This is a genomic window from Mycobacterium arosiense ATCC BAA-1401 = DSM 45069, assembly GCF_002086125.1.
GTDB classification, from domain to species: Bacteria; Actinomycetota; Actinomycetes; order Mycobacteriales; family Mycobacteriaceae; genus Mycobacterium; species Mycobacterium arosiense.
In genome coordinates this window covers 1-57,066 of sequence record NZ_MVHG01000021.1, presented here as the reverse complement: position 1 = coordinate 57,066, position 57,066 = coordinate 1, and the positions used below count along the sequence as shown (strand labels likewise).

Below are 57,066 nucleotides of genomic sequence, written 5' to 3'. Positions count from 1 at the left end.
ATTCGATGTGGCAGGCCAACTCCCGGCTCGCTGCCCGAAGGTTGAGCACTGGCTCATCATCGGTATGACGGCGCCACCGCAGCCGTTCGAGAACTTCGCCGCGGTCATAGAACGGTATCCGTCGACCCCTGGTGACGACGAACGGCTCGGCACGCCGATGTTCTACTCCTCGGGCACCACCGGGAAACCTAAGGCGGTCAAGCGTCAGCTGCCCGATGTGCCCCCAGAGGAGCAGCTCGGCATCGAGGAGATGGGCAAGCGCCTGTTCCGCATGCGCGAGGGAATGACGTTCCTGTCCACTGCGCCGCTGTATCACTCGGGGCCACAGTCCAGCGTCTCTATCGGTCTGCGGCTGGGCGCCACTCACATCGTGATGGAGCGTTTCGACACCGAGGGATTCCTGGCTCTGATCGAGGAGTTCGGAGTCACCCATACCATGGTGGTGCCGACTATGTTCTCCCGAATTCTCAAGCTGCCGAAAGAGATTCGCGATAAGTACGACTATTCCTCACTCGAGGCCGTGGTCCACGGCGCCGCACCGTGCCCGCAGCAGGTCAAGCAGGACATGCTGGACTGGTGGGGCCCGGTGATCTACGAGTACTACGGCGGGACGGAGGCCAACGGCACCTGTGGATGCAGCCCCGAGGATTGGCTTGCCAACCCGGGCACGGTCGGCAAGGCGTTCTTCGGTGAGATCGTGATCCGCGACGACTACGGGAACGAGCTGCCGCCCGGGGTTCCGGGAACGATCTGGTTCCGCGGCGGCAACAGCTCGTTTGAGTACCTCAATGACCCGGAAAAGACTGCCGAAGCCCAGGATTCAACCGGCACTATGTCGAGAATCGGCGATATCGGATACCTCAACGAGGAAGGGTATCTGTTCCTCACCGACCGGCAGGCCTTCGTCATTATCTCCGGCGGGGTGAACATCTACCCACAGGAGATCGAGAACCTGCTGATCACCCACCCCGACGTGATGGATGCGGCGGTCTTCGGGGTTCCCGACGAGGATTTCGGCGAGGCGGTCAAGGCCGTCATCCAGCCGGCCGATTCCAACGGCGGCAACTCCGAACTCGCGCAACGGCTACGCGAGTTCTGCCTGGAGAACCTGGCCAGGTTTAAGTGCCCCAAGTCGTTTGACTTCATCGACGAGATGCCCCGGCTGCCGACCGGCAAGCTGTCCAAGCGCCAGCTGCGAGACCGGTATTGGAAGGACGAAGCGCGTGCGTAGAACGCTCTACACCGAGGAGCATCAGGCATTTCGGAAGGCGTTCCGCGCGTTCATCGATCATGCGGCCGTGCCGCATGTCGACGCCTGGGAGGAGGCCGGGACCGTCGACCGTGACTTCATCCGCGCAGCCGGTGAAAAAGGGTTTCTGGGCTTTGAATTCGGCTCCGAATACGGTGGCCTGGGCATCGAGGACTTCCGCTACAACGCGACGATGTCCGAGGAGATCGTCGCGTCCGGGATGGCGGGTGACCTGTTTTCGATGCAGAACGACATCATCGTGCCGTACCTGCGCGATCTGACCACCGCCGAACAGCAGCAGCGATGGCTGCCGGCCTTCACCCGCGGCGAGTGTGTGACGGCGCTCGGCATGACCGAGCCCGGCGCCGGCTCCGACCTGGCGGCCATCAAGACCAGCGCCCGCCGTGATGGTGACCAGGTGGTGCTCAACGGACAGAAGACGTTCATCACCAGCGGCGCCACGTGTGATCTGGCGATCGTGCTGGTGCGCACCGGTGAACGTGACGGCCGCGGAACCACTCTCGTCGCCGTCGAGAAAGGAACTCCCGGGTTCGAGCGGGGCCAGCCTATGCACAAGATCGGCCGCAAGGCGCAGGACACCGCGGAACTGTTCTTCGACGACTGCGGGGTGCCGGTGTCGAATATCATCGGCGAGCCCGGACGCGGATTCGGTTCGGCAATCGCGAACCTGCCGCGGGAGCGGCTCTCGATCGCGGTGACCGCAATGGCCTCGGCCCGGCACGCGTTGGACTTGGGTCTTGGTCACACCCGCCAGCGCCATGCGTTCGGCGCACCGCTGGCCCAGCTACAGTCGGTACGGATGCAGCTCGCGGAGATGCATACCGACATTGCGGTCCTTCAGGAGTACGTCGACCGTTGTGTGCTCGCGCTTAACGACGGGGAGCTGACCGCGGCCGAGGCGGCCGGCGCGAAGTACAAGGCGACCGAGCTGCAGTGGGAGGTTTTGGACCGCGTGCTGCAGCTATTCGGCGGTTACGGCTATATGGAGGAATATCCGATCGCCCGGATGTGGCGCGATGCGCGCATCCAGCGGATCTATGGCGGCGCGAACGAGGTCATGAAGGACCTCATCGGACGGGCGGTCGTGGGTTGATGTCCGGGGTGTACACGCGGGTGGCATTGGTGACCGGCAGTTCCCGCGGCGTGGGGCGCGGTATCGCGCTGCGACTGGCCGCCGACGGCGCCGCCGTAGCGGTCAACTACCGCCGCGACGCCGACGCCGCCGCCGAGGTGGTCTCCCAGATCGTCGCCGCCGGAGGCAAGGCCAAGGCTTATGCCGCGGCGATCGACGACCACGATGCCGTCGACGCGATGGTGGACGCCGTCCAGGCCGACCTCGGCCCGGTTGACCTGCTGATCAGCAATGCCGGCACCGCGAGCAAGGGACAGACCGTCGCCGACACACCCGGCGGCGACTTCCTGTCGTTGTTGCAGGTGCACGCCCTCGGACCAATCCACCTGATTCAGCGAGTGCTACCCGGTATGCGCGCGGCCGGCCGCGGCGACGTGGTGATGATCTCCAGCAGCACCGTGACCGACGCGCCCGAGAATTCCGCCCCGTACACGATGGCCAAAGCCGCGATGGAGATGTGCGTACGTACCCTGGCGCGAGAGGAACGTGTACACGGCATCCGGGCCAACATCGTGGCACCCGGCCTGGTCGAGACCGATATGGGTCGGCGTCTTGTGCGGGCCGCCACCGGCGGCGGCGCGATCGAGGACATTGCGAGCTCGTATCCGTTCGGCCGGGTCTGCACACCCCCCGATATCGGCGGAGCGGTGGCCTTCCTGGTGTCCGCCGACGCCGAATACGTGACCGGCCAAAGAGTCACGGTGGACGGCGGCGGCCGCTCGATCACCGTGGTCTGACCCCGGTGGAGAGGGAACAAACAGGATGAGCGAGACCACAGACTTCCTCGCCGAACTCGCGAGTGTGCTCAGCGCCGAGGTCGCCGGGGGCAGCCCCGTGACACTGGTCGATGTCGACACGCGCAGCGAGGGCCATTCCTGGGAGACCTATCTGATCACCGCGTCCTGGGACGGCGGTGACAGGACGGCCTCCTTCGCCGTCAAGCGGGAACCGGTGAGTGGGATCGTCGGCAGCTACGACGTAGCGCGCGAGGTCGCCCTGCTGCGCGCCACCGCAGGTCTGGGGCTGCCGGTGCCCGGCGTCACCGCCTACCGCACCGGGCAGCCGGGCAACCGTGGATTCTTCGTCATGGAGCGGCTCGCCGGTGTTGTCCCGATGCCGCACAACGTGACTCGAATGATCGCGAATGCCGACGACCGGTCCGCATTAGGGCGCCGGCTGGCCAGGGAGATGGCCACCCTGCACGCGGCCGCGCCGGCGTCGTTAAACCTTTCCGAGCTGGGTCCGGCACCCGAGCCCGGCGACACTGGCCGCGTCGAGAACGATAAGTGGCGCAAGACCTACGATGACGTAGCCAGCATCCGCATCCCGATCCTCGATCTGGCCCTGGCCTGGCTGGATCATCGAGCCGACCAGGTCTCCGGCCGGGTCTCTTTGGTGCACAACGACTTTCGGGTCGGTAACCTGGTAGTGAATCCGGATGACGGTAGCCTCATTGGTGTGCTCGACTGGGAAACGGCACACTTCAGCGATCCAGTGGCCGACCTGGCCTGGTTCTTCCAGCGCACCTCGCGGGGCCGCTCGCCGCTGGCCTGCAAACTCCTGTCTGTTGCCGACTTCCTAGACGAGTACGCCCTCGCTGCCGGTTGGCGACCGAGCCAGGAGAGCCTGACCTGGTGGGCGGTGCAGTCCCTGACCAAGACCGCTATTGGTTGTCTGCAGGCCGTCGCCATCTTCGAGCGCGGGGATCGGCACGAACTTCGTTATGCGAACATGGCGCACAGCGTCTACTACAGCCTCGGCTGGCTCAATCAGATGCTTCGTGATGGGGAATGGGGACTCTGAGATGACGGTTTACGCACTCGATCTGGGCAAGGTGCACGACGCCATCCGCGAGACCTTGGTGGAGCGGGTACTTCCGGCAGTCGAATCTCAAAGCGCCCGAGGAGAATTGCTCGCCGCAGTGGAGATGCTGGATAGCCTGCAAGCGCGGACGGCCTGGGATCGGGCTCCGCTGGGAGCCGCCGCGGCGCGGACCGAGTCGTTGGCTGCGGCACTCGGTCAGACGTCGGAATTTTCCGAACGTGCGCCACAGGACGGCGACCTCGTCGCACTGCGGGCGCTACGCGCGGCGATCGGCCAGAAGCTGGCCATGGCATACGCCGACGGAATCGACCCGAGCATTGCCGCCGCGGTGGCCGAATTCAGTACCGCTGATATCCAGGCCGAGATTTCCCCCGGACTGCGCTTGGGCCTGCCCGGCTAGTTCGTCATCGGTGGCGATAATGGTTCAAATGGGGCGTACCACCACCATTCGCGCGTTCATCGAGGGGCTTCAGGACACGGCGGCACATCGAGTGGGGTTGTGTGTTGTTGGGCAGGCCAGCGATCGTCCGTGTAGTGGTTGCCTGCACTGCCGGTGACTGTGTGCCGTTGGGACTACGACAAGTTTGGGCGTTTATACGCAACGCGGACTGGTCAGCCCGGAACCAAACCGGGCGGCAGCACCATCGACCGGACCAACGCGTTGAGTTCCTCGGCGAGCATCGGTCGCTGCCGAAGACGGGGATTCTGCATCACATCGGTGACCACTCCGATGGCGGCCTGGGCCAGTGCGCGGGCATCAGCGGTGGACAATTCATCGGAAAGTGATTCGATCGCCTCGACCCACTCGGCCACATATTCGCGTTGCGCGTTGCGCAACGATTGTTGTTCGGCCTCAGGCAGATACAACAGATCGGCGGCGAGGATGTGCATGATCCGGCCGTTTGGCCCCAGTGCCTGACGGATGTAGGTCTCGATGAGCGCGTCCAGTGTCTGTTCGGGAGTGGATGCGTAGGCGAGTGCATCGTCGGTCACATAGAGCAGGCCTTCGACGCCGCGTATCAGGACTGCCCGCAGCACCTCGGTCTTGCTGGCCATATGCTGATACAAAGTGGCTGTCGACATTTCCGAGGCCTTGGCGATGTCGTCGATGTGGACGTTGTAGAAGCCACGTTCGTTGAACAACCTTGCGGCAGCGTCGATGACCCGTTCCCGGCGCCCGGCCGGCTGACGGTAGGCAGAGGCCGATTCCGGTTTCGGCTGGGGTTCGCCGTGGGGTAGGGGGCATTGAATGACAGCCCAGGCCACCGCCGTCTGGATCTCTTGTAGCCGGTCGGCGGACAATGTTCCGCGGATGTCGGGAGTGTTGGAAAACATTGCCAGCACGACGGTCCCGAGAAGCTCTGCGTCGTACTCGCCGATCTCAGGTTTCATCGCGATGATCTGGGCAGCGATCCGGTCCTCGTTCTCGGTGAAGTAGCGGCGAAATACCTCGCGCTCGGCGGGTTCCAGGTGACGTTGTTCGCGCCGCCACAGGGTGGCCTCGTTGCCGATGGCAGTGAGATCCCCGAAGCCGGCGAGCAACAGCTGTAGCCTCTCCGCGGCGGTGGTGCCCTGGTCGTTTGCGACGCTGTGCAATCGCTCGGCCAGCCGAACCTGGGTCATCAGCGCGTGCACCAGGATCTCATGCTTGCCCTTGAAATGCCGATAAACGGCGGGCCCGGTCAACCCGACGGCCGCTCCGATCCGGTCGATGCTGACGTTCTGGTAGCCGAATTCCTGAAAGAGACCGGCGGCGGCACGGGCGACCTGCTCCGTGCGGTGACTACCCTGCGCGGATGAGTGCAGAGTCGCCTTGACGGTCTCCGCACGAGCCGCCGTCGCTCTTGGCATCTCATTCTTTCCCATCGGCCGGGCCATATGCCCAGTTTTGCATTCATGCTGCGAACGGGTGGCCCGCGCCGTTGCCGTAACGATCCGACTGGAAACCCAAGTCAACCAGACCAATCATATTGCGCATTAACTATAGTCTAGATTAACGCTGTATATAACATTATTGATCTTTCTACTCCCCGTATTTAGTATTCACTCATTCGTTCGTCGGGGTGTGCTGACGTTCAGCGATTCGTTTCCGGCCGCCAGGTAGATCGACACAAGGTGAGAGGCAGCGTCATGGGCCATTACAAGAGCAATCTGCGCGACATCGAGTTCAACCTCTTTGAACTGCTCGAACGCGACAAGATCTTCGGGCTCGAGCCGTATCCGGACGTCGACCTCGGCACGGCGAAGTTCATCCTGCGCGAGGTGGACCGGCTGGCGCGTGAAGACCTGGCCGAGTCGTTCGAGGAAGGGGACCGCAACCCGCCGCTCTATGACGCGGCGACGAAGTCTGTGACGGTGACACCCGCCTTCGCGGCCACCTACAAGACCTGGATGGACGCCGAATGGTGGCGGCTGCGCGTGCCGCCCGAGCTCGGGGGCACCAACGCGCCCAGTTCGCTCAATTGGGCGCTGGCGGAGTTCGTTCAGGGAGCCAACCCTGCGCTGTGGACCTACGTCGGCGTACCGACGGCGGCGCGCGTGGTGTGGAAGCACGGCACCGAACGGGACCGCAAGATCGCCCAGTTCGCCATCGACAATCGTTGGGGCGCAACGATGGTGTTGACCGAGCCCGACGCCGGTTCGGACGTGGGTGCCGGACGCACCCGCGCCGTCCCCAATGACGACGGCACCTGGAACATCCACGGGGTCAAGCGGTTCATCACGGCGGGCGAACACGATCTGGCAGACAACATCCTGCACATGGTGCTGGCGCGGCCGGTCGGCGTCGAAGGTGTCGGCGGGCCCGGCACCAAGGGACTGAGCCTGTTCCTGGTGCCGAAGTACCACTTCGATCCGGAGACCGGCGAGCTCACCGGTGAGCGCAACGGAGCCTACGCGACCAACGTCGAGAAGAAGATGGGCTTGAACGTGTCCACCACCTGCGAGCTGACGCTCGGTGAGGACGCACCGGCCAGGGGTTGGCTGCTCGGTGAGGTGCACGACGGCATCACGCAGATGTTCGACGTGATCGAGGATGCCCGGATGATGGTCGGCAGCAAGGCCATCGCCACCCTGTCGAGTGGTTATCTCAATGCCCTGGACTACGCGAAACAGCGGGTCCAGGGCGCCGACCTCGCGCAGAGCTCGGACAAGGCAGGGCCGCGCGTGACGATCACCCACCACCCGGACGTGCGGCGGTCACTGCTCACCCAGAAGGCGTTCGCCGAGGGGCTGCGCTCGCTGATCCTGTACACCGCGTCCTGGCAGGACGAGATCGCGATCAAGGCCGCCGCCGGGGAGGACACCGCGCTCGCCGAGGCCGTCAACGATCTGCTGCTCCCGATCGTCAAGGGCTACGGTTCCGAACGGTCCTGGGTGGTGCTGGGAACCGAGTCGTTGCAGACCTACGGTGGTTCGGGTTACCTGCGCGAATACCCGATCGAACAGTATGTCCGGGATGCCAAGATCGACACGGTGTATGAAGGCACCACCGCGATCCAGGCTCAAGATCTGTTCTTCCGCAAGGTCATTCGCGACCGGGGCCGAGCGCTGACGCATGTGCTGGGTGAGATCAAGATGATGGCGGCGGCAGCGGACGGACCGGCCGAGCTAGCGGTCGAACGGGAATTGCTTGGCAACGCGGTGGCCGATGTGCAGGCGATCGTCGAGAAGATGACGAGCGACCTCGCCGCATCCAAGGACAGTGCCGAGCAGATCTACCGGGTCGGACTCAATGCGACTCGGTTGCTCTACACGCTGGGCGATGTGGTGGTCGCCTGGCTGCTGCTGCGCAGCGCCCAGATTGCCTTGCGTGCACTAGATTCCGATCCTGGTTTGCCCGATGGCCCCTTCTATCAGGGCAAGGTGGGCGCGGCGCGGTTCTTCGTCCGTGAGGTGCTGCCCACCGTCGCGGCTCAGCGCGAGGCGGCCCTGCGGGTGGACAATTTCGTCATGGAGCTCGACGAAGCGGCGTTCTGAACACCGCAGCGCCAACGACAAGGACGCCACGGCCCGGTTCGCACCGGCCGTGGCGTTGTGTGTGGGTGCGCTCAGGCGCCCTCGCGCGCGATGCACAACGCATCCACGGCCACGAGTCCCTCGTCGGTCACCAGAAGCGGGTTGACGTCCAGTGATTCGATCCAGTCGTGGCCCGCGGCGGCGAGATTTCCCAGCCCCACCAGGGTGTCGGCGAGTTGATCGAGATGCCACGGTGCAGCCCCGCGGAAACCGTGCAGCAGGCGCAGGTCCCGGAACTCCTCGATGAGCGATTCGGCGTCGGCCTTGGACAGTGGCGCCGGGCGGCCGCCGACGCGCTTCAGCACCTCGACGAACACGCCACCCAGACCCAGCATCACCATCGGCCCCAGCTCACTGCGCCCGTCGATCCCGATCAACAACTCACCGCGGGATGCGGTCATCGGCTGCACGGCCACCGCAGGAGCCACACCGTGCCGCGCGGCGACATCGCGCATCCGAGCCACCGCATCGGCCAGGCTGTCGGACGAGACATTCAGCGCGACCGCGTCGAGCTCGGTTCGATGCGCCACATCGGCGAGCTTGACTGCATACGGGCCGGGGAATGTTGGGTCACGGACGGTGTCCGCACCGGCGATCACCGCAAAAGGTGCGGTGGGAACGCCGAAACGCGCAAGCAGCGCCATGATTTCGGTGAACGGGAGGAACCGGTTGCCACCGGCATCGGCCACCGGGGCCGACGGGCAGGGGATCGGTGCCGGTGCCTCGACGGCGCCGCGCATCGTCTGACGGTCCCGTACGAAAGTGCCCAGGGTGTGTAGGCCGCGTAGGGTTCCCCGGATTCCGTAGCCGAGCGCGACGGCTGCATCGTCACCGATCACTTCGGCGGCGAAGGCTCCCACTTCACCGGCGCCGGCGGCGATCGCGACCGGCTTACGGTGGCGGCGGGCAGCGGCGGCCACACTATCGATGAGTCGGCGGTACAGCGGGGAGTCGCTCCACATGTTGACGAAAACCACGGCATCCAGCTCGTCTGAGCCGACATACCGCTCGACGATGTCGGTCCAGTGCGTCGCACCGAACCCGGTGGTGTCAAGGGGATTTGGCACCGTGATCCCGGGAATGGTGGACGCGACCCAATCGGCGAGGCTATCCAGCGGCGGCACGGTGAGGCCTTCCTCCTCGGCCACGTCGAACGCCAGCGAGGCGAAGCCACCGGTGCCGGCGACCACACCGATCCGCCGCACCGGGTTCCACACCGCGGGATCGAGCTGGCTGAGCACCGCGAGCCGGTCCACCAGCTCCTCGAGGTCGAACGCCAGCTGGATTCCCACCTGGCGGAACGCGATGTCATATGCCCAGGCGTTCCCGGCCAGTGCTCCAGTGTGGGAGGCCGCCATCTGCTGGGTGCGCGCGTTGCGGGCGAGCTTGACCGCGACGATCGGCTTGCCTGCGGCGAGGCAGCGGCGGGCGGCTGCGAAGAACGCGGCCGGGCGACGGATGCCCTCCACGACCAGACCGATCGCGGTGGTATCCGCGTCGGTGGCAAGGAAATCGAGGTAGTCAGCCATATCGGTGGTGGCCTCGTTACCTGCCGAGATGAGGCGCGAGATCCCGACGCCGGTGCGCGCCCGTGCGGCGATGGCGATCCCGCCGATCATCGCGCCGCTATGCGACACGATCGACACCCCGCCGGGCGCCGGATGGTAATCGGTCGAGGCGGTCAGGTGCAGGCTGCGCCGAACGCTGATGTAACCCAGGCTGTTCGGGCCGATCACGGCCATACCGCCGCGCTTCGCGGCATCGACCAGGCGCTGCTGATACTCCGCGCCCTCATCGCCGAGTTCGGAGAATCCCGCGGCGTAGACGACCATTCCGCCGCAGTCCAGGGCCGCGCACTCCTCGGCGAGCGCCACGGTGCGCTCAGCCGACATCACCGAGAGCACGGCATCGATGGGCCCGGCGATGTCACTGATCGAGCGGTAAGCGGGCACCCCCAGAACCGTCTCGGCGGTCGGGTGAACAAAGTGGACCTCGGCCGCGCTGTTCAGTGTAGGGGCAATGCACTCCGCCACCGGCGACTTATCGCTGAGCCCGACTACGGCGATGACCTTGGGATTCAGCAGCCGATCGAGCTGTCCTGCGCGTGGAGCGTCGCTGGAGACCAAGGTCATCGCTGTTACCCTTCAAACATGATGTGTGAACTTCGATTATGGTAGCGGATCCCAAGATCGGGCAGAACATGCAGGGAAAATCTCCAAAAGTTAGCAGTGAATATGTAGCATTCGATCAGGGCGGCGATGTGGCCGGTCGGTATGTTGAGTTGATCTCGGAGGATCCGATGGCGAGGACCGAGGCGTTGGCGCGCGTCGAGGAGATGTATGTGAACGGCTTCCCGGACGCGGCGGCGGCCACGGTCGACGAACTCCGGAAGGCCTACGACGATCTGCTGCTGCAGTTCGCTCTGCCCGCCGATGTCGAACCCGCAGAGGGCATGGCTGGTGACATTCCCACACTTTCCGTGACCGCTGCCGGTGCCACCCAGGACAAGGTGCTCATCTGGTTCCACGGCGGCGGGTACGTCCTAGGCAGTGCCAAGGGCTTCCAGGAACTAGGCCACGCCCTCTCGCTTGCGTCCGGGCTTACCGTCGTGCTGCCGGATTACCGGCGGGCGCCGGAGAACAAGTTTCCGGCCGCGGTCGAGGACGGTGGCGCTGTCCTCACCGAGCTGCTCTCAACCTACGGCGCGGACAATGTCGCTGTCGGTGGTGACTCCGCCGGCGGCGGACTGACGCTGGCGGCCCTGACCGTCCTGCGTGACCAGTGCATGCCGCTGCCCACGGCAGCGGTGTGCATCTCGCCGCTGCTTGATTTCACCGCAAGTGGCGCCAGCGTCGATCTGTACGATGGCAAAGACGTTGCGGTATCACGTGGTTCGATCGCCAATCTGCGGGAGGCCTATCTGCAGGGCCACGATCCACAGGACCCGCTCGCCTCGCCGTTGTTCGCCGAGCTTGGCGGCCTTCCACCCGCGCTGTTCCTGGTCGGTTCCAACGAGGTGTTGCTTGACGACTCCCTACGCGCCGCCGCCGCTATCACCGCAGCCGGCGGCACCGCAACGGTGTCTGTGTACGAAGACATGGTTCACGTGTGGCCGCTGTTTTCGTCGATTCTTCCGGAGGGCATCCAGGCGGCCGAGGAGGCCGGATCGTTCCTCCGCACGCTCCTCGGCCTCTAGGTAAATCAAGCATCTCGATCGCTGAGCCAGTGCGCCTGCCCAGATGCACTGCTTTTGCGCAGCACGTCATCACGTCGGTGAGAGGTCCAGTGCCTCGTCAGGCGCTGCCGCCGGCTCGGACAACGACGGCGGACCCGGCGATGACCGAACGCTGACGGTTGGCGAATGACGAAGGCGCCCAATCACGAAAGCAATTGGGCGCCTTCCCTTAACGGCGAGGTCAGGCGTCGGACTCGGCCTCGGCGTAGATGGGCAGCAGATCGGTTGCCGCATCGGCCAACCACTTCGGATCCACCAGTAGATGCTGGGTGGCCACCTGCATATCGCGCACATACCGGCCCAGCGTGCTGGCACGGCCGATGCTCTGGCTGCCGCTCCAGCGATGGGCGAAGCCGACGATGGCATCGGCGGACTCATGGCTCCAGGCCAACTGCTGGCGCATCCGGGCCATCTGTTCGGGTGTTCGGGTGTGGCCTTCAGCCACAGTGGCTTCGGCAGACTCGACGAGGTCGTAGAACGCGAGCCGGACGGCATGCAGTAGCGCTTCCATTCGGGCGAACTCGATCTTGAAGATATCGGCCTCGCCGATGGGGCCCCCGTAGTTGGGGCGGAACTTCTTCACGGCCACGGAGGCAAGCAATTGCAGTGCGCGAGTGGCGATGCCGAGCGCCACCGCAACGTGCGGCAGTGGACCGACGAACTCATTGGACAACTTGTACATCGTCTCCGACCGGTAGGGCGTACCGCCGAAGGTGACGATGGTGTGCTCGTCAGGCGCGAATTTCTTATCGACCCGGTAATCATGGCTGCCGGTGGCGCCGAGGCCCCAGACATCCCAGTTCTGTTTGAGGTCGACCTCGGCCTTGGGGAACATGGCCACCCGAGGCTGCGTTTGGCCGTCCTCGCCGAGGATCGGGTTGCCGTCCTCGTCGGCGAGGAAGACTCCGGCGCCGATCCAGCTGGCGTGGTCCGAACCGCTGGCGAAGGCAAAGTTGCCCTCGACGATCAAACCGCCGTCGACCTGCTTGGCCGGGTAGCGCGGGAGCAACTGCCCGGCGATGCGAAAGTCCTCATCCCGGCTCATGAGGTCTTTGGCCACCTCGGGCTTGAGGTAGCCGAGAACCTCGGCGGTCGACCACGAGGTCGCCATGAACGCCCATGCGGTCGACGCGTCTGCCTTGGCCAGCTCTTCGTAAACCCGAAGACCCTCGCTCGGCAGCAGACCTCCGCCGCCGAGTTCAGTCGGGATCAGCATGCGGTGCAGGTTCTGCTCGGCGAGTGCATCGCGAACGGCGTCACTCAGCGTCTGTGCTCGTTCCATGCTCTCGGCCTCAGCCCGGATCAAGGGAGTGATGGCACGTACCCGCTTCAGGTAGTCGGCCAGCGTGGTGCTCGGTGCGGTACCCGCTGTCAGCGTTTCAGTCATCTTCGTACCTTTCTTGCACGGGTTGATGTGGAGCTATCCCCATCGACAGAGTCGTGCCGTTCCGGGCGTCGGCGGCGCAGGATCAGGGTTCGTCTTGAATCGCCCGGTGCGACTAAAAATACCGAAATTAATGCTAATGTCAAGAGGTTAGAATGCAGGCCAGGAGCCTAATTACTCGCCGACATCACTGAAATGAGCACTAACCATGCACCTTACGCAGGCTCTGCACCGTGCTGTCCAGCAGACACCGGATCTGCCGGCCACCGTCTTTGGCGAGCGGGTGCGCACATGGCGCGACAGTGCGGACCGCGCCGCGCGGTTGGCGGCGGCCTTCCGGGCTCTCGGAGTCGAGAGCGGCGATCGGGTAGCGATCCTCGCCCAGAACTGCGACGACTACCACGACGTGCTGTTGGCGGTCCCGTGGGCTGACGCTGTGACCGTGCCGGTCAACACTCGCTGGAGTGCGCGAGAGATCGCGTTCTCTCTCCAGGATTGCGGATCCGTCGTGCTGATCATCGGGGATGCATACCTGGACATGGTGGACGTACTGCGGGACCTGGCTCCCGTCGTGCAGGCCTATATTCATGCCGGCGAGCGGGTCACCCCCGCCGGGGTGCACCGCTTCGAGGACCTCATCGCTGCACATGACCCGATCGAAGACGCGCGGCGGGGCGGGAACGATCTGGCCGCGATCTACTACACCGGCGGTACCACCGGAACGCCAAAGGGGGTGATGCTCAGCCACGCCAACCTCATGACAGCCGCGCTGGGCGCGCTGGCGACCGGACAGTTTCTGGAGCCGAGGGGGCGACTGTTGCACAGTGCGCCAATGTTCCACCTGGCCGACGGGTCCGGCTGGGTCGCGCGCAACGTCATCGGTGGAACCCATGTCATCCTGCCGGGGTTCACCGCGGAGGCGGTGGCAGCGGCCGTCGAGCGGCACCAGATCACCGATATGTTTCTGGCTCCCACCATGATTCAAATGCTGGTCGACTCCTCGGCGGCGCGGGAGCACGACCTGTCCAGCCTCAAACACCTGCTCTACGGCGCCTCACCGATCTCCCAGGCGCTGCTGGAGCGCACCATGCGGTTGCTGCCTGGGACAACCTTGCTACAGGCCTACGGGATGACGGAGCTGTCGCCGACGACGACGGTGCTCACCGCCGCGGATCATCACGATCCGGCGTTGCTGCGGTCAGCGGGGCGGGCCGTGCCGATCGCCGAGGTTAAGGTTGTCGATCCCGATGAGAACGAGGTGCCGTTGGGGACCGTCGGCGAGGTGGTCGCGCGCGGGCCGCACGTGATGCTCGGCTATTGGAATCGGCCCGAGGAGACCGCGCAGGCGCTGCGCGGCGGCTGGATGCACACCGGTGACGGTGGCTATATGGACGATGAGGGCTACCTGTTCATCGTCGACCGACTCAAAGACATGATCGTCTCCGGTGGCGAAAACGTGTATTCGGCCGAGGTCGAAAATGCCCTGGCCCAACACCCCAGCGTGGCGGCCTGCGCCGTGATCGGGGTGCCAGACGCCGAGTGGGGCGAGAGAGTGCACGCGCTAGTCGTACTGCAGAAAGGCACCGAGGCAACCGCTGAGGAACTGCGGGAGCACTGCGGTGCGCTGATCGCGCGGTACAAGGCGCCGCGCAGCGTCGACTTCGTCGATGCGCTGCCGCTCACTCCGGCGGTCAAGGTGGACAAGCGGGCGCTGCGGGAGCAGTTCTGGAACGGAAAATCCCGCTCCGTCTCTTGACCTTCTCCTTATTGAGCCGTCCCGGGCAAGCGGGAGCCTCAGCCAAAACCCGCAAAATTTCGTGGAATTGGAAGTTTTCGCGACTGTTCGCGCTAGGAAAGCGAGGCAGGCGGCAAGAAGCGGTCACCGTATTTGGCGGCCAGCTCGTGGGCCCGGGCCACGAAGCCTTCCTTGCCCCTACCGGCGGCTCCCTCGTAGCCGACGATGTACTGGTGCACACCACCGGTCCAGGCCGGGAAACCGATGCCGAGGATAGACCCGACATTCGCATCAGCACCCGAGGTCAGCACGCCCTCGTCGAAGCACTTCTGGGTCTCCAGTGCCTCGGAGAACAGCATCCGGTCGATCATGTCCTGCAGCGGTATATTGATCATGTCCTGCAGCGGTATAAAGGTGCTGCCCGAATTGAAGGTGTCCTTCAAACCCGACCAGAGGCCGGCGCGCTTGCCCTCGACGTACTCGTAGAAGCCGGCGCCCTTCAGCCGCGACGGACGGCCCAGCTCGATCATCTTCTCGACCACGAGTTCGCCCGGGTGTTGGACGTAGGTCTTGCCCTCACTCACTGCCGCCGCCTCCGAGGCGATCGAAATCTTCTGCAGCAGTTCGAGGTTGAGTTCGTCGAGAAGCTGCAGCGGCGGGGCCGGGTAGCCGGCTTGGCCGCCGGCCTGTTCGATGGACGCGGGCTCAATGCCCTCGCCCAATAAGGCCATCGCTTCGTTGACGAAGGTGCGAATCACCCGGGAGGTGAAAAAGCCGCGGCTGTCGTTGACGACGATCGGGGTCTTCTTGATGTCAAGCGTGTAGTCGAACACCCGCGCCAACGCCTCATCAGAGGTCTTCTCGCCCTTGATGATCTCCACCAGCGGCATCTTGTCGACCGGGGAAAAGAAGTGGATGCCGATGAAGTCCTCTTGGCGCTTCACACCGGTCGCCAGCCCGGTGATGGGCAGGGTGGAGGTGTTGGAGCCCAGCAGCGCGTTGGGCTCGACGATGTCTTCGATCTCGCCGAAGACCGTGTGCTTGAGGTCTTGATCCTCGAAGACGGCCTCGATCACGAAGTCGACACCGGCCAGATCGGCGACGTCGGCAGTGGGGGTGATCCTGGCCAGCAACGCGGCGGACTGTTCCGCGGTGGTCGTACCGCGCTGCAGCGCTTTGGCTTCCACCTTCTCGGAGTACGCCTTGCCCTTCCGGGCGGCCTCGATGGTGACGTCTTTGAGCACGACGTTATAGCCGGCCTTGGCCGAGACGTAGGCGATACCGGCGCCCATGATGCCCGCGCCCAGCACACCAATCTTCTTGATGTCCTGCTTGGCGATGCCCTTGGGCCGATTGCCGCCACCATTGATCGTCTGCGGATCGAGGAAAAACGCCTGGATCATGTTTTTGGAGGTCTGGCCGGTCACCAGGGACACGAAGTAACGGCTCTCGATCCGCGACGCGGTGTCGAAGTCGACCTGTGCGCCCTCGACCGCCGCCGCCAGGATGGCCCGCGGCGCCGGCATTGGCGCGCCCTTGAGCTGCTTGCGCAGCAGGGCGGGGAACGACGGCAGGATCGCGGCCAATCCGGGAGTGGCCGGGCTGCCGCCCGGAATCGTGTAGCCTTTGACATCCCAAGGCTGGGTGTGCGCCTCGGGGTTGGCCTTGATCCAGGCCTTGGCCGCCGGAATCAGTTCGTCCACGCCGCCGACGAGCTGGTCCACCAGCCCGATTTCGGCGGCCTTGGCTGGGTTGAATTTCGTTCCCTGCGACAGGATCTCGTTGAAAGCTGTCTGGATGCCGAACATCCGCACGGTGCGCGTCACGCCGCCGCCACCTGGCAGCAGGCCCAGCGTGACCTCGGGCAGGCCGATGACCACACCGCGCACATCCGCGGCGATGCGGTGATGGGTGGCCAGGGCGATCTCCAGGCCACCGCCGAGTGCGGCGCCGTTGATGGCGGCCACCACCGGCACGCCCAGGGTTTCCAGCCTGCGCAAGTCCGCTTTTGTGGACTCAGCGAGCTCGAACGCCTCGGCGGCGTCATCCGGGCCGAGTTGGATAAGGCCCTTGAGGTCACCGCCGGCGAAGAAGGTCTTCTTCGCGCTGGTGATGGCCACGCCGGTGATCGAATCCTTCTCGGCGGCAAGGCGTTCCACAGCGTTGTGCATCGACTCGCGGTAGTGCTCGTTCATCACGTTGGCCGACCCGGTGGGGTCGTCCAGGGTCAGGGTGACGATGCCGTCGGCGTCCTTATCCCACTGAATGGTGTTCTCTGCCATGGTCTTAAACCCTCTCGATGATGGTGGCCACGCCCATGCCGCCGCCGATGCACAGCGTGACCAGGGCGCGACGCGCGTTGCGGCGCTCGAGCTCGTCGACCATGGTGCCGGTGATCATGGCGCCGGTGGCGCCCAGCGGGTGGCCCATCGCGATGGCGCCGCCGTTGACGTTGAGCTTCTCGTCCGGGATGTTGAGATCCTTCTGGAACTTCAGCACTACCGACGCGAACGCCTCGTTGAGCTCGAACAGATCGATGTCGTCGATCGTCAGGCTCGCGCGGTCGAGCACCTTGCGGGTGGCCGGGGTGGGGCCGGTCAGCATGATGGTTCCATCGGCGCCGCTGGTTGCGGTCGCCACGATTCGCGCGCGTGGGGTCAACCCTTGTGCTGCACCGGCTTTCTCGCTGCCGATCAAGACAAGGGCTGCGCCGTCGACGATGCCCGAGCTGTTGCCGCCGTGGTGGACGTGGTTGATCTTCTCGATCCAGTGATATTTCTGCAGTGCCACCTCATTGAAGCCGCCCATCGCGCCGATGTCGGTGAAGGCCGGCTTCAGCTTGGCCAGGCTCTCCAACGTGGTTTCGGGACGCATGTGCTCGTCGTGGTCGAGGATGACCAGGCCGTTCTGATCGCGGACGGGGACGACCGACTTAGCGAAGTAGCCGCCGGACCAGGCCGCCGCCGCGCGCTGCTGCGACCGCACCGCATAGCCGTCGACGTCCTCGCGGGAGAAGCCCTCGATGGTGGCGATCAGATCGGCACCGATGCCTTGGGGCACAAAGGACACCGAGTAATTGGTTTCTGGATCGTTGGCCCAGGCTCCGCCGTCAGAGCCCATCGGAACGCGGCTCATCGACTCCACACCGCCGGCCAGCACCAGATCGTCCCAGCCGGACCGCACCTTCTGTGCCGCGGTGTTCACGGCCTCCAGGCCGGACCCGCAGAATCGGTTGAGCTGTACGCCGCCGGTGGTGTCCGGCAGCCTGGCCGCGAGTACGGCGGTACGGGCCAGCACCGCACCCTGATCGCCCAGTGGCGAGACCACACCCAACACCAGATCGGAGATCAGGGTCTCGTCCAGATCGGGGAAGCGGGAGCGGATCTCGTCGATGAGGCCGACGACCAGACTGATCGGCTTGACCTCATGGAGAGCGCCGCCACGCTGCTTGCCGCGCGGAGTACGGATCGCCTCATAGATGAAGGCTTCTTCAGACATGCCTGTTTCTCTCGCGTAAGTGGTGATCAGCGGCGGGTAATGGTGTAATCCGCCAGGTCAGGTTTCGCCGTCCTGGCGAAGTAAACGGGAACGGCCCATGGGGAATTGGTGACAACCCGTCCGGTGCTGTTGCGGTAGTAGTTCGCCACACCGTCCATCGCGTACACCATGGCGTTGTTAGTGGCGTCCAGCTCCCTGTTGTAGTCCTCGAACGGCTCCGGTCGGCATTCCACCGCGGCGATATCGTCCTGAACCATCCGGGTCAGCATGTCCACGACATACCGGACCTGCGCTTCGGCGATGGTCAGCCAACTGCCACCCGGGGGATTGGTGTTGGGACCGTAGAGGAAGAACAGATTGGGAAAACCCGGAGTGGTGATGCCCAGGTAGGCCCGGGCGTTGTCGTCGCTCCACGACTCGCGCAGTTCGACACCGTCACGCCCACGCAGCTCCATCGGGTAGAGATAGCGTTGCTGCTGAAATCCGGTGCACAGGATCAGCATGTCGATCTCGTGCTCGTCGCCGGACTGGGTCACCAGCGTCTTTTCGGTCAGATGATCGATGCCCTCGCCGACCAGTTCTACGTTGGGGCGCCGGAGTGTGGCGAACCAACCATTGTCCATCAGCAGACGCTTGCCAAATGGTGGATAACTCGGGGTGCACTTCTCGATGAGGTCGTCGCGACCAACGAGCTCTGCCTGCAGATAGGCGGTGAAGGCCCGCCGGAAGGCATCGTTGAGCGAGCTGATCAGCTTGCGTTTCTCGGCGGCCTTCGGATCCACCCGCAGCGCCGGATAGTGGCGCTCGGTGTAGATCCAGTAGAGCCGGAACCGGAACCAGGCCCGGTAGAACGGAACATGGCGGAACAGCCAATGCCGACTTGCCGGCTGCTTCTCGAAGTACTGCTCGTTCGGTGTGATCCAGTGTGGTTCCGGCTGGACGACAACCATGTGCTCGACGTCATCGGCGATCTTGCAGACCACCTGCATGGCACTGGCGCCGGCGCCGACGACCGCCACTTTCTTGCCGCGGTAATCGGCGTCCGGTGTCCAGCGCGCCGAGTGGACCACCTGGCCGGTGAATTCGGAAAGACCTTGGAACTGCGGGATGTTCGGGGTGTTGTGTAGCCCGGCCGCGGTGATCAGCGCTGAAGTGCGCAGGGTTTGGGTGCTGCCGCCAGAGGTGGCGGTCACCACCCACTCACCGGACTGCGCATCCCATTCCGCGCCGTCGACACTCATTCCGGTCTCGATGTGGGGTGCCAGCTCGAAGTGCTCGACGACGTTGTCGATGTACTGCGTGATCTCGTCGCGCTGGGCGAAGTTCTCACTCCAGTCGTGGTGGAAGAACGAGTACGAGTAGAGGTTGGACGGAACGTCCACGCGGGCACCGGGATAGCCTGCCTCGTACCAGGTTCCGCCCACGTGATCGTTACGTTCGAGCACCCGGAACGGGATTCCAGCCCGCTTCAGGTGAACCGCAGCGGCCAGGCCGGAGAAGCCGGCCCCCACGACGATGACCGAGAAGCCGGTTTGTGCGCAGCGATCAGAGACATCGGGAGCGACGAACGGGGCGAACCCCAACTGCTCGGCGGCCAGCGGAGCGTACTTCTCCGAGATCGGCTCGCCCATCACAGCTGTCATCAGTTTGACCAGCTCATCCACGGAGGGGACGGGGTGGGCGATCGGGGCTCCGGCAGACCAGTCCATGATCGCGGTGTGCGCGGCCTCCCGGATTTCGGTGACGCGTTCGGCGGGCAGCCCGCCGTCGTCGAGATCTTCGAAGCCGCGGGTAGGGGCGATCCGATAGGGCTCATCGAGCCAGCGGGGATCACCTGTCAGCTGGTAGAGCACGGCGATCAGGCACGGCGTGTTGGCTTCTGCCAGTGCCTCTCGCAGCTCGTCGGCGTCGATGACGACGCTGGGTTCGAGGACTTGGCTCACGATAGCTCCTTGCTCAGTGCGACAACCATTCTCACGGCGTCGAGACGTTCGGTGGGGTCCGTTGAAAGCGGTGTGACGTTGACTAACGTCACACCGGCATCGCGCAGCACAGCGAGGCGTTGACGGATGTGGTCGGCATCGCCGATCAGCGTGGTGGCGCGGACCAACTCGTCCGGTACGGCGGCGGTGGCTTCGGCGGCCCGGCCGGCGAGGAAGTGGTCCTGGATGACTGCGGCCTCCTCGAGGAATCCGTAGGCGCTGACCAGTCGGTTGTAGAAGTTCTGCTCGCGCGAGCCCATTCCACCGATGTACAGGGCCAGTTGAGCTTTGGCAGCGTTGATCCAGGGGTTGGGATCATCCTCGGTGACCGCCAGGGGTGTGCGCACGATGATCTCCAGCGGTCCAAGATCCGCGTGTCGCTTGGCGTTGCCTTTCGACAGTGCCGGACCCCAGACCTCCTGCAGCTTCTCGGGATAGAAGAAGATCGGCTCCCAGCCGTCGGCCACCTCGGCGGTCAACTCCACCATGCGCGGTCCGAGAGAGGCGATCGATACCGGAATACGTTCGCGCACTGGCCGATTGATCAGCTTCAACGGTTTTCCCAGTCCGGTTCCGTGACTGGGGTCCAGCGGGATCCGGTAATGCTTGCCGTCGTGCTTGAGCGTTTCGCGGCGCCACACCGATTGGCAGATCTCGATTGTCTCGCGGGCCTTGCCGAGGATATCGGCGAAGGGAATGCCGTGGAAGCCTTCGACCACCTGCGGACCGGAAGGACCGAGTCCGAGCCGGGCCCGGCCGGCTGAGACGTAGTCGAGTCCGGCTGCGGTGGTGGCAATGAGTGTGGGGGTGCGGGTGTCCAAAGGCAGGACGCCGGTTGCCAGTTCGACCGAGGTGGTCCGTGCCGCGAGGTAGGCGAGCTGCGTTGCGGCGTCGAAAGAGTAAGCCTCTCCGAGGGTGACCGATGAAAGTCCTGCTTGCTCCCATGCGGCGATCTCGTCACCCACGACGGACATCGGTCTTCCGAAGTCTAGGACGGTGCCGATTCGCATGTGCCGATCCCTTTCTGGGCTGGGGGCGACCGTGCGGTCGACGATCCCCAACACAATGTGAATCGTAACTTCACCAACTATGTTGGTCAAACGCCGGAATTGCTGGGGATTACATCAAGATAGTAAGGGCAGATTCTTTCCAGGCAGGTGAGTTGACCGCAGAAGCGGCACCGGCGGGGCCCTCGGTGAGGGCCCCGCCGGGCGTCCACGACATCGGTGGGGTCAGATGTCGAGGACCAGCCTGTCTCCGCGGCAGCGGGAAACGCAGATCATCATGCAGTCGTTGCGTTCCTGTTCCTCGTAGGTGAGGATGTCGTCGCGGTGTTCGGGAATACCGCTGAGCACCGGTGTTTCGCAGGTGCCACACATACCGGCCCGACACGATGACAGCACCGCGATGCCCTGGGCCTCGATGGCCTCGAGCACGGTCTGGTCCTCGGGGACCGTCAGCGTCAGACCTTGCTGGGCCAACTCGACTTCGATCGGCCTGTTCACGAAGTTCTGGCCGGGATCGGAGCCTGCGCTGAACCGTTCGACGTTTAGGCTGCCGGTCGGCCAACCGGCGCACAGCTCTTCGACGGCCGTCAGGAGTGGCTGCGGGCCGCAGCAGTAGACCAGCGTGTCCGGCTGGGGCTGACCGATGGTGCTCGCGAGATCGATCAGGCCGCGTTGATCTTGGGGCCACACGTCGACCCGGTCGCCGTAGGCGGAGAGCTCGTCGAGGAAGGCCATCGAGCCGATACTGCGTCCGCCGTAGATCAGACGCCAGTTGGCGCGCGACGCCTCGGCTTGAGCGACCATCGCCCTGATCGGGGTGATGCCGATACCCCCGGCGACAAATATGTAGTTGGATGCCGGCTTGAGCGGGAAATGGTTGCGGGGTCCGCGGATTCGTAACTTGCTGCCCTGCTCGACGTTGTCGTGCACGCAGATCGATCCGCCGCGTGACCGCTCGTCAGATTCGCGCAGCACCCCGATACGCCAGGTATGTGAGTCGGTAGGGTCGCCACACAATGAATACTTGCGTACCAACCCCGCGGGCATGATGAGGTCGATATGTGCGCCGGGCTCCCACTCGGGGAGGGGATGGCCGCCGACTTCCCGGAGTTGCAATGTGACGACGCCGTCGGCGACGACACTCTTGTGCGCCACCACGACATCGGCTTCGTATTCCCGCATCACCAGCCGAACGGTGCTAGGTCGGGTCGGGCAATCTGTATTCGGCACGGTCACGACTGATCCCTGGGCCTATCGCCTCACCAGGTGAGGGGCAGCGATTTGAGTCCGAAGATCTTGGCGTCGCTCTTGACTTCGATCTCCTCCGCGGGAACGGCGACCTTGAGGTTCGGGACGCGCTCCAGCAGCAGGCCGATGACCACCTGCAGCTCGACACGCGCCAGCGGGGCTCCCAGGCAGGTGTGGATACCATAACCAAATGCGATGTGTCCCCGGGCATCCCGACGGATATCGAGCGCGTTGGCCTCGTTGAATACGGCTTCGTCCCGGTTCGCGGCATCCGTGGCCACCATGACGAGGTCACCTTCGGCTAGGGTCTGGCCGCCGATCTCCATGTCGGCGGTCAGCGTGCGGGGCAGATTGCCGATGATGTCGAGGTAGCGCAGCAGCTCCTCGACCGCCCCGGGCAGCAACGATGGATCTTGCCTCAACTGCTCGAGCTGGTCGGGGTGCTCCAGCAGTGCGAACACACCCAGCGAAATCATGTTGCCCGTCGTCTCGTGGCCGGCCATCAGCAGCAAGGTGGCCATACCGGCCACCTCGGTGACCGTCAGATCGCCGCCGCGAACGTGGTTGAGCAGCAGGCTGATTAGGTCGTCGCCGGGATTTTCCATTTTGGAAGCGGTGAGCTCGCCAAGGTACTGCATGACCGCCGCGATAGCCCCGCCGACTTCTTCGGGGGTGGCATCGGAGTCCAGCACCTTGCGGGTCTCGACCTGGAACCAGTCGTGCTTGTCGTAGGGGACGCCCAGCAATTCACAGATCACTAGCGATGGCAGCGGCAGCGCGATGGCGTCAACCAGATCAGCCGGTCCGGACTGGGCGAGCATCTCGTCAATCAATTTGTTGGCGATGCGTTCCACGATGGGCCGCATGGCTTCCATGCGACGTGGGGTGAATTCGCGCGAGAGCATCTTGCGAAGCCTGGTCTGTTCCGGCGGGTCCATCGCGACGAAGAATCCGGGGAGCGCCTCACTGCCGGAATCGCCCCGCGAGGGATCGGGAATGTTCTGCACACTCGACCGCCGGTCGGCCAGGACGGATTTGACGTCCCGGTGCTCGGTGACCAGCCAGGCCGGCACGTTCTTGAACGTCACCCTGCGGATGCCGTCACCCTCGGCGTATCCGGCCGCGGGTTCGAACGGGCAGGTCCGCTTGAACGGAAACACGGGCGCCTCTTGGGAATGCGCGCCCGAAGCGCCGGAACCGACAGCCGAAATGTCCTCGCCGGTCGTCACTCTGGGCCTCCTCGAAAGTTCGCATCACTTGGTCTGATGCGCATGATGTCAATCACAGCAGTGACTGGCGATAGCATCACATAGACAACTTCGGGCGTCAAGTAAGCCGCTGTGAAACGCTCGCGATGCTGAGTCATGCGTGGTTGCTGTATACCAATAATATCTATCAGTACTGCGAAAATAAGTTAGCACGAGTGTGCTATACCGCCTTCTCCCGGAAGGGTTCGCCCACGCGATGTCCAGCGAAAGGTAAATGACGATTCTAGGGCGAGGGCGGATTGTCGCCTCGGGGCCGAGTTGTGGTGGGGATCGCAAATCTGGACGCCGATATCGGCTCGGGCGGTCGGACCGCTTGGGCAGCGGCCGAGGCGGCCGCGTTCTGCGCGGCCGTCGCCCAAACAGTGGTCATTCATCCCACTCGGGCCATGAGTGGGGTCGAGCTGGTGAACTTGTGCTACTACCCCCCGCCTATTTCAAGATCATGTCGGGCTGCGCGACACGCAGGTCGGGGTGTGGCCGAAGAACAGCCTGGACGAGGGCACTGTGCTGGTGGCGGCGTGTACGGAGGCCCGGCTTGAGCGATTCTGCCGCGGTCAGGCAGGGATGGCGCATCAGCTGAGTGGGCCAGCTTAGCTGGCGCGGCATACGATTTGGCGCCGCCCGTCGCGGGGAAGGCGAGTGACCAGTCCTACTGGGACGTGGCGGTCGAAGCGCCCAGCGAGTTCATGTCCGGCACAAAGGGCTGATGGGCGAGCAGGCCGCCGTCGACTCGGATGGATTCACCGTTGATGCCTCGGGAATCGTCGGAGGCCAGGAACGCATACACCTTGGCCAGGTCACCGGGTGCGTTGAGATCCGGCGCGAGGGTATGGCGACGGTAGATGTCGGTGATCGCCTTGGGCAGCTGTTGCGCCGGCGGAGTGGTGGTGGTTCCGGGGCAGATTGCGTTGCACCGCACGCCTTCTCGCCCGTACTGGGTCGCGGTGTATGCGGTCAGCGCCAGCAACGCGGCCTTGGTGGCGCCGTATCCGGTGAGGCTGGTGTCGCCGGCGAAGGCGTGCGTCGACGCGGTGTTCACGATCGACCCGCCGCCATTACGAAGATGCGGCAGCGCATGCTTGGTGGTCAGCATCGCGCTGCGGACGTTGACAGCCATCACGTCGTCCCATACCTCGATAGGCATGGTGGCGACGTCACCGTCCCCGGCGGGGAACACACCCGCAATGTTCAACAGCACATTCAAACCGCCATAGGTGGACACCGTGGTGGCCACTAACCGCCGGATCGCCGTCTCGTCCCGAAGATCGGTGTGGACTGCGATCGCGATGTTCGGGCCGTATTTCTCGTTCAATTGCTCGGCGAGAGCGGAAGCGCCCTCGATGTTGATGTCGGCTAACACCACGCGGGCGCCCTCGGCTACCAGTTCAGTGGCCGCGGCACCACCGATGTTCAGTCCACCGGGATCCAACGTGGTGGCACCGGTGACCAGAGCGATCTTGTCGGAGAGTTTGGGCATGTCGCTCCTCGTCTGTTCTGCCCCCGGCGCCATCGCCAGGTGCGAGAGCTCGCATGTGAAGGCTAACTTCATCAATGTGGCCGGTCAATACCGGGTTGACTAGTTAGAATTCGGATATAGTTAGTCACAATTCTCCGTACGTCGAGTGATATGAGAAAGCGTGAGGGGTCGAGATGGCGCCGTCAGTGACCGATGCGGACTGGTCGAAGGCCGACTCCGAGGCACTACAACGTGCCGACCGCGACCTCCGTCGGGTCTTCGGTGATGGGCGCCGCCCGCTGCCGGCGATGCGGGAGAACCTCGACGCGATGATGATCTCGCAGGGCCTGCCCGAGGGTGTTGCCATCGCGGAGCTATCCGCCGGCGGTGTCCCTGCGCTTCGCGTCGCCGTCGGGACGGTGGACGAGAGCGCCGCGGTCATTTGGCTGCATGGCGGCGGATACGTTATGGGGTCGGCGAAAGGTTACCGCGGCGTGGCCGCTGCCGTCTCGGCCGCAAGCGGGCACCCTGTCGTGGTACCCGACTACCGGCTTGCGCCCGAGTCCCCATTCCCGGCTGCGGTCCAGGATGCCGAGGCGGTAATGGGCTGGGCTGCCCAAACTTTCGGTGGCCGCTGGATGCTCGCCGGGGACTCCGCGGGTGGCGGCCTCACCGTGGCGTCGCTGATCCGCGCCCGCGACCATGCGACGCCGTTGCCTGCCGGGGCGGTGTTGATGTCGCCGCTGGCCGATTTCACCGCCTCCGGGAAGAGCTTTGACACCCACGCCGACACCGATGCGGCAATCTCCCGCCGTTCGGTGCAGTCGTTGGCCGTCGCCTATCTGCAAGGGCATGATCCTCGAGATCCATTGGCATCCCCGGTGTTTGGCAGGCTTGACCGGTTACCACCGACATTGATCCTGGCCAGTGACCGCGAAGTGCTGCTCGACGATGCGAAGATGCTTCATGACGCCATGCAACGCGGCGGCTCACCGTCGCGGCTGGCGGTCTATTCCGGCGTGTGTCACGCCTGGACGATGTTTGCTTCATACATGCCGCGCGCCCAGCGCGCCGTCACCACAATCGGTGATTTCGTGCTGGAAGTGCTGGCCTCTGAGCCCATTGTGAGCAGCTGATATGGCAGCGGGTTCGAACTGCAGTGTTTAGGCTGCGAGGATGCACAGAAATGTTAATTGTGATTATGCACCCTGGCGGTAGGCTGACGATTGAACGTGAGGATGGCATGACATGGCGGTGGCACCGGTCGAGGCGCTCGGAGAGGCGTTCAGAAATGCCATGGCGTTGGTGTGTACGCCGGTGGCAGTGATTACTGCTATGGACGATGACCGGGCTCACGGCACCACGGTGAGTGCGTTTGCCTCGCTGTCGATGTCTCCGCCCTCGTTGCTCGTGAGCCTCGATAGGGACTCCGACCTGTTAAGAATCATTCGCCAAACCGGTGCCTTCGGTGTGAATGTTCTCGGAAAGGGGCAGTCGGTTCTGGCGTCGCGCTTTGCGCGCAAGGGCCGCGACAAATTCGCTGACGTCGACTGGTCACTTACCGACGGGGTCCCGCGGCTGGCTGGCGCTCCTGGCTGGTTTGCGTGTGCAGTCGCGCAGACCGTTGAGGCGGCTGACCACGTTGTGCTAATCGGGGAGGTTCATTCGGTAGACAGCGTCAGCGCTGCGCCGCTGACCTATCACGCGCGCACATTCGGTACCCACCACGTCTCAAGCTGAGGTCGGAGGTGAGAGTGAGGTGCTCGATGACGCCGACGGCTGGGAGTTCGCGACCAGGTCCGGACGAGCTCTGGCCGGCTAGGCGGCGAGCACCGCGGCAACCAGGCGGTGCAGTTCGTTGGCGATGCCCGGACGGTTGCGCATACTTTGAGTTTGGGTGATGTCGGTGATCAGCCCGATCGATGCCTGGGCGATCAAGCGAGCGTGGGGTACCGACACTTCGGGGCGGATCGCGACGACGGCGGAGACCCACTCGTCGATGTATTCTCGCTCGCTCATCCGGATGGCTTCCTGTGCCTTCTCCGGCAGATAGATAAGGTCGGCGGCCAGGATGGCCAGAATCGGTTGGTGCGGGCCGAGAGCCAGCTCGATTAGGGTGCACCCGATGATGTCGATCGCTTCTTGGGGTGTGCTCGCGGCCGAAAGCCGGTGGTTGGTCACGTAGTGCAAACCCTCCGCGCCCCGGTTGAGCACCGCCTGCAGTAACTCGGCCTTGCCGTTGAAGTATTGGTAGAAGGTCGCGATGGCGGTGTCCGACTCGGCCGCGATCTCTTCAATGCCGACCGCGTGATAGCTCTGGGCGTGGAATAGCCGGGTGGCGGTGCTGAGGATGCGTTCGCGCCGCCCCGGTGGGCGGCGCTGCATCGCGACCGGGGGAGTGGATGTGGTGACGGCTCCGTCGAGTTCGCACTGCAGAACGCCGTCGGCCATCGCCTGCAGGATGCGCTTGGCCGCCGCATCGTCGAGCCGCCTACGCGCGGGCCCCACGCTGGAGTAGAGCGCCAATACGCTCCAAGCCCGTAACTCCGCTTCGCTGCTCGGCTGGCCGCCGTCGCCCAGGCCGAGGGCCTGCACGGTCCGCCGCAGAACATCGTTGAGCCGCAATCGGAACTGGTCCTGCTCGGCTTCGGAGAGCTGTCGCCGTTCGCGCTTCCACAGCAGCACTTCTTCGCGGTCCAACACCAAATCGGCCAATTCGGATATGAACATCGCCGAGCGCTTATCCGGCTCGAGGTCGGCTTCCGCCGCCCGTACCGCGACTGCCTCGACGGCGGCGAGCTGTTCGGAGATGACCTGGGCCAGAATGTCGTGCTTCTTGCGGAAGTGCCGGTAGAGCGCAGGTCCAGTGAGGCCGACCGCCGAGGCCACGTCGTCCATGCTGACGTTGTGGTAGCCGCGGTCGGTGAACAGACGGGCGGCAGCCTGCGCCAACTGCAGTTTGCGTACCGAACTCCGCGCGTGCTGGCGAACGGGTTGCGCCACGTCGGCTTTCCTCCCTTTACTGCCATTCGGCGGATGCTCGGTTGTGGAAGAGTGAACCATAAATTTTAGTTCACTCGTCCCGAACCGGTTGAGTGCCGCTCGGCTGTATGTGCCGGTCAGGCGATGGCGACGACGGCTTCGCCGCTGAGCGTCACCGTCCCGTCGGCCAGCGTGACTTTCACCTCGACGGTGGCGCGCTTCTCACCGTCCACCTCGTCGACGCTGACCACGGTTCCGGTGCACGTCGGTTGAGCGAGAACCGGGGTGATAGCGGTGAAACGGGTGCTCAGCGCGCGCAGTTGGCACTGCGGAACCCATGAGGTGACCAGCCGGCCCAGGTATGCCATCGACAGCATGCCGTGGGCGAACACGTCGTCGAAACCGGCCGCCTTGGCCGCATCGATGTCGACATGGATCGGGTTGTGGTCAGCCGAGGCGCCGGCGAACAACGCCAGCGTCGTGCGTGAGATTGGAGCGACGACCAAGGGAGGAAGTTGCGTGCCGGCCTGGATTTCGGCGGTGTCGGTGGTCACGAGGGTGCTCCATTTCGGATGACGGACACGCTTTCCATCTCGGCAACGAGTTTGCCACCCGATGACAGCCGTGAACGGCGTACCAGGAACTCTAGGGCGCCATTACGTTTCGAGTAGTAGTCGGTGAACTCGGCGGCCAGCGCGAGCTGATCACCGGCATGCACATCTCGGTGATAGGTGAAGCGTTGCTCACCGTGCAGCACAGAGGACACATCGACGCCATTGGCTTCCAAGACGCCCAGCGTGTCGGAATGCTCCAGATCCAGCCCGAACAAAAAGGTCGGTGGAGCGAGCAGATCGGGGTGGCCAGCGCCGCGCGCAGCCTCGACATCAAAGTAGATCGGATCGGTTTCGCCAATTGCCTTGGCAAACATGGCAACGCGGCCGCGTTCGACGTCGACGGTGCTCTCCGGCCACCGGTAACCCTTGAGGGATTCGGCGCTCATCGCAACGTCCGTTCATACAGGGTGACGACACAGGCTCCGCCGAGACCGAGGTTGTGCTGCAGCGCCAATCGGGCGCCTTCAACCTGGCGTTCGCCGGCCTGGCCACGCAACTGCCAGACCAGTTCGGCGCACTGGGCCAGCCCGGTCGCACCGAGCGGGTGTCCCTTGGACAGCAGCCCGCCGGACGGGTTGGTCACCACGCGTCCGCCATAGGTGTTGTCCCCGTCGAGGATGAACTTCTCGGCGGTGCCCTCAGGTGTCAACCCCAGTGCTTCGTAGGTGATGAGCTCGTTGGTCGTGAAGCAGTCGTGCAGTTCCACCACCGGAATATCTTCGGGGCCAACGCCTGCCGCCTCGTACACGTCGGCCGCAGCCTTCGCGGACATGTCGTAACCCACAACGCGACGCATGTCCTCGCCGTTGTAAGCGCCGGGCAGATCGGTGACAAGGGACTGGGCCCGGATATGGACGGCCTGATCGATCCCGTGCGCGGCCGCGAACTCGTCGCTGCAGACGATCGCGGCGGCCGCTCCGCACGTCGGTGGGCAGCACTGCAATCTGGTGAGCGGACCCCAGATCCTCGGTGAGGACATCACCTCTTCCAGGGTCACGGTGTCGCGGAACACCGCGAGCGGATTGCGCGCGGCATGCTGCCGCGCCTTCACTGAAATGCGGCCGAAGGTCTCAGGTTCCGTGCCGAAGCGCTCCATGTGTGCCACACCCGCGCCGCCGAACAGTTGCGCGGCCATCGGCGCCTGCGGGTCTGCTCCGGGCTGACCCAGTGCGACCTCTTCGAACTTTCCGGTCGAACTCGGCCGATCGTCCCATACCGCGGCCAGGGCGCCGGGACGCATCTGCTCGAAGCCGAGGGCCAGCACACACTCGGCGACCCCCGAAGCCACCGCCTGCCTAGCCAGCCACAGCGCCGACGATCCGGTGGAGCAGTTGTTATTGACGTTGACGACCGGGATGCCGGAAAGCCCGAGGTGATACAGCGTCGCCTGTCCGGAGGTCGAGTCGCCGTAGACGTAGCCGACGTAGGCCTGCGCAACCTCGGCGTAGTCGATCCCGGCGTCGGCGAGCGCCGACCGCGCGGCTTGTGCGCCCATGTCCTGGTAATCGGCACTCTTGCCGGGCTTGGCGAAGGGAGTCATGCCGACCCCCGCGATACATACGGCGCGACTCATAGCCACCCTCACTGCTTGTCGTTGCTAGAATTGCAACTAACTCTAGCGGTATTACACCATGGCGTGCAAACAGTTAGGTTCCGTCTGAGCTGATACAACGAGTAACAAACGCGGCGCGAGTGCGCGCACGCCTAAACGGCCGCCGCCGCTCGAACGAGAGTCGGCGACGACTGCCCCGGGTGGGTCTAGCCGTCGTGCTGGGTTGAGCGCTCAAAATGGCCATGGACGTTGGGGTAGCGCATCATGTGCGCGCCGCCGTTGAGGTCGAGGACCTCGCCGGTGATCCATTGCGCCCGAGCGAGATACAGCACGGCCTCAGCGATTTCCTCGGGGGTGCCGGCACGGCCGAGCGGAATGTTCTCGACGTACTCACTTTCCACCCCGTCGACGCCGAGGGCGCCGGAGGTCAGCGGCGTGTGCACCAGACCGGGGGCGATGGCATTGACCCGCACGCGTGGCGCCAATTCCAGCGCGGCGACCTGGGTCAGCATTGACAGGCCCGCCTTCGCGGAACAATAGGCGCTCATCCCGATGGCGGGTTGGCGGGCATTCAGTGAGCTCAGCGTGATGATTGCGCCACCATCAGCGATGTGCCGGCCCGCGTGCTGAATGACCAGGAAGGCTCCGGTCAAGCAAACATCAACGACCCGACGGAATTTGGCCACTGGTAACTCGGTGACTAATCCTAATGCGGTGATGCCCGGACAGCTGACGGCGATCTCGAACCGTTCAGTGCGTTGTGTCGCGGCGTCAAAGAATGTTGCGACGCTGCTCTCATCGGTGACGTCGACCTCCGCCGCCACATGTCCGCCGCCACGAAGTTCGTCCACCACAGCAGCGGCGGCGGATAGGTTGCGATCGCCAATGATCACCGAGTGCCCGTGATCCGCGAGAATCCGAGCAGTCGCGGCACCAATTCCAGACGCGCCGCCAACGACGACGGCATACGAACTTTCGGTCACGTTGACTCCCTCTGTTAGGCAAGGCATTCAGCGTCGCGCTAGGTGCGCCGATCGGGCGGAAGTGGATGTGGCCCGCCGTGCCGTCGGGCCACGTTGTTATTTACTGTTCTACAGTAAATAGGGTGAGGCTTACAGCCGGGCCCTGGGAGGGTGCGTAGTCGTCGCCGTCACCGAGCCCAAGCCGGTCTGCCAACCGAGTCGTCGTAACGTCCGCACATGTGACGACGGGCAGAGCGGGTTCGGCTGGACTCGGGTCACCCCAAACCGGGATCGCGTCAACCCGGCCGGCACCCGACCACGGCCCCGCTTACCATGCCGAGTGGGGCCCTTCTCGGCATCCGATCCTCGTCGATCCCGACGACGCCATCATCGCCATCGAAAGTGACGCGACAGGCCCTGTCATTGCACCGATGATTTGCATAATTCGTAATAAATTGCTGCGCAGAACTAGCACGTCAAACGGTGTTGACAGTTGAGTATCTCTGAAGTTAAGGTTCACGCCGTGAGGCGGGTCACATAGGACCGAAGGGGCTCGCCACGATGAGGCGTGACGTCAGAGAGGCGTGACGTCAGAAAGCCTGCCCGCCGTCACGACCGAGCCTGGACTGCTGCCTCGGTGCCGGGGGAACGGCAGAAACACATGGACGGGAGGGGAGCGTCTTGAGTAGTCGCTTCGGGGATGCGCCGGACGACGCCCCGGATTTTGGATATGCGCATGTCGCGCCCGCGGTCCCAGACCCGACGTGTGGCGCCGGGCAGTATGTAGACAGCGCAGAATGCAGGGACGTGAATATCGCTTTCGCCTTGCCGGAAATGCTAGACGAGCCGCTCAACGGTGAAGCGGAGAGCGCCACGGCTTTGTCAGGGGGCGCGCATCGCGAACCTGCACATCCGACATTCTTCGAAACCTGGACCGCGAATCTGTCGACCCAAACGAGCAAGCCGGTCAGTGCGGTGGGCGGCTTTTTCGCGATGGCCATTGATACCTTGATGTTGATGCCGCGCAAACCTTTCGCGTGGCGCGAGCTGGTACTGCAATCATGGTTCGTCGCGCGGGTATCGCTACTACCGACGCTGATGCTGGCTATCCCGTTCACTGTGTTGTTGGTTTTCACCTTCAACATCTTGTTGATCGAGTTCGGCGCGGCTGACTATTCGGGTACCGGGGCGGCTTACGGGACTGTCACCCAGATCGGCCCAGTCGTAACAGTTCTCGTCGTTTCGGGTGCAGGCGCAACTGCGATGTGCGCCGACTTGGGGGCACGCACCATACGCGAAGAGCTTGACGCTCTGCGGGTGATGGGCATCAACCCGATCCAGTCTTTGGTTGTGCCACGAGTCCTCGCGGCCACCATCGTCGCGACTCTGTTGTCGTCGGTCGTGATTCTCGTCGGTCTGGTCGGCAGTTTCGCCTTTTCAGTATTCGTTCAGCACGTGACGCCCGGATCGTTCGTCGGTTCGCTGACGGTTCTCACTCATGGCGCAGATGTCGTGATCTCGTTCGTCAAGGCCGCACTGTTCGGCCTTGCCGCCGGGCTGATCGCCTGCTACAAGGGCATTTCGGTCGGTGGCGGCCCAGCCGGCGTCGGCAACGCCGTCAACGAGACCGTGGTGTACACGTTCGTGGCACTGTTTGCCATCAACATCATCGCCTCTGCTGCCGCGATCAAGGCGACGTTGTGACTACAAACCTCCCAAGCAAGACCTACCCGCAGATTCGGCGCATTGGCCGCGGCTGGATTGATGGCTTGACCCGCATCGGCGCTCAGGGGCAGTTCTACTTTCAGACCCTGGTTTCGGTGCGAGACGCATTCACCCGCTACAAACTGGAGATGCTGCGCCTCATCGCCCAAATGAGTCTTGGGACAGGGGCACTGGCCGTCATCGGTGGCACCGTGGTCATCGTCGGCTTCCTTACTCTGTCCACCGGCGCGCTGGTGGCGGTGCAGGGCTACAACCAATTCGCCAACGTCGGCGTAGAGGCGCTGACGGGATTCGCATCCGCCTACTTCAACGTTCGCTTGATCGCCCCGGTGATCGCCGGTGTGGGGCTGGCCGCCACGATCGGCGCCGGAGCCACTGCCCAGCTGGGGGCTATGCGGATCAACGAAGAGATCGACGCTCTCGAAGTAATGGGCATTCGCTCGATCGCGTACTTGGCGTCAAATCGCGTCGTGGCCGGGGTCGTGGTCGTCATTCCCCTGTATTGCATCGCAGTGCTGACCGCCTTCTGGGCCGCACGCTTCGGTACCACCGCCGTCTACGGACAATCGAGCGGCGTCTACGACCACTACTTCAATACCTTCTTGAACTCAACCGACATCATCTGGTCGTTCGCACAGGCGGTCGGCATGGCGGTCGTGATCATGCTGGTCCATACCTACTACGGGTTCAATGCATCCGGCGGCCCCGCGGGCGTCGGCGAAGCCGTCGGGCGCGCCGTACGCACCTCCCTGATATCGGCCGTATTCGTCGTACTTTTCGTTTCCCTGGCCGTTTACGGCCAGACCGGCAACTTCCACCTCTCCGGGTAATCACATGCAGCCCAATACAAAACACACGCGGATACACCCATTGTGGTGGACCCTCGGCCTATTCATCGCCATCGCCGGCTTCACACTGATCTGCTCAGGGGCATTCGCCGGGACCTTCCGTACATACGTTCCGGTCACGCTCACCTCGGATCGATCCGGACTGGTGATGGAATCAGGCGCGAAGGTCAAGCTGCGCGGCGTGGAGGTCGGCCGCGTCGCGGGCATCACCGGCGGCAAACAGAACACGAGCCTCAGGCTCGACATCTTCCCAAACCAGGTCGGTCATATCCCGGCCAATGTGCAGGCAGAAATCAAAGCCACAACAGCCTTCGGCGCCAAATACGTGGAACTGATCTACCCCGACCACCCCAGCGCGAAGAAACTGGCCGCGGGGGCAGTGCTGCACTCGCGCAACGTCGGAACCGAGGTCAACACTGTCTTCGACAACCTCGTGGGACTGCTGCGCCAAGTCGACGTTTCCAAACTGAACGCTGTGCTGACCGCGCTGGCAGACGGCGTTCGAGGCCAAGGCGACCGCATCGGCGAAGCCACCACCGACGCTAACCAGGTACTGATGGCGATCAATCCGCGCATGGACACCGTGGCCGCAGATTGGGGCGCCTTCAAAGGATTCAGTGACGCTTACGGTGCCGCTGCGAAGGACATTCTTGCGACGATGAATGCGGCGACCACGACCAGCGCAACGGTCACCAGCCACGCTAAGGACCTAGATGCCCTGCTGCTGAACACAATTGGATTCGCGAACAGCGGAATCGATCTGCTCGGTCCCAACCGGAACAACTTCGTTGACGGCATCAACGCGTTGGAGCCCACGACAAGCCTGCTGCTCAAATACAACCCCGAGTACACCTGCACCATCCAGGGCGCGAAATTCCTTCTCGACCATGGCGGCTACGAAAACCTCGGAGCCAACGGCCGCGGCGCGGTGCAGGACGTCGGCCTGCTATTCGGCGACGAGCCGTACAAGGCCGATAGCAATCTGCCGATTGTGGCCGCCAAGGGCGGACCCGGCGGCGAACCCGGCTGCGGCTCACTACCTGATGTGGCCAAGAACTTCCCGGTCCGCTACGAGGTCACCAACACCGGATGGGGGACAGGGCTCGACCTGCGCCCCAACCCCGGTATCGGGTTCCCCGGTTGGGCGAACTACTACCCCGTCACCAAGGGACAGCCAGAACCACCCCGGATCCGCTATCCCGGGGGGCCGGCACCAGGGCCCTTGCCTGCCTACCCCGGCGCTCCGCCCTACGGGGCGCCCCAGTACAGCCCCGACGGAACGCCGCTCTACCCGGGCGTCCCTCCTGCTCCGCCCCCCGCCCCGACACCATGACCAGCAATCACAGCGAAGGAGTTGAGCCGTGACCACGAACCTGCGACGCGCTGCGATCAGCTTCGCCATCTTCGTCGTGGTGTGCGTGGTTGCCGCTTTCGGACTGCTAGCGGTCTTCGGGCAACTTCGGTTTGAAAACGACCAACGCTACAGAGCTGAGTTCACCGACGTAAGTGGGTTGGCTATCGGTGATTTCGTCCGCATCGGTGGCGTCGAAGTCGGTCAGGTGAAGAAGATCTCGATCAGCCCGAAGAACTTCGCGGTCGTCGAGTTCTCCACCGACCCTTCAGTCGTGCTTACCGAAGGCACCAAGGCGGCAATCCGGTGGAAGAACCCCATCGGCGATCGGTATCTGGCACTGGTGGAGGGCGTAGGCGGACTCAAGCGGATGCAGCCCGGCGGGACTATCGGGCTCTCCCGAACCGAGCCCGCATTGGATCTCGACGCCTTGCTGGGTGGATTCCGGCCGCTGTTCCGTGCACTCAACCCTGAGCAGGTGAATGCCCTGTCAGGCCAGCTGATCTCGGCGTTACAGGACGAAGGTGCGACCATCGGATCATTCCTGGCCCAGGCGGCAGCGGTCACCAGCACACTGGCCGACCGGGACGAACTCATCGGCCAGGTGATCACCAATCTCGATGCGGTCCTGGGCTCCTTCGGCGATCAAAGCAAGCAATTCGGCAAAGCCGTCGACTCGCTTTCGGAACTCGTTAAAGCCCTCGCCGAACACAAGACCGACATCAGCAACGCGGTCGCCTACACCAACTCGTCTTCTGCCACCATCGCCGACCTGCTGTCTCAGGCGCGACCCGCGTTCAAAGACACAGTTGCACAAACGGATCGCGCCGCATCAATCGTCATGGCCGACAAAGATTACTTTGACGATCTGCTCAACACTCTGCCCGACTCTTACAAAACGCTCGCGCGCTTGGGAAGCCACGGAGACTTCATCCCCGAGTATCTGTGCAATCTGTTCCTGAAACTGAACGGCAAGGGCGGCCAGCCGGTCTACGTCAAAGTCGCCGGCCAAGACACCGGGCGGTGCGCGCCGAAATGAGATCCTTCTCCGAACGTAAGCCATTCGTCCTCGGCGCCGTTGGCATTACACTCACAGCCGCCATTGCCCTGGTCGCACTTCAGTACGACAAGATCCCGTTCTTCAACACCGACAGGCACTACTCGGCGTACTTCGCCGAAGCCGGCGGCCTGCGATCCGGCGCCGCCGTGCAAGTGGCCGGATACCGAGTCGGGCACGTATCGGCGGTCGACCTCGACGGGCCTCGGGTCCTCGTCCGATTCGACGTCGAAAGCGGTATACATCTTGGCACCCAGACCGAGGCGAATATCAGGACCAAGAGCTTGCTGGGCGCCAAGGTTCTCGAGATCACACCACGAGGCGACGGCAGACTGACGTCGACCATCCCGCTGGAACGCACTCGGGCGCCCTACCAGCTACCCGATGCTCTCGGTGACCTCTCGGCAACCATCAGCGGACTCAACACCAACGCAGTCTCCGATGCGCTGTCAACGTTGGCTCACACCTTCGAGAACACCCCGCCGGAGCTCAAGACGGCCGTGCAGGGGGTGGCGCGGTTCTCCCAAACCCTGGATGCACGGGACGCTCAACTGCGGAGATTGTTGGACAACGCCAACAAAGCCACGACAGTGCTGTCACAGCGCGCCGACGAAATCTCTGGCCTCATTGCGAACAGCAATGCGCTGCTGGCTCAGCTTCGAACCCAAAGCTCGGCGCTGCAACAGATTTCACGCAGTCTCTCGGCGTTCGCCAAGCAGTTGTCTGAGTTTATCAACGATAACCAAACGCAATTGCGGCCGGCCCTGGAGAAACTCAACGGGGTCTTGACGATTGTGGACAACCGCAGAGAACGCTTGACCGAGGCGATCAAGTATCTGAACCAATACGCAATGGCGCTCGGCGAGACCGTGGGATCGGGCCCGTTCTTCAAGGCCTACCTCGCCAGCCTGCCGGGACAATGGGTTCAGCCGTTTGTCGACGCGGCGTTCTCCGATCTCGGCCTCGACCCGCACACCCTGTCACCGTCCCAACGCACCGACCCGCAGACCGGTCAGCCCGGAACCCCACCATTGCCGATGCCGTACCCGCGGACCGGCCAGGGCGGACCTCCGAATCTCAAACTGCCCGATGCGATCACCGGTAATCCCGACGACCACCAGTGCGGCGTTCCAGGTATCGCGTTGCCCGGACCCGGCTGCTACCCGTACCGGGAGCCGCAACCGGCGCCCCCGCCGGGCGGCGCACCTCCCGGACCCCCCGCGCAAGTACCGGGTCAGCAGGTCACCGACCCAACGCCCACGCGGATCTATCACCCCGCACCTGGCGAACCCGGGCAGCCCGACACCCCCTCAGACGGCGGAGGTCGTTGATGCGGTCACCATACGTACGAATCGGCGTGGCGGCGGTCGCGGCGCTGCTGTTGATCGGCGGCGCAGTGGTCGCCGTACGCACGGTTGCCCGACTCGGTCGGACTCACATTGTCGGCTATTTCGATAACAGTAACGGCCTGTTCGCCCACGACGAAGTCCGCATCCTCGGCGTACCTGTAGGTGCGATCGAGTCCATCGAACCTCAAGCCGAACGGGTGAAGATCACTTTTTGGGTCGACGGCAAATACAAAGTGCCGGCTGACGCCAAAGCCGCCATCGTGTCACCTCAACTGGTCACCTCGCGCGCGATTCAACTCACCCCCGCCTATACCGGCGGAGCTGTGATGGCCAACGGGGCCGTTATTCCGGAGTCGCGCACTGCGGTACCACTCGAATGGGATGACCTTCGTCAGCAACTCGGCAAGCTCACCGCCGCGTTGCAGCCCACCGAACCGGGCGGGGTCAGTACCTTGGGTGCGTTCGTCGATACGGCCGCCAACAACTTGCGCGGGCAAGGCGTCAATATTCACGGCACCATCGTCAAGATGGCACAAGCGTTCTCAGCGCTGGGCGATCACAGCGCCGATACCTTCTCCACCATCAGGAATCTCTCGCTTGTCGTGTCAGCGCTGCAGGACAGCTCCACATTGCTCGCCCAACTCAATCGCAATCTCGCGTCGGTGACGGGGTCGCTGGACGCAGACCCGGGCGCAGTGGGCGCTGCGATCAACGACCTCAATACCGTTGTGGGACAAGCGACGCAATTCATCGCTGACAACAAAGAGACGTTGGGTGTCACTACCGACAAGCTGGCGTCCATCTCAAGTGCGGTCCACGACAATCTCGATGACATCAAGCAGGCACTGCACGTTTTTCCCAACGCTGCACAGAACTTCGCCAACGTCTATCAACCGTCGCAAGCCGCGCTCACGGGAATTCTGGCGGTCAACAACCTCGCAGATCCGATCTCGTTCCTCTGTGGCGCCGTCCAAGCGGCCTCACGATTGGGGGCCGAGCAGTCTGCCAAACTCTGCGTCCAATACCTCGCTCCCATCATCAAGAACCGCCAATACAACTTCATGCCGCTGGGGGAGAACCTGTTCGTAGGAGAATCCGCGCGTCCCAACGAACTCACCTATACCGAAGATTGGATGCGCCCCGACCATGTGCCTCCGCCGCCGGCACCAGCGGCGCCTGAACCCGCGCCGCCTAAAGGCGAGCCGCCGCCCGCGCCGGGCCCCGTGGCGACCAATCCTGCGGCCGGCCTGTCCGGCATGATGGTTCCCGGCGGAGGTGGATCATGACCCCAGGAATACCGATCAACCGCCGTGTCAGAGTATTCGGTGCAATGATCGCGCTGGTGGCGGCCGCCACCGGATGCCAATGGCGTGGTTTGAACTCCCTACCGCTGCCCGGCACCCAGGGTGGGGGGCCCGGGTCGTACGTGGTGCAGGCCCAACTCCCCGATGTCGGCTATATGGAGCAAAACTCCCGTGTCCGCGTCGGGGACGTCAATGTCGGCACGGTCACCAAGATCGAGCGGCAAGGCTGGCATGCGCTGGTGACATTGCGCCTTGACGGCGACGTTGATCTGCCGGCCAACGCCACAGCCAAGGTCGGGCAAACCAGCCTGCTCGGGTCACTGCATGTCGAGCTGGCATCCCCGACCAACGTTGCGCCGCAGGGCAAACTGCACAACGGCTCGGTGATCCCGCTCGCCAACGCCGGCGCATACCCGACCACCGACCAGACGTTGGCGGCGTTGTCGATGTTGCTCAACGGCGGCGGAATCGGGCAAGTCCAGGACATCACTGCAGCATTCGCGACTGCGTTCGCCGGCCGTGAAAACGACCTGCGCAGTCTCATCGAGCAAATCGACCAATTCACCGGCCGCCTGAACGCGCAGACCGGTGACATCATCTCTGCAACCGACAGTTTCAACAACCTGGTCGGACAGTTCGCTGAGCAGAAGCCGGTCGTAGACAAAGCGATTCGCACCATCCCCGACGCGTTGGCGGTCCTGGCCGCGGAACGTAACAACCTGGCGGAGGCCGCTGACTCGTTCGGAAAATTCAGTGCCCTGACCACCGACGCGGTCTATCACACCAAAGACAATTTGGTTAAGGAGATCAAAGCTGTTGCCCCCGTGCTGGAATCGCTGGCCAATTCTGGTCCTGCGCTGACCCGTTCGCTGAGCATCGTGCCGACTTTCCCGTGGCCCAAAGAAACGATAAACACGCTTGTCCGCGGCGATTACCTGAACACCGATGTGATCTTCGACCTCACTCTCGGGCGCCTCGATGAGGGCTTATTCACCGGAAGCCGTTGGGAAGGAAACCTGACCGAGTTGGAGATGCAATGGGGCCGCACCATCGGCAAGCTCCCCAGCCCGTACACCGCTGGCAATCCGTTGGTTGCGCCCTACCGCTTCGACCAGGGGTCGTGATATGCGACTGCTAGGAAGTCAATTAAGTCAACGGCTGGACAAGCGGGTCAAGATTCAGCTAGCCATATTCACGGTGATCAGCACGGTGGCGGCGTCGCTGATGATCTTCGGCTACATCAGGGTTCCGTCAATGATGGGCGTGGGCCGCTACACGGTCACCGTGCAGCTGCCCCGCTCCGGCGGCCTGTACGCGAGCGGCAATGTCACATACCGCGGCACCGAAGTCGGCCGCGTGACCGACGTCCGTATCACCGACGCCGGCGTGGACGCGGTCCTCTCACTGCGATCCGATGTCCACATCCCCTCGGATCTCGACGCACAGGTCCACAGCGTCTCCGGCGTCGGTGAACAGTACGTCGCGCTGCTACCCCGCAACGGGCACGCCGCCCCGCTCAAAAATGGCGACGTCATTCCCGTCACCCGAACCTCCGTGCCGCCTGAAATCAACGCACTGCTCGACGCCGCCAGCCGCGGAATCCAAGCGATACCTCAAGACAACCTCAAAACGGCAATCGACGAAAGCTACGCCGCGGTCGGTGGCCTAGGACCAGACATCTCACGGATCGTCAAAGGCTCGACCCAACTTTCGATCGACGCACGTGCCAATCTCGACCCGCTGGTGGCGCTGATCGACAAGTCAAAGCCGGTGCTGGAATCTCAGGCCGACACCGCGACCGCTATCCGCGGCTGGGCAGCCCACCTCGCCGACCTGACTCACCAGCTACAAGCCAACGACAGCTCGGTGGCAGGCTTGCTGACACAGGGCGCGGCCGCCGCTGATAAAGCCCGCCAACTCATCGACCGGCTGCAACCGACACTGCCCGTCCTGCTCGCCAACTTGGTCAGCGTCGGCCAAGTCGCTATCGCGTATCAGCCTGCAATCGAACAGGTGTTGGTCCTGCTGCCGGAGTTGGTCGCCGATGTGCAAGGCAGCTTGCTGGCCAACCGAGACTCCAAACGTCCCTTCCCGGGGATCTACGTCAGCTTCAACCTCAACCTGAACCTGCCGCCCGCCTGCACGACGGGGTTTCTGCCCGCGCAACAACAGCGCACCCCGAACCTGGTGGAGACCCCGCCACGGCCCGACGGCGACCTGTACTGCCGCATCCCGCAGGACTCCATGAATGTCGTCCGAGGGGCGCGCAACTATCCGTGCCTAACCCGGCCGGGCAAGCGCGCACCCAGCGTGAAGATGTGCGAAAGCGACGAACAGTACGTGCCGCTTAACGACGGCAACTTCTGGAAAGGCGACCCCAACGCCACTATGACGGGTCAAGACATCCCGCAGATCCCACCCGGGTCGCCGCCCGCGCAGGCACCGACGACGCCTGCTGCGCCACAGCAAATGCCGCAGGCGCCGCCACCCATCGCGGCCGTCGAATATGACCCACTAACCGGCACGTACACCGGGCCGGACGGTCACGTGTACACACGCTCAGACCTAGCCCAGAACACGAAAGGCAAGACATGGCAGAGCATGCTCGCGCCGCCGAGTCACTAAACGAGAGTCCTCCCGAAGGCCAGGCAGCGCCCGTCGACGAGGAAACCCACGCCGACGACGACGGCACCGAGGCCATCTCCGACCCCGCCACCGATGACGCCGCGGTGCGAGAAGACGACGGTGATGACACGACAAGTGTTGTTGCCAAGCGATTCTCGTCGATAACGCGCCCAGTCGCGCTGATAGCGGCCGCCATGCTGGCCCTTATCGGGGTCGTCGGGTGGCTGGGTTACCGCACCTACGAAGACGGGCAAACGCGAGAGCAGCGAAACCAACTGGTCGAGGCGGCCCGTCAAGGGGTGGTCAATTTGACCACCATCGATTACACAAAGGCCGACGCCGACATCAAGCGAATTCTGGATATGTCGACCGGAACCTTCCATGACGATTTCCAAAGGCGCTCTCAGCCGTTCATGGAAGTGGTCAAACAGGCTCAATCCAAATCAGAAGGCAGGGTGACCGAAGCTGGCGTGGAATCACAGCACGGTAATCAGGCGCAGGTGCTCGTGACTGTTTCGGTCAAGATGTCGAATGCTGGTGCGCCAGAGCAAGAGCCGCGCGCGTGGCGGATGCGCATCAGCGTGGACAAAGTCAATGACATCCCGAAAATCTCCGACGTTCAGTTCGTACCCTGACCGTCGCTAATCCGCACCCAAAGCTCACCAGATTGGAGGCCGACATGCTCTACGTCGACAGCATGACGGACAAGTCATCACCTCATCCCGCCGCCGAAGGCGAAGCCGATCTTGGCGACACAGATCATGCCACCGAGCAGACAGACCCCGTGGACGAGGTTGACGAAAAGGCCGATATCAGAGATCACGATGCGGGCGAAACCTCGACAGAGGCGCCCGAGGTCGAAAGTCCAAAACCGCGCACACGACGATTCGCATGGAACCGGCGGTTGACGCATCTCACTGTCGCCGGAGTTGCACTGATCTTGACGCTTGCCGGCGCCTACCTTAAATGGGTTGACGGTTCAGCCCGTTTGGCACAGACCGCGGCCGTCACATCAGTCCAGGCCGCAACCGAGAGCACGATAGCGATGTTGTCCTATCGCCCCGACACGGTCGAGAAGGAACTCACGGCAGCCGGCGACCGCATGACCGGCTCTTTCCGCCAGGAATATGCCAAGCTGATCCACGACGTGGTCATTCCTGGTGCTAAGCAGAAGAAGATCTCAGCGATTGCGACCGTACCCGCCGCCGCATCCCAATCGGCAACGGCAAGCCACGCAACAGTTTTGGTCTTTGTCAATCAGACCATCATGATGGGCGGTGACCCACCCACCGATACCGCGTCTAGCGTGCGCATCACATTGGACAAGGTGAACGACCGCTGGCTGATCTCGCAATTCACCCCCGTATGAGTCGAGAAGAGTTGACACGATGACGATTCGGAGCTCTGCACCCGCAGCGGCGGTTATATCGGTACTCGCTTCCAGCGTTTGGTTGGCGCCCGCGGCGCTCGCTGCCCCGGACCCCGATATCGAATACGCTTACGACGTCACGGTGCGCCGACACTACAACTTCCCGGGGTCGTCGGAAGCAGTCAGCTACGGGCATGGCATCTGCGACAAGGTCGGGCAGGGCGAGACATTTCCCCAAGTGATGGGCGAGGTGAAAAACGACGTACTACCCAATGATGAGTTCGCCGCCAATTACCTTGTCTCCAACGCGGTTAACATCCTCTGTCCGCAACTGATCTGGCAGCTGCGCAACTCTGCAGCGCATTATCAGCCACCGGCACCATGACGTTGAAAGCGGCAACCACCATGTCCATCATGCTGCGAACAGGCCGTACGAGGCTCGCGCTATCGGCGGCCGTCGTGGTGGGATGCGTAACGCCAATCCCATCCGCTCACGCGGACAACACCCGTCTCAACAACAGTGTGGTAGCCAACATCTACACCCTTCAGCATCAAGCCGGCTGTACCAACGATGTGAAAGTCAGCCCGCAACTGCGACTCGCTGCCCAATGGCACACCGACGATGTCCTCAACAACCACAGTCTTGACGGTGACATCGGCTCCGACGGCTCGGCGCCACAAGATCGTGCTAACGCGGCCGGATTTCACGGCGTGGCCGCTGAAACAGTTGCTATCAACCAGTCGATGGCGATCAACAATCTCGACGTGCTCCATCAATGGTATTACAACCCAGACATGTTCGCGATCATGTCGAACTGCGCTAATACCGCAATCGGAGTGTGGTCGGGCAACCGACTCGATCGCAGCGTCGTGGTTGCCGTCTACGGACAGCCGAAATGAAAGCCACCGATGGGTCACGTCTGGCCGGCAGCGTCTCCCGCGCGCACCGACCTCGATCGCCGCATTCGTTCCTGGATTCTCGGCGCCGTCGTCGCGGTCAATTCCCGTCGAGAAGAAGGGATACGGCACTGTGAAACCTGCTGTGATGTTGCTTCGCGTCGGCTTGGCGGCGACCCTGGGTCTCTGTCTGTGGACCGCGGCGCAGGCCAAAGCATCGCCCGCGATCGAACACCTCATGGTGCCGTCCCCAGCGATGGGCCGCGAGATCCCTGTCGACTTCCAAGGCGGGGGACCTCATGGCGTCTTTCTGCTCGATGCCTTTAACGCCGGAGATGCCGTCAGCAACTGGGTCACCGCGGGAAGTGCCATGGACACCCTTGCCGGCAAGGGCATTTCCGTTGTTGCACCCGCCGGCGGAGCGTACAGCCTCTACACCAACTGGGAACAGGACGGTAGCAAGCAGTGGGAAACCTTTCTCGCCGATGAGCTGCCCAACTGGCTGGCCGCCAACAAAGGCCTAGCGCCGGGTGGCCACGCGATAGTCGGTGCATCTCAGGGTGGCGCGGCCGCAATCACGTTGGCGGAATTTCATCCCGACAGGTTCAAGTACGCCGGCTCGATGTCAGGATTCTTAATCCCGTCCAACACCACATTCAATGGTGCGATCACGGAGGGCATGCAACGGTTCGGCGGTGTGAACACCCAAGCGATGTGGGGTGCAGCGCAGCTAGGACGATGGAAGTGGCATGACCCCGATGTGCACGTCGCCTTGTTGGGCAACAACAACACTCGCCTGTGGGTTTTCTCCCCGCAGACGCTCACCTGCAGTGATCCGGCCGCGATGATCGGATACTGCGATCAAGCTCAGAGCAGCAGCCGCAGCTTCTATGCACACTATCGAAACACCGGAGCCGACAACGGTCATTTCGACTTCCCAGTCGACGGCAACCACGACTGGTCTACATGGGCACCCCAGCTCCGTGCGATGTCCGGCGATATGGCCGCATCGATCCGATAACCATTGAACCGTCGAGATCTTCGACAGAAGGGAACAGCATGGATCCAAACGTGGACTACGACGTCAGCGACGAACTTGAATACTTCATCAAGTGGTTCGCCTGGGACCTGCGAGGCGTTTACCCGCCGCCATCGTACGCGGCCAACTGATCCACGCGGCATCGAACTGATGCCCGAAAGCCCGCTCTGTGTTCCCGCGCACGGGCGGCGAGTTCGGCGAAATCTCCGATGGAAAACAGCGATTCGTACCCGCCGCTGCAATTCATCGAACGTGTCCTCGGAGTCGATCACGAAGCGGTTGACGACGTGGGGATTGTCTCGGCCATTTCACCCTTCCGGTGGGATCAGAGATGCTTGCCGGCGATCCTGCGGTGAGCTTGGGGCCGCCTCAACCAAGATGCGCGCCATGTCGTCGGGACGTTCAAAGGCGGAGAAGTGTCCGGTGTGCAGCAACGTTATCCGTTGAAATATCAGTTAGCGAGCTTGCTACTTGGTTCGCTCGGTGGGCCGGAACCAGTCATCTTCGCTGCAGACGGGGGTGACCGGTGCCGTCACTTCCCGGATAATGATATGTCCCCGTCGTTTCGAGCCGCGATTATGCGAGTTGAGGTATCGAATAGGTGAACGTCCAGAGCGTTTCGAACTCTGCGGGGCTGATGTTACCGAGGTAGCTGTGGCGGCGTTCGGCGTTATAGAAGTTGTCGATGTAATCGGCCATGGCTGCGGCCAACTCGATGGTGGTGGCCCATCTGCGGGTGTTTAGCAACTCGACCTGCGTCCGCGCCCAGAACGACTCCATGGCGGCGTTATCGAAGCAGTCGCCGACGGTGCCAAATGAACCGAGTAGGCCCCATCGGCGCATGTTCTCCCCAAAGCTCCACGACGTGAACTGAGTCCCGTGATCAGCGTGCAGAATCGTTGAGCCACTTCGTGTTCGGTTTTTCACCGCCATATTGACCGCGTTATTGACCAGTGCGGTGTCAGCGGTGGTGGAGAAGGTGCGGGGAGCAATGATCAGAACCTGTGGATGAGCCTCGGTGAGATAGCGTGAAAGTGGGCGCACCTTCCCGAGGATGATCTGAAGTTCACGTAGGTCTGATCATGAGCCGGCGTTGACGCGCTGGTTCGGGAAGGTACGCCCATGCTCACGGTAGTTCACGACTCCGAATCGTCCAACGAGGACGCTGGTGCGGGTCGGTCGTTGCTCGATGAGATTGTCCGCGACGGTGCCCGGCAGATGCTGGCGGCGGCGTTGGCCGCCGAGGTCGCCGCCTACATCGATGCCCATGCCGGGTCGGTCGACGAGAACGGCCATCGACTGGTGGTGCGCAACGGCTATCACCATCAGCGTGAAGTGCTGACGCGGCGGGTGCGGTCACGGTGACGGCGCCGCGGGTCAACGACAAGCGCGTCGACGCCGATACCGGTGAGCGGCAGCGGTTTTCCTCGGCGATCCTGCCGGCCTGGGCGCGCAAGTCTCCGCAGATGGCTGAGGTGTTGCCGCTGCTCTACCTGCATGGGCTGTCCAGCGGCGATTTCGGGCCCGCGCTGGAGCAGTTCCTGGGCACCGGCGCCGGGTTGTCGGCATCGACGATCACCCGGCTTACCAGCCAGTGGCAGGACGAGGCCAAGACCTTCGCCGCTCGGGATCTGTCGGACACAGACTTCGTCTACCTGTGGGTAGACGGCATCCACCTCAAGGTTCGGTTGGAGCAGGAGAAGCTCTGCTTGCTGGTGATGATCGGGGTGCGTGCTGATGGCCGCAAGGAGTTGGTCGCCCTGGCCGACGGGTTCCGCGAATCGACCGAGTCGTGGGCTGATCTGCTGCGGTCGTGTCGGCGCCGCGGGATGACCGCTCCGGTGCTGGCCGTCGGTGACGGCGCGCTGGGGTTCTGGAAGGCGCTGCGCGAGGTGTTCCCCGACACCCGGGAGCAGCGGTGCTGGTTCCATGTCCAGGCCAATGTGCTTGCAGCACTGCCAAAATCGGCGCATCCGGGGGCGTTGGCCGCGCTCAAGGAGATCTACAACGCCGAGGACATCGACAAGGCCCAGGTCGCGATCAAGGCCTTCGAAATCGACTACGGCGCCAAGTACCCCAAGGCAGTCGCCAAAATCGTCGACAACGCCGATGTGCTCCTAGAGTTCTACCGCTACCCAGCCGAACACTGGATCCATTTGAGAACCACTAACCCGATCGAAAGTACCTTCGCCACAGTACGTTTGAGAACCAAAGTCACCAAAGGCCCCGGCTCACGAGCTGCCGGGCTGACCATGGCCTGCAAGTTGATCGACGCCGCACAGGCCCGCTGGCGTGCGGTCAACGCACCACACCTGGTTGCCCTGGTCCGCGCCGGCGCCGTCTTCCACAAAGGCAAACTGCTCGAAAGACCCACCGACATCACACCCAGTGAGCCGGCCAAATCCAACGAAACGGAGGTCGCCTGAAACAACCTCATCCACAGGTCTTGACAATATCTCAGGTGCGGGCCACGATCATGCGAGAGAAGCAGTCCAGGATCGCACAGCAGTACACCTTTCCGTCGCGTGCCGGATGCTCGGTGATGTCGGTACACCACAACTCGTTAGGGCCAGTGGCGGTGAACCGCCGATTAACCAGGTCAACCGGGGTGTCGACGCCGATCCGATTGGGCTTTCGTCGCCCCGGGCGCGGTAGCCCGTACAGACCTTGTGCCGACATGATCGAGTTGACCAGCTTGAGGTTGACGTTCATTTCGTAGTCGGCCAGCAGCGCTGCGCGGACTCGGCGGCGCCCGTAGGTGCCGCGGGAAGGCGGTGGATCTCGGTGATCGTGTCGGCAACAATAAGCCGCCTCACCTCACGGTCCGGGATAGGGCGACGCCGATGATATTGCAATAGTGAATGTGCTAATCCGGTTATCCGACAAGAGGATCGGGCTGAATATCCTCGCGCGATCAGCCCTTCAGCGATCGCGCGTCGGCGTTTTGGGGGCACCACCGCCTGTTCATCGAACAGCTCGCAGGCGTCGCGGGTCAGCGCCAGTTCGGCTTCCAGCGCAGCGATGCGCCTATGAGCGGCCGCCAGCTCGTCGGCCTCCACGCTCGGGGTGCCCTCGATGACTCCGGCATCGATGAGTGCCTGGCGTTTCCAGCGGAACAGCGTCGCCTGACAAATCCCGGTCTCGGCCGCCACGGCAGCCACTGGTTCACCCGACCGCAGCCGATTAACGATTTGCCGGCGCACCGACGACGAATACATACGGGGCATGTGACCTCCTGAGGATCACTCTGCCCTCGACTCTCACAACGATGGCCCTACAACACGGGTACAGATCTCGCGGATCAACGGATGGGGGTCAGGCCACGCGTCCTACCACCCAGCCCTTGCGCTTCATGGCCTGGTGCATCTTCTTGACCCCGTACACCGAGTAGTTCTGCGCGTGCACCGTGCGAAGGTCGGCGATAAGCTGCTCATCGCGGATCTCCCGATCCGACGGTGGCCGGGTCCGCGCCGCGCGATAGTCCCGCGAGGTGAGGAATCCGGGGATAGCTGCCCGCAACACGCGGCAAATGAGCTCGACCCCGAACTGATCGCGATGAGCATCGATATAGGCGATCATTTCGTCGCGGGGCGGTCGAACTCCGCGGCAAGAAACGCAGACGCTGACTTCAAAATATCGTTCGCTCTGCGTAATTCAGCGTTCTCGCGTTTGAGTTTACGGATCTCGGCATGCTCAGAACTAGTGATGCCGGGCCGTTCCCCGGCATCAGCCTGGGCCCTGCGCCGCCACCGACGCAACGACTCCTGCGCAATACCAAGTTTGCTGGCCACGGACTTGATGGCCTCGAACTCCGATACTTCCGAGGCTTCCATCATGGTGTCCAACAACCGCAACGCACGCTGCCGGAACTCCGGCGGATACTGACGGGGCATAACTTCCAATCCTCCTATAAGGATCGGAACAAAACCTGGGGTAGTTCAGTACCGTTGCGGTTCCGGCTGGCGGAGTGGCTCGTAGTAGTGGTGAAGCTCCTGTAATGGGAGTGGAGCGAAGGGGCCGGGTCATCTATGACGTGTTCGTTGGATCAACCGAAATCCGTTGGGATTCAGGAGGAGTCGGGTGAACAAGTTGAAGTCACTAGACAAGCCATTCGAGATTTCGAAGTGGGCGGTTCAGCAGGCCTGGGAGAAGGTCAAGGCGAACAAGGGCGCGCCGGGCGTGGACGAGGTATCGATCGAGGCATTCGAGGCCGACCTGCAAAACAATCTGTACCGGGTGTGGAATCGGATGTCGTCGGGGAGTTACTTTCCGCCTCCGGTGCGTGCGGTGGAGATACCCAAGCCGCATGGCGGCGGGACCAGGATGCTGGGCATCCCCACGGTGGCTGACCGGGTGGCGCAAACGGTGGTGGCCGAGGAGTTGAAGGTGAAGGCGGAGACGCTGTTTCACGACGACTCCTACGACTACCGGCCTGGCCGCTCGGCGATCGACGCGGTGGGTGCGTGTCGGCAGCGCTGCTGGAAAACCAACTGGGTGATCGACTTGGACGTCCAGAAGTTCTTCGACAGCGTGTCTTGGGATCTGATGCTCAAGGCGGTGGGGGCTAACACCGATTTACCGTGGGTGGTGTTGTATGTGCGCCGGTTGTTGCAAGCTCCGGTGCAACTGCCCGACGGCACCTTGCAACAGCGTGACCGGGGCACCCCGCAGGGGTCGCCGGTCTCGCCCGTGTTGGCAAACCTGTTCTTGCATTACGCGTTCGAGGCGTGGCTGGCTCGGGAGTTTCCGACCGTGCGGTTCGAGCGCTATGTCGATGACGCGGTCGTGCACTGCGTCAGCGAGCGCCAAGCCCACCAGGTATTGGCGGCGGTGCAAGACAGGATGGGCGAGGTCGGGCTGCGGCTGCACCCCGACACGACCCGGATCGTGTACTGCAAGGACGGCAAACGACGCGGTGACTCTGCGCACACGTCGTTTACGTTCCTCGGTTTCACGTTCCGCCCACGCGGAGTCCGGGACAAAAACGGGAGCATGTTCGTCTCGTTTTTACCCCGCGATCAGCAAGGACGCCTGGAAAAAGATCGGGCGGGAAGTGCGGTCCTGGCGGCTGCACCATCGCACCGGTCATACCTTCGCCGGTCTGGCCGACAAGATCAACCCGATCGTGCGCGGCTGGATGAACTATTACGGCGCCTTCTATCGGTCGGCGCTATATCCCCTCCTGACCCGCATCAACGCCTACCTGATGCGGTGGGTCCGCAACAAGTATCGCCGGTTTCGGGGCCGCTGGGCGTTCAACCAGGCGTGGTCGCGGGTGATAAAGCAATACCCGCGGTTCTTCGCGCACTGGGCCTGGACCACCGCCGTCCCCGCCGTCTGGTGACCAAGGTGACAAGAGCCGTATGAATCGAGAGGTTCACGTACGGTTCCGTGGGAGCCGGAGGGTGCAACCCCCTCCGGCCACCCGACTGACGATTGTCCATGAACTAGGAAACCTGAAAGTCGCTCTCGAACAACATGATTCAGATTCTGACTGAAGCTCGGGGCAGACCGTCAGCATTTGCACTGAAGTGCCCGCCCCCTTAGTCGCTGTCACGCCGGTGTTGACGGAATTATCCCTGGCAAGTCGGCCTCCCGGCAGCGGCGGTTCAGCGCCACGATAAGCGAGGTCGACGGTGAGGCGGGGCAATATCAAAGGCTGAGAAGGACGCGAGACCCATCGGGACGCTTCACTGCAACTTCTAGCTCGCCGCCGGTGGCCTCGACGTATTTGCGGAGGGTATCGACGCGGCTGGTTCCGAGATTGCCGTGCTCCATTTGGGATACGCGGTTCTGTCCAACCCCGATAACCGCTGCGAGGGAGGTCTGGGTGTAACCAGCGTCTTCGCGCAGCTCGCGGAGACGGCACCGCGCAACTTCGCGATCCATCTCGTCCTTGATGGCGTCAATGCGGGCCCGGTTGCCGGGACGGCGACGTCGAAGATCATCAAGCGTGGTCATCGTTTCTTGCCCTTTCTTGTCTTCGGCTTGGCGGCTTCGACCTTCTTTAGCTTTTCTTGGTGTTCGGTGAAGAGGCGATCGGCGATGGGGATGTTCGTCGCGTACCACTTCGCCCAATTTCCTGACTTGTCCCCGGCGACCAGCATGATCGCCCGAGACCGGATGTCGAACGCGAACAGCATTCGGATGTGGGCGCCCCCTTTGGTGGCGCGAGGCCGAAGCTCCTTCATGTTCGGGTGCTCTGATCCTTCAAGGGTGTCGACGAACGGCCGGCGCGTGACCGGTCCGTGTTCCTCCAATTGCTCGAGAGCCGCAATCGCGTTGTCGTATTCCTCGTCATCGAGGGTGTCGATCCATGCTTCGATGAGGGTCAGATCGACCTCCCATTTCCGCACGGACACCATATTATCATCTTTAGCTGATATCAGCTAGAGATGATTCCTGGGGCTGTCGCACGACGTCGGGCGGGGGACCATCCAGGGACCACACGTTAAGCGCGGTACCGAACGACCTGCGCGTCCGTGAACACCACGTATCGAGCTTCCACTTAGAAAACCGTTCGCGAGCTGGGCAAACGTGCTACCGCCACTTCCTGGGGGTCAAGTGGTCGCAGGTTCAAATCCTGTCAGCCCGACCGATGTCAGCGGCGGTTTTGGTCGGCCCAGCGGGCGGCGGCCCCGCGCCGAGGCCGAAGATTTCATGACGGTTTCGGTTGAGCAAAGGTACGGCAGCTTACCCGCCGCGCAAGCGCCGATATGGCCGGCGCGGTTTTAACGTTGGCTGTCATGGGCGGAGTGACACATCGCGTGAATCGCTGGCGCGCAGCGCTTCACGTCACCGCATCGGCGTTGACGGTTGCCGCGCTGGGCTTGGGCGTCGCTCCCGCGGCGCACGCGGCTGCGGCCACGGCGACGTTGTCGGTGGACCATGCGTGGCAGACCGGTTTCATCGCCCGCTTCACCGTCACCAACGCCAGCATGGCGCCGCTGACCGATTGGAAGCTGGAATTCGATTTGCCGGCGGGCGAATCCGTCTTGCACACCTGGAACAGCACCCTCACCCAGTCGGGCACCCACTACATTTTGAGTCCCGCGAATTGGAATCGCAGCATTCCAGCCGGGGGCTCGGCCACGGGCGGCTTCAGAGGCGTGCTGACCGGTCCCTTCTCGCCACCGGCGAATTGTCGGATCAACGGGCAATACTGCACCTAGCGGCCACGCACCACCGGCCTACGGCTGGAAGGCCGGAAGGATGGTGCCGGAGTCGCGAATCTCCCAGATGCTGGCTTTGCTGATGCCATCGAAGTTGATCTTATCCAACGTGGCCCGCGAATACGTGAGGTCGATGGCGACCTGAGTCGACGTGTTGCCGTAGGGGTCGGTCATCGGAAAGGTGCCCTGCACGTTCACCGCGGCCGCGTCGGGATAGGTCGCCCGCGCGTACCTGAGGATCCCGATCGTGTCCAGCCGGGCGCCGTCCCGGATCAGCTGCTCGGTGTAGTTGTCCCGAATGGCGAATTTGGCGTCGACCACGTCACCGTTCGGACCCGGCGCGATGGTGAAGGTGACTCCGTCCGGCTTCTTGGGACCGGCCGATGTCGACGGCGCCGCCTCGGTCGGTCCCGCCGCGGCCGAACTGCTCGCATCGGCCGACCGGTCGTCCTTCTTCGGGTCGAAGACCCAGCTCTTGCCGACGATGATGAGCAACACGAGCACGCACAGCGCCGCCAGCGCCACGACCGCCTTGCCGGATAACCCCTTCTTCGGCGGGTCCGCGGAAAAGGCCCACTCGCTGGTCCAGTTGGTGCCGTCGAAGTATCGCTGCAGCCCGTGGCCTACCGCGGGATCGGGGTACCAGCCCGGTGCCGATTTCGGCGGCGGCGGCGCCTGTTCTGACGGCATCCATCCATTTTCGCCGTGACGGCGGTGTCCTGGCTACCCGCCCCCGGCTGACCGCGCGATACGCGATCCGTTTCGGGCGGCGTCATTCGAGTCGCCCTGTCAGTCCTCGCGGTCCGGCTCGGTGAGTTCCGGCGCGTTCTCCCGGGTCGCCATCCCACCTTCGCGCCCGTGATCCGCGGGACCGGGGCGGCCGCCCTTGGGCTCGTCGTCGTCCCTGTTCGGTTGCTTGGCCATCCAACCTCCTTCGTCGACCGGAGGATTACCCGCGGCGGCGCGATGTGAACTCGACATGGCCCTGGCGCGACGGTTCGGCGTTCGACGCGTCGACGCGCCCGTGCCCGGGTTATGAATCTAGGGGTGAGCACCCATCATGTGAACCTGACCCCGCAGGAAAGCTCGTTGATCGGCGAGAGTCATCCCGAGGCCCTCACGCGCATGGACGAGAAGTCGCTGAAGGACCTGCAGAGCCGCCTTCGCAACGCGCGCGAGAAGAATTTCAGCCTGTTGCGGCGTCAGGGCGCGGCTCGGGTGGCGGCCGAAGGTGCTCGCGGCGCGGCCCAGCCGGCGAGCGAGAAGCGCGGCGAAAAGGTGGAGATCTTTGACGAGGCACTGGCCCGGGTCGGGGAGCGCCTCAGCGCAATCGGCGGCAACGAGTAGCCTTCGGCCGCAAACCGGGTTGGCGCAACAGGTTGCGCTACGGCGCTTTCCGGAGATCGGCGAGAGAGCTTTTGAGCCCGCCGTCCATCCGGATCTGGACCGCGGCCACCGCGACCATGACCGCGGCGGTCACCAGGTGCACCACGGCGTCGGTCGTGTTGTTGGGGAAGGTGAACACGAACGCGACCTGATGAGAGAAGAAGGCCCAAATGCCCGGCAGCGCACCGGCTACGGCCGCGAGCAGCAGATACAGCACGGACCACGACTTGCGCAGCGCGAACACCAGGCCCGGGGCGAACAGCGCCAGGCCCGCGACGGCGTGCCAGCCGTTGTAGTCCATGCCGAGCAGCTGCACAGTCGGCGCCGTCGGCCCGGTGGCGAAGCTGGGATTCATGATGAAGCCGATCACCGCCTGGACGATGTGAAATACACAGATGATCAGCAGCCCGACCTGGGCGAAACTCCACCTCACAGCGCACCTCCTTGTGCATCATGGAGTGGCCCGAATACTACGCGCGGTAGTAGAACGGGTCAACGAAGGTAGGTGGCTACGCCGTGCCGTTCCGTTCGATCCAACCGGTTAGCGCATCTTCGAGCGCGGTCGCGACGTCCACACCGGCACTGTCGGAGGCCTGCTCAAACTGTTCGACCAGGTCGGTGCGGATCGAGACGCCCAATTTGGAGTACGACGGTTTCGGCTTCGGCGGCAGGTCGACCGGCACGTGCCGCGCGATAGACGCGTCGATGATTTCGCGAAGTGCGGGTATCTCGACGAGCAGCGTGGCGAGTTCGTCGCGTTCGATACGTAATAACTCGGCCGGCCCGGTCGTCGTCACGGTCGCAGAACGCAGTCTCCCGCGTTGCAGCGCCGACTCGCCGATCGCCTCACCCGGCCCCAGCGTGGCGACGCGGTCCCGGCCGATGTACACTCCCACCTCCCCGCTGAGCAGGATGTAGCAGGAGTCCGACGGGGTCTGCTCATGAATCAGCGGCAACGGGGCCGATGCCGAAGTGCGATGAGATGCCCGGGCCAAACGCTGTAGCTGAGCGTCCGAGAAATTGTCGAATGTGGCATACCGGCGCAGTCGAAGAGCGTCTTCCTCATATCGCTTAGCGTCTGCCTTCATAGCGGACTCCTGACCTGCGATGTGCCGCTGATATCGAAGAGCGTAACGCCGATCTACGATGAGCCGCCGGCGAACCTCAATTCCGGCCGGGGATCCTCATCACCGTGCGCACGATCGGCAGTAGCGACTTCTGCCACACTGTGGCCGGAATGCCAAGCGGCGGATCAAGATTGAACACGCGCGCGGTCGCGATCGTCTGCGATTCGGTGTACTTGAGCAGGCCCTCGGGGCCGTGCCGGCGACCGACGCCGGACTGGCCCATTCCGCCCATCGGTGCGCTCAGGCTGCCCCATGCGAAGGCGTAGCCCTCGTTGACATTCACCGTTCCCGACCGCAACCGGGCGGCGATCTGCTGGCCCTCGGCCGAGGAGCCCGCCCACACGCTGGCGTTGAGCCCATACTCGGTGTTGTTGGCCTGCTCGACGGCCTCGTCCACGTCGGCAACGGGATAGATCGAAACCACCGGCCCGAACGTTTCATTGGCCGCGCACTCCATCTCGGGCGTGACATCGGTGAGAACCGTCGGCTCGTAGAACAGCGGCCCGACGTCGGGACGCCCCTTCGCTCCGGCAATAACCTTGGCGCCCTTGGCTTTCGCGTCTTCCACATGGTCCGTCACGGTGTCCAGCTGGCCCGCGGAGATCAGGCTGCCCATGTCCACGGAGTAGTCATATGCGGTGCCCAGCTTCATGTTTCGCACCGCCGCACCGAATTTGCCGATGAAATCGTCGGCTATGTCCTTCTCGACGTAGATGCGCTCGATGGAGATGCACAGCTGGCCCGCGTTCGAGAAGCACGCGCGGGTGGCCGCCTTGGCGGCCTTGTCGAGGTTGGCCCCCCGCGTGACGATCATCGCGTTCTTGCCCCCGAGTTCGGCCGAGAAGCCGATCAGGCGACGGCCCGCGTGTTCGGCGAGCTGCCTGCCGGTGGCGGTCGAGCCGGTGAACATCAAGTAGTCGCAGTTGTCGATGATCGCGGTGCCCACCACCGAACCCGGTCCGGGCACGATCGCATAGAGCGCTCGCGGCAGGCCGGCCTTGTACAAAAGCTCGGCGCACGCCAGCGCGCAGTACGGGGTCTGGCTATCGGGTTTGAGCACCACCGCGTTGCCCGCCAGCAGCGCCGGCACCGAGTCGGACGCGGTGAGCGTCATGGGATAGTTCCACGGCGAGATCACTCCGACCACGCCCTTGGGTTGGTAACCGACCGTGGTCTTGCCGATCCCGGGGAGCAGTGACTGCACCGTGCGAGGCTTCAGTAGGTCTTCTGCGACGGTGACGTAATAGTTCGCGTTCGCTATCAGGTCGATGATCTCCTCCTGGGCCGCCCATCGGGCCTTGCCCGCCTCCGCCTGCAGGAGATCCATCAGGAACTCGCGGTTCTCGACGACGAGGTCGCGGTAGCGGGCAATGATCTCGACGCGTTCGGCGACCGGGCGGTTCGCCCAGGCGGTTTGGGCCGCCCGCGCCTCGGCGAATGCGGCTTCGACGTCGTCGGCGGTGCCGACCGGGATCGTGGTCAGCGGCTTGCCGGTGAAGACCTCGTCGATCGTCTTGGTTCGGCGTGCGGTGGCGTCGTCGATCGCGGCCAGCTGACGCAGGCGATCGAAGACGACGGCTGACGGTGCTGGCATGTCGTTACCTCCGGAGCTCGGGCGTTCAAAACACCAGCCTATTGGTCGTCGGCTTCCGCGAAAGTGGGTAAGCAACGTAGGAGCGCGTCAGGCGTGCGATCAGATCACTAGTGGAAGGCGGCATCGGATGGTTGGTCACGAAGGAGGCCGCTGGGATGTCGGGGCCGAGGGCGACGCGGTCTACCTCGAGCGCATCTCTGAGGGCGATGAGCGGTTGTTCGACGATCTGCTCTCCCCCCAAGAGGCCCGTGAATTCGCCGGGCTGTTGACGAAGTATGCGGACAAGGCCGACGAGGCGGCCACCGACGACCGGCAGGACGACTCCGACGACTCCGGCGACGAGCGCGAAGACTCCGAAGACGAGGCGGAGGAGTCGGGCGAGTCGGAGGACACCGATGATACATCGGATGACTCCGACAAATCTGACGACTGAGCAGTCCTAGGGCGGGTGCAGATATACTGCCGCGCAAATTGATTCGCCGGGATCAATTGCTCGAACCCGGTCAGCTGACTCGAAGCGCGGGTTTAGCCGCTGCGGTCAGGGTTCTGGGTTCGTTGCAACTGCTCGGCCGCCGAACTTTGGGCGGCCTTGGTGCGCTTCGCGGCGCGTTTCTCTTTCAAAGACTTGCCCGATTTCTTGGCCATGGCTTGCCGTGGGGATTTGTCAGCCATTGCGGCCCCTCGCTTTTGGGGGCCTGGGTGGTCCCGGTTCGGCTAGCGTACACCTGTTCGGCCCGTCGCTGACGGAATCGATTCGCCTCGGGTTCGATGCCATGCGTCAATGCGATTCCTCCATCGTCCCGACTTACGGGCCGATCGCTTCAAATGTGAAGGGTCGTGGCATGAATCGCCTAGATCAATGCTCGAGCGTACGGTGAACCCGTTGCGGCTCACGCTGCCATCCCGACTCGGGAACAAGCTCGATGGCGCTTGGTGGCCCCGTACGGGAGTGGTCTCGCGAGGACTTCCTGATCTGGTGTTGAACCGCCCCGGCGAGTCCGGAGACTTACTGGTTTGAGGACTCAGCCAGCGGCTGGTCTCCGATTCTGAGCGTAGT

At 63.5% G+C, this 57,066-nt stretch carries 54 protein-coding genes, 4 pseudogenes and 1 other annotated feature (1 of these 59 only partly in view); of the genes and pseudogenes, 30 read left to right on the top strand and 28 right to left on the bottom strand.

Annotated features, from left to right (window positions below; translation table 11 throughout):
• The 5 genes in view from BST14_RS11660 to BST14_RS11640 are tightly spaced (at most 29 nt apart) and all read left to right on the top strand, a layout consistent with a single transcriptional unit that may run on beyond the window.
• On the top strand, positions 1-1,231 hold the 3' portion of the coding sequence (locus tag BST14_RS11660; RefSeq protein WP_083064638.1) for an AMP-binding protein. Its footprint begins 317 nt before the window's first position; the window shows 1,231 of its 1,548 coding nt (coding positions 318-1,548); the start codon falls outside the window, past its left edge; its stop codon occupies positions 1,229-1,231.
• On the top strand, positions 1,224-2,363 hold the full coding sequence (locus tag BST14_RS11655) for an acyl-CoA dehydrogenase family protein (RefSeq protein ID WP_083064637.1): 1,140 nt from the start codon (positions 1,224-1,226) through the stop codon (positions 2,361-2,363). Before BST14_RS11660 ends, BST14_RS11655 begins: the two co-directional genes overlap by 8 nt.
• Positions 2,364-2,392: 29 nt before the next feature.
• Positions 2,393-3,139 carry an SDR family NAD(P)-dependent oxidoreductase gene (locus tag BST14_RS11650; RefSeq protein WP_245845380.1) on the top strand — a complete coding sequence of 249 codons (747 nt, stop codon included), beginning with the start codon at positions 2,393-2,395 and terminating at the stop codon, positions 3,137-3,139.
• Between the two features lie 25 nt (positions 3,140-3,164).
• Entirely contained in the window at positions 3,165-4,205 is a 1,041-nt protein-coding gene (locus BST14_RS11645; protein ID WP_062896037.1) for a phosphotransferase family protein, read from the top strand.
• Position 4,206: 1 nt separating this feature from the next.
• Entirely contained in the window at positions 4,207-4,626 is a 420-nt protein-coding gene (locus BST14_RS11640) for a hypothetical protein (RefSeq protein WP_062896038.1), read from the top strand.
• Between the two features lie 212 nt (positions 4,627-4,838).
• Here BST14_RS11640 and BST14_RS11635 read toward each other — a convergent pair whose 3' ends face one another.
• Positions 4,839-6,077 (bottom strand): TetR/AcrR family transcriptional regulator, encoded by a 1,239-nt coding sequence (locus BST14_RS11635; protein WP_083064641.1) that lies wholly within the window; start codon positions 6,075-6,077, stop codon positions 4,839-4,841.
• Between the two features lie 279 nt (positions 6,078-6,356).
• Between BST14_RS11635 and BST14_RS11630 the strand changes: the two genes are divergently transcribed.
• The gene (locus tag BST14_RS11630) at positions 6,357-8,204 is read left to right on the top strand and encodes an acyl-CoA dehydrogenase (protein WP_062896103.1); all 1,848 of its coding nucleotides are present in this window, start codon (positions 6,357-6,359) and stop codon (positions 8,202-8,204) included.
• A 71-nt stretch (positions 8,205-8,275) separates the two neighbouring features.
• On the opposite strand, the gene BST14_RS11625 is transcribed toward BST14_RS11630, so the two are convergent.
• Positions 8,276-10,375 carry an acetate--CoA ligase family protein gene (locus BST14_RS11625; protein ID WP_083064635.1) on the bottom strand — a complete coding sequence of 700 codons (2,100 nt, stop codon included), beginning with the start codon at positions 10,373-10,375 and terminating at the stop codon, positions 8,276-8,278.
• A gap of 38 nt (positions 10,376-10,413) precedes the next feature.
• On the opposite strand from BST14_RS11625, the gene BST14_RS11620 reads away from it, so the two are divergent.
• On the top strand, positions 10,414-11,439 hold the full coding sequence (locus BST14_RS11620) for an alpha/beta hydrolase (RefSeq protein ID WP_245845379.1): 1,026 nt from the start codon (positions 10,414-10,416) through the stop codon (positions 11,437-11,439).
• Positions 11,440-11,659: 220 nt separating this feature from the next.
• Here BST14_RS11620 and BST14_RS11615 read toward each other — a convergent pair whose 3' ends face one another.
• Entirely contained in the window at positions 11,660-12,865 is a 1,206-nt protein-coding gene (locus tag BST14_RS11615; RefSeq protein WP_083064634.1) for an acyl-CoA dehydrogenase family protein, read from the bottom strand.
• A gap of 205 nt (positions 12,866-13,070) precedes the next feature.
• Here BST14_RS11615 and BST14_RS11610 point away from each other — a divergent pair, with 205 nt between their 5' ends.
• Positions 13,071-14,618, top strand: coding sequence for an acyl-CoA synthetase (locus BST14_RS11610; protein WP_083064633.1), 1,548 nt, complete (start codon positions 13,071-13,073; stop codon positions 14,616-14,618).
• 92 nt (positions 14,619-14,710) lie between these two features.
• Here BST14_RS11610 and BST14_RS11605 read toward each other — a convergent pair whose 3' ends face one another.
• The 7 genes from BST14_RS11605 to BST14_RS11575 form a co-directional block, all read right to left on the bottom strand.
• Positions 14,711-16,879, bottom strand: coding sequence for a 3-hydroxyacyl-CoA dehydrogenase NAD-binding domain-containing protein (locus tag BST14_RS11605; protein ID WP_083064632.1), 2,169 nt, complete (start codon positions 16,877-16,879; stop codon positions 14,711-14,713).
• 4 nt (positions 16,880-16,883) lie between these two features.
• The gene (locus BST14_RS11600; RefSeq protein ID WP_083064631.1) at positions 16,884-18,095 is read right to left on the bottom strand and encodes an acetyl-CoA C-acetyltransferase; all 1,212 of its coding nucleotides are present in this window, start codon (positions 18,093-18,095) and stop codon (positions 16,884-16,886) included.
• A 26-nt stretch (positions 18,096-18,121) separates the two neighbouring features.
• Complete coding sequence (locus BST14_RS11595; RefSeq protein WP_083064630.1) at positions 18,122-20,038, bottom strand: flavin-containing monooxygenase; 1,917 nt, start codon at positions 20,036-20,038, stop codon at positions 18,122-18,124.
• Entirely contained in the window at positions 20,035-21,087 is a 1,053-nt protein-coding gene (locus BST14_RS11590) for an LLM class F420-dependent oxidoreductase (RefSeq protein ID WP_083064629.1), read from the bottom strand. The genes BST14_RS11595 and BST14_RS11590 overlap by 4 nt, the downstream gene beginning before the upstream one ends.
• Before the next feature lie 222 nt (positions 21,088-21,309).
• A complete protein-coding gene (locus BST14_RS11585; RefSeq protein WP_062896095.1) occupies positions 21,310-22,266 on the bottom strand; it encodes a PDR/VanB family oxidoreductase in 957 nt (318 codons plus the stop codon).
• Between the two features lie 77 nt (positions 22,267-22,343).
• On the bottom strand, positions 22,344-23,561 hold the full coding sequence (locus BST14_RS11580) for a cytochrome P450 (RefSeq protein ID WP_062896094.1): 1,218 nt from the start codon (positions 23,559-23,561) through the stop codon (positions 22,344-22,346).
• A gap of 688 nt (positions 23,562-24,249) precedes the next feature.
• Complete coding sequence (locus BST14_RS11575; protein ID WP_062896093.1) at positions 24,250-25,077, bottom strand: SDR family NAD(P)-dependent oxidoreductase; 828 nt, start codon at positions 25,075-25,077, stop codon at positions 24,250-24,252.
• Positions 25,078-25,250: 173 nt separating this feature from the next.
• On the opposite strand from BST14_RS11575, the gene BST14_RS11570 reads away from it, so the two are divergent.
• Together BST14_RS11570 and BST14_RS11565 are read left to right on the top strand one after the other, a co-directional pair.
• Complete coding sequence (locus BST14_RS11570; RefSeq protein WP_083064628.1) at positions 25,251-26,192, top strand: alpha/beta hydrolase; 942 nt, start codon at positions 25,251-25,253, stop codon at positions 26,190-26,192.
• A gap of 112 nt (positions 26,193-26,304) precedes the next feature.
• A complete protein-coding gene (locus BST14_RS11565; protein ID WP_062896091.1) occupies positions 26,305-26,796 on the top strand; it encodes a flavin reductase family protein in 492 nt (163 codons plus the stop codon).
• Between the two features lie 78 nt (positions 26,797-26,874).
• On the opposite strand, the gene BST14_RS11560 is transcribed toward BST14_RS11565, so the two are convergent.
• The 5 genes from BST14_RS11560 to BST14_RS11540 form a co-directional block, all read right to left on the bottom strand.
• Positions 26,875-28,059 carry a TetR/AcrR family transcriptional regulator gene (locus BST14_RS11560; RefSeq protein WP_062896089.1) on the bottom strand — a complete coding sequence of 395 codons (1,185 nt, stop codon included), beginning with the start codon at positions 28,057-28,059 and terminating at the stop codon, positions 26,875-26,877.
• 116 nt (positions 28,060-28,175) lie between these two features.
• On the bottom strand, positions 28,176-28,592 hold the full coding sequence (locus tag BST14_RS11555) for a MaoC/PaaZ C-terminal domain-containing protein (RefSeq protein ID WP_062896088.1): 417 nt from the start codon (positions 28,590-28,592) through the stop codon (positions 28,176-28,178).
• Positions 28,589-29,038, bottom strand: coding sequence for a MaoC family dehydratase N-terminal domain-containing protein (locus BST14_RS11550; RefSeq protein ID WP_062896087.1), 450 nt, complete (start codon positions 29,036-29,038; stop codon positions 28,589-28,591). Before BST14_RS11550 ends, BST14_RS11555 begins: the two co-directional genes overlap by 4 nt.
• Positions 29,035-30,225 carry a lipid-transfer protein gene (locus tag BST14_RS11545; RefSeq protein WP_062896086.1) on the bottom strand — a complete coding sequence of 397 codons (1,191 nt, stop codon included), beginning with the start codon at positions 30,223-30,225 and terminating at the stop codon, positions 29,035-29,037. Before BST14_RS11545 ends, BST14_RS11550 begins: the two co-directional genes overlap by 4 nt.
• A 185-nt stretch (positions 30,226-30,410) precedes the next feature.
• Positions 30,411-31,187 (bottom strand): SDR family NAD(P)-dependent oxidoreductase, encoded by a 777-nt coding sequence (locus BST14_RS11540; protein WP_062896085.1) that lies wholly within the window; start codon positions 31,185-31,187, stop codon positions 30,411-30,413.
• A 972-nt stretch (positions 31,188-32,159) separates the two neighbouring features.
• On the opposite strand from BST14_RS11540, the gene BST14_RS11535 reads away from it, so the two are divergent.
• The 13 genes from BST14_RS11535 (at position 32,160) to BST14_RS11475 (ending at position 44,712) form a co-directional block, all read left to right on the top strand.
• The gene (locus tag BST14_RS11535; protein ID WP_062896109.1) at positions 32,160-32,870 is read left to right on the top strand and encodes an MlaE family ABC transporter permease; all 711 of its coding nucleotides are present in this window, start codon (positions 32,160-32,162) and stop codon (positions 32,868-32,870) included.
• A 32-nt stretch (positions 32,871-32,902) separates the two neighbouring features.
• A complete protein-coding gene (locus tag BST14_RS11530) occupies positions 32,903-33,721 on the top strand; it encodes an ABC transporter permease (protein ID WP_394328785.1) in 819 nt (272 codons plus the stop codon).
• A gap of 4 nt (positions 33,722-33,725) precedes the next feature.
• Complete coding sequence (locus BST14_RS11525) at positions 33,726-35,072, top strand: MCE family protein (protein WP_062896083.1); 1,347 nt, start codon at positions 33,726-33,728, stop codon at positions 35,070-35,072.
• A gap of 28 nt (positions 35,073-35,100) precedes the next feature.
• Positions 35,101-36,129: an MCE family protein gene (locus tag BST14_RS11520; RefSeq protein ID WP_062896082.1), complete on the top strand. Its 1,029-nt coding sequence runs from the start codon at positions 35,101-35,103 to the stop codon at positions 36,127-36,129.
• Positions 36,126-37,478, top strand: coding sequence for an MCE family protein (locus BST14_RS11515; RefSeq protein ID WP_062896108.1), 1,353 nt, complete (start codon positions 36,126-36,128; stop codon positions 37,476-37,478). The genes BST14_RS11520 and BST14_RS11515 overlap by 4 nt, the downstream gene beginning before the upstream one ends.
• Complete coding sequence (locus tag BST14_RS11510) at positions 37,478-38,782, top strand: MCE family protein (RefSeq protein ID WP_083064627.1); 1,305 nt, start codon at positions 37,478-37,480, stop codon at positions 38,780-38,782. Before BST14_RS11515 ends, BST14_RS11510 begins: the two co-directional genes overlap by 1 nt.
• A complete protein-coding gene (locus BST14_RS11505; RefSeq protein ID WP_062896080.1) occupies positions 38,779-39,924 on the top strand; it encodes an MCE family protein in 1,146 nt (381 codons plus the stop codon). Before BST14_RS11510 ends, BST14_RS11505 begins: the two co-directional genes overlap by 4 nt.
• 1 nt (position 39,925) lies before the next feature.
• On the top strand, positions 39,926-41,425 hold the full coding sequence (locus tag BST14_RS11500) for an MCE family protein (RefSeq protein ID WP_062896079.1): 1,500 nt from the start codon (positions 39,926-39,928) through the stop codon (positions 41,423-41,425).
• Complete coding sequence (locus tag BST14_RS11495; RefSeq protein WP_062896078.1) at positions 41,392-42,060, top strand: Rv1363c family protein; 669 nt, start codon at positions 41,392-41,394, stop codon at positions 42,058-42,060. The genes BST14_RS11500 and BST14_RS11495 overlap by 34 nt, the downstream gene beginning before the upstream one ends.
• A 44-nt stretch (positions 42,061-42,104) precedes the next feature.
• A complete protein-coding gene (locus BST14_RS11490) occupies positions 42,105-42,794 on the top strand; it encodes a hypothetical protein (protein ID WP_231110539.1) in 690 nt (229 codons plus the stop codon).
• Positions 42,795-42,813: 19 nt separating this feature from the next.
• Entirely contained in the window at positions 42,814-43,179 is a 366-nt protein-coding gene (locus BST14_RS11485) for a DUF732 domain-containing protein (protein WP_081250178.1), read from the top strand.
• A gap of 29 nt (positions 43,180-43,208) precedes the next feature.
• On the top strand, positions 43,209-43,694 hold the full coding sequence (locus BST14_RS11480; RefSeq protein WP_394328784.1) for a CAP domain-containing protein: 486 nt from the start codon (positions 43,209-43,211) through the stop codon (positions 43,692-43,694).
• Between the two features lie 145 nt (positions 43,695-43,839).
• Complete coding sequence (locus BST14_RS11475; protein WP_142279370.1) at positions 43,840-44,712, top strand: alpha/beta hydrolase-fold protein; 873 nt, start codon at positions 43,840-43,842, stop codon at positions 44,710-44,712.
• Positions 44,713-45,306: 594 nt separating this feature from the next.
• On the opposite strand, the gene BST14_RS11470 is transcribed toward BST14_RS11475, so the two are convergent.
• A complete protein-coding gene (locus BST14_RS11470; protein ID WP_083064626.1) occupies positions 45,307-45,774 on the bottom strand; it encodes an integrase core domain-containing protein in 468 nt (155 codons plus the stop codon).
• Between the two features lie 78 nt (positions 45,775-45,852).
• Here BST14_RS11470 and BST14_RS11465 point away from each other — a divergent pair.
• Positions 45,853-47,156: pseudogene (locus BST14_RS11465) on the top strand (IS256 family transposase).
• Positions 47,157-47,199: 43 nt separating this feature from the next.
• On the opposite strand, the pseudogene BST14_RS30915 reads toward BST14_RS11465, so the two are convergent.
• The 4 genes and pseudogenes from BST14_RS30915 to BST14_RS11445 form a co-directional block, all read right to left on the bottom strand.
• Positions 47,200-47,331: pseudogene (locus BST14_RS30915) on the bottom strand (DDE-type integrase/transposase/recombinase); the annotation flags it as partial.
• A 407-nt stretch (positions 47,332-47,738) separates the two neighbouring features.
• Positions 47,739-47,948, bottom strand: a pseudogene (locus BST14_RS31675) (transposase); the annotation flags it as partial.
• 97 nt (positions 47,949-48,045) lie between these two features.
• On the bottom strand, positions 48,046-48,252 hold the full coding sequence (locus BST14_RS11450; RefSeq protein ID WP_142279367.1) for an IS3 family transposase: 207 nt from the start codon (positions 48,250-48,252) through the stop codon (positions 48,046-48,048).
• Positions 48,231-48,348 (bottom strand) — a sequence feature (AL1L pseudoknot). Its footprint overlaps the gene before it by 22 nt.
• Positions 48,306-48,623 (bottom strand): transposase, encoded by a 318-nt coding sequence (locus BST14_RS11445; RefSeq protein ID WP_062896074.1) that lies wholly within the window; start codon positions 48,621-48,623, stop codon positions 48,306-48,308. It overlaps the preceding feature by 43 nt.
• A 187-nt stretch (positions 48,624-48,810) precedes the next feature.
• Here BST14_RS11445 and ltrA point away from each other — a divergent pair.
• Positions 48,811-49,683, top strand: a pseudogene (gene ltrA, locus BST14_RS30900) (group II intron reverse transcriptase/maturase); the annotation flags it as partial.
• Positions 49,646-50,074, top strand: a complete 429-nt coding sequence (locus BST14_RS30895; protein ID WP_231110542.1) for a group II intron maturase-specific domain-containing protein — start codon at positions 49,646-49,648, stop codon at positions 50,072-50,074. The pseudogene ltrA and the gene BST14_RS30895, both read left to right, overlap by 38 nt.
• A 308-nt stretch (positions 50,075-50,382) precedes the next feature.
• Here the strand turns inward: BST14_RS30895 and BST14_RS11435 are convergent, their stop codons facing one another.
• Both BST14_RS11435 and BST14_RS11430 read right to left on the bottom strand, forming a co-directional pair.
• Positions 50,383-50,691: a helix-turn-helix domain-containing protein gene (locus tag BST14_RS11435; protein WP_081250176.1), complete on the bottom strand. Its 309-nt coding sequence runs from the start codon at positions 50,689-50,691 to the stop codon at positions 50,383-50,385.
• Complete coding sequence (locus BST14_RS11430; protein ID WP_062896105.1) at positions 50,688-51,086, bottom strand: type II toxin-antitoxin system RelE/ParE family toxin; 399 nt, start codon at positions 51,084-51,086, stop codon at positions 50,688-50,690. The genes BST14_RS11435 and BST14_RS11430 overlap by 4 nt, the downstream gene beginning before the upstream one ends.
• Positions 51,087-51,476: 390 nt before the next feature.
• Between BST14_RS11430 and BST14_RS11425 the strand changes: the two genes are divergently transcribed.
• Entirely contained in the window at positions 51,477-51,902 is a 426-nt protein-coding gene (locus tag BST14_RS11425) for a cellulose-binding domain-containing protein (protein WP_083064625.1), read from the top strand.
• Between the two features lie 18 nt (positions 51,903-51,920).
• Here BST14_RS11425 and BST14_RS11420 read toward each other — a convergent pair whose 3' ends face one another.
• Together BST14_RS11420 and BST14_RS31410 are read right to left on the bottom strand one after the other, a co-directional pair.
• Complete coding sequence (locus BST14_RS11420; RefSeq protein ID WP_083064624.1) at positions 51,921-52,592, bottom strand: DUF2510 domain-containing protein; 672 nt, start codon at positions 52,590-52,592, stop codon at positions 51,921-51,923.
• Between the two features lie 99 nt (positions 52,593-52,691).
• Entirely contained in the window at positions 52,692-52,826 is a 135-nt protein-coding gene (locus BST14_RS31410; RefSeq protein WP_281252802.1) for a hypothetical protein, read from the bottom strand.
• A 123-nt stretch (positions 52,827-52,949) separates the two neighbouring features.
• Here BST14_RS31410 and BST14_RS11415 point away from each other — a divergent pair, with 123 nt between their 5' ends.
• Positions 52,950-53,249 carry a hypothetical protein gene (locus BST14_RS11415; RefSeq protein ID WP_245845378.1) on the top strand — a complete coding sequence of 100 codons (300 nt, stop codon included), beginning with the start codon at positions 52,950-52,952 and terminating at the stop codon, positions 53,247-53,249.
• 37 nt (positions 53,250-53,286) lie between these two features.
• On the opposite strand, the gene BST14_RS11410 is transcribed toward BST14_RS11415, so the two are convergent.
• From BST14_RS11410 to BST14_RS11400, 3 genes are all read right to left on the bottom strand, one after another.
• Positions 53,287-53,721: a DUF4383 domain-containing protein gene (locus BST14_RS11410; protein WP_083064622.1), complete on the bottom strand. Its 435-nt coding sequence runs from the start codon at positions 53,719-53,721 to the stop codon at positions 53,287-53,289.
• Positions 53,722-53,797: 76 nt separating this feature from the next.
• Entirely contained in the window at positions 53,798-54,178 is a 381-nt protein-coding gene (locus BST14_RS11405) for a cyclic nucleotide-binding domain-containing protein (RefSeq protein ID WP_245845377.1), read from the bottom strand.
• A gap of 274 nt (positions 54,179-54,452) precedes the next feature.
• Positions 54,453-56,009, bottom strand: a complete 1,557-nt coding sequence (locus BST14_RS11400) for a succinic semialdehyde dehydrogenase (RefSeq protein WP_083064621.1) — start codon at positions 56,007-56,009, stop codon at positions 54,453-54,455.
• 127 nt (positions 56,010-56,136) lie between these two features.
• Here BST14_RS11400 and BST14_RS11395 point away from each other — a divergent pair, with 127 nt between their 5' ends.
• Entirely contained in the window at positions 56,137-56,442 is a 306-nt protein-coding gene (locus BST14_RS11395) for a hypothetical protein (RefSeq protein WP_083064620.1), read from the top strand.
• Between the two features lie 92 nt (positions 56,443-56,534).
• On the opposite strand, the gene BST14_RS30345 is transcribed toward BST14_RS11395, so the two are convergent.
• Positions 56,535-56,681 (bottom strand): hypothetical protein, encoded by a 147-nt coding sequence (locus BST14_RS30345; RefSeq protein ID WP_169926077.1) that lies wholly within the window; start codon positions 56,679-56,681, stop codon positions 56,535-56,537.
• A gap of 109 nt (positions 56,682-56,790) precedes the next feature.
• Between BST14_RS30345 and BST14_RS31670 the strand changes: the two genes are divergently transcribed.
• Complete coding sequence (locus tag BST14_RS31670; RefSeq protein ID WP_368731248.1) at positions 56,791-57,027, top strand: DUF5994 family protein; 237 nt, start codon at positions 56,791-56,793, stop codon at positions 57,025-57,027.
• Positions 57,028-57,066: the final 39 nt, after the last annotated feature.

Excerpts from the sequence above, each read along its gene's own strand:
- BST14_RS11645 (WP_062896037.1), top strand. The coding sequence starts at position 3,165 with ATGAGCGAGACCACAGACTTCCTCGCCGAACTCGCGAGTGTGCTCAGC.
- BST14_RS11640 (WP_062896038.1), top strand. The coding sequence starts at position 4,207 with ATGACGGTTTACGCACTCGATCTGGGCAAGGTGCACGACGCCATCCGC.
- BST14_RS11635 (WP_083064641.1), bottom strand. The coding sequence starts at position 6,077 with ATGCCAAGAGCGACGGCGGCTCGTGCGGAGACCGTCAAGGCGACTCTG.
- BST14_RS11630 (WP_062896103.1), top strand. The coding sequence starts at position 6,357 with ATGGGCCATTACAAGAGCAATCTGCGCGACATCGAGTTCAACCTCTTT.
- BST14_RS11625 (WP_083064635.1), bottom strand. The coding sequence starts at position 10,375 with ATGACCTTGGTCTCCAGCGACGCTCCACGCGCAGGACAGCTCGATCGG.
- BST14_RS11620 (WP_245845379.1), top strand. The coding sequence starts at position 10,414 with ATGGTAGCGGATCCCAAGATCGGGCAGAACATGCAGGGAAAATCTCCA.
- BST14_RS11615 (WP_083064634.1), bottom strand. The coding sequence starts at position 12,865 with ATGACTGAAACGCTGACAGCGGGTACCGCACCGAGCACCACGCTGGCC.
- BST14_RS11610 (WP_083064633.1), top strand. The coding sequence starts at position 13,071 with ATGCACCTTACGCAGGCTCTGCACCGTGCTGTCCAGCAGACACCGGAT.
- BST14_RS11605 (WP_083064632.1), bottom strand. The coding sequence starts at position 16,879 with ATGGCAGAGAACACCATTCAGTGGGATAAGGACGCCGACGGCATCGTC.
- BST14_RS11600 (WP_083064631.1), bottom strand. The coding sequence starts at position 18,095 with ATGTCTGAAGAAGCCTTCATCTATGAGGCGATCCGTACTCCGCGCGGC.
- BST14_RS11590 (WP_083064629.1), bottom strand. The coding sequence starts at position 21,087 with ATGCGAATCGGCACCGTCCTAGACTTCGGAAGACCGATGTCCGTCGTG.
- BST14_RS11585 (WP_062896095.1), bottom strand. The coding sequence starts at position 22,266 with ATGCGGGAATACGAAGCCGATGTCGTGGTGGCGCACAAGAGTGTCGTC.
- BST14_RS11575 (WP_062896093.1), bottom strand. The coding sequence starts at position 25,077 with ATGCCCAAACTCTCCGACAAGATCGCTCTGGTCACCGGTGCCACCACG.
- BST14_RS11570 (WP_083064628.1), top strand. The coding sequence starts at position 25,251 with ATGGCGCCGTCAGTGACCGATGCGGACTGGTCGAAGGCCGACTCCGAG.
- BST14_RS11565 (WP_062896091.1), top strand. The coding sequence starts at position 26,305 with ATGGCGGTGGCACCGGTCGAGGCGCTCGGAGAGGCGTTCAGAAATGCC.
- BST14_RS11550 (WP_062896087.1), bottom strand. The coding sequence starts at position 29,038 with ATGAGCGCCGAATCCCTCAAGGGTTACCGGTGGCCGGAGAGCACCGTC.
- BST14_RS11545 (WP_062896086.1), bottom strand. The coding sequence starts at position 30,225 with ATGAGTCGCGCCGTATGTATCGCGGGGGTCGGCATGACTCCCTTCGCC.
- BST14_RS11535 (WP_062896109.1), top strand. The coding sequence starts at position 32,160 with ATGGCCATTGATACCTTGATGTTGATGCCGCGCAAACCTTTCGCGTGG.
- BST14_RS11525 (WP_062896083.1), top strand. The coding sequence starts at position 33,726 with ATGCAGCCCAATACAAAACACACGCGGATACACCCATTGTGGTGGACC.
- BST14_RS11515 (WP_062896108.1), top strand. The coding sequence starts at position 36,126 with ATGAGATCCTTCTCCGAACGTAAGCCATTCGTCCTCGGCGCCGTTGGC.
- BST14_RS11510 (WP_083064627.1), top strand. The coding sequence starts at position 37,478 with ATGCGGTCACCATACGTACGAATCGGCGTGGCGGCGGTCGCGGCGCTG.
- BST14_RS11505 (WP_062896080.1), top strand. The coding sequence starts at position 38,779 with ATGACCCCAGGAATACCGATCAACCGCCGTGTCAGAGTATTCGGTGCA.
- BST14_RS11500 (WP_062896079.1), top strand. The coding sequence starts at position 39,926 with ATGCGACTGCTAGGAAGTCAATTAAGTCAACGGCTGGACAAGCGGGTC.
- BST14_RS11495 (WP_062896078.1), top strand. The coding sequence starts at position 41,392 with ATGGCAGAGCATGCTCGCGCCGCCGAGTCACTAAACGAGAGTCCTCCC.
- BST14_RS11490 (WP_231110539.1), top strand. The coding sequence starts at position 42,105 with ATGCTCTACGTCGACAGCATGACGGACAAGTCATCACCTCATCCCGCC.
- BST14_RS11485 (WP_081250178.1), top strand. The coding sequence starts at position 42,814 with ATGACGATTCGGAGCTCTGCACCCGCAGCGGCGGTTATATCGGTACTC.
- BST14_RS11480 (WP_394328784.1), top strand. The coding sequence starts at position 43,209 with ATGCTGCGAACAGGCCGTACGAGGCTCGCGCTATCGGCGGCCGTCGTG.
- BST14_RS11475 (WP_142279370.1), top strand. The coding sequence starts at position 43,840 with ATGTTGCTTCGCGTCGGCTTGGCGGCGACCCTGGGTCTCTGTCTGTGG.
- BST14_RS11445 (WP_062896074.1), bottom strand. The coding sequence starts at position 48,623 with ATGCCCCGTCAGTATCCGCCGGAGTTCCGGCAGCGTGCGTTGCGGTTG.
- BST14_RS11435 (WP_081250176.1), bottom strand. The coding sequence starts at position 50,691 with ATGACCACGCTTGATGATCTTCGACGTCGCCGTCCCGGCAACCGGGCC.
- BST14_RS11425 (WP_083064625.1), top strand. The coding sequence starts at position 51,477 with ATGGGCGGAGTGACACATCGCGTGAATCGCTGGCGCGCAGCGCTTCAC.
- BST14_RS11420 (WP_083064624.1), bottom strand. The coding sequence starts at position 52,592 with ATGCCGTCAGAACAGGCGCCGCCGCCGCCGAAATCGGCACCGGGCTGG.
- BST14_RS31410 (WP_281252802.1), bottom strand. The coding sequence starts at position 52,826 with ATGGCCAAGCAACCGAACAGGGACGACGACGAGCCCAAGGGCGGCCGC.
- BST14_RS11400 (WP_083064621.1), bottom strand. The coding sequence starts at position 56,009 with ATGCCAGCACCGTCAGCCGTCGTCTTCGATCGCCTGCGTCAGCTGGCC.
- BST14_RS11395 (WP_083064620.1), top strand. The coding sequence starts at position 56,137 with ATGGTTGGTCACGAAGGAGGCCGCTGGGATGTCGGGGCCGAGGGCGAC.
- BST14_RS30345 (WP_169926077.1), bottom strand. The coding sequence starts at position 56,681 with ATGGCTGACAAATCCCCACGGCAAGCCATGGCCAAGAAATCGGGCAAG.
- BST14_RS31670 (WP_368731248.1), top strand. The coding sequence starts at position 56,791 with ATGCGATTCCTCCATCGTCCCGACTTACGGGCCGATCGCTTCAAATGT.